Source organism: Planktothricoides sp. SR001 (assembly GCF_001276715.1).
GTDB lineage: Bacteria > Cyanobacteriota > Cyanobacteriia > Cyanobacteriales > Laspinemataceae > Planktothricoides > Planktothricoides raciborskii.
Genome location: NZ_LIUQ01000008.1, coordinates 1 through 57671, shown reverse-complemented (window position 1 = coordinate 57671; position 57671 = coordinate 1). Strand labels below are relative to the sequence as shown.

Below are 57671 nucleotides of genomic sequence, written 5' to 3'. Positions count from 1 at the left end.
TATATTGCTGACCATAAAAAGTTAGCTGGTGCGCTCGTTATCTGTCTAGTTTTTGATGCGGCATTTGATACCCTAATGAGGGGAAGTTTAAAGTTTATTATCGATGCTGCCATCATTCCCCAAAATTATCGCCTTCTCGTTTTAATTCTCTGTCTGCTGGGTCTAGGAGGAATTCTATATGCCTGCGTTGGTTTGCTGGGAAACTTTTTAGGGGCGCGTTTAGGCGTTTTAATTATCAACAAAATTCGCTATTCTCTGTTCGAGCATCTCCAAACCCTATCAATGGATTTCTTTGGCAGACGTTCGGCGGGGGATATAGTCAATTGTGTGTTGGCAGATGTAGCCAAGGTAGAAAATGGTGTAGTCACAATGGGGCTATCCGTGCTGATTATAGACCTGAGCAACATTCTGTTTTCTGCTATTTTCCTCTTTTCCCTAAACTGGCAGTTAGCGGTACTCAGTTTCATTGGTTTCTCCTTCTGCGCGATTGCCCCCACAAAAATTGCTGCTATCGCTACAGAAAAAGGCTATGACTTGCGGCAAAAAGAAGGACATATTGCTACTGTCGTCGAAGAAAATATTCTGTCTCAATCTGTTGTCAAAATCTTTGGATTAGAAAAGCATATGATCCAGGATTTTACCGCCGATTTAAAGAATTTTAAACAAGTTTATATCCGAGCAACTTTTCTGTCCTACTTAGTACAGAAAATTCCAGTTATTGTCTTTGTATTTGTCCAAATTATTATTTTAAGTATCGGTGCAGCGATGGTGTACCGGAATTTTATTTCGGTCGGAACACTCGTCTCGTATCAGGTTTTATTGATCGGCTTAAATAACAGTATTTTTAGCTTGACTTTTATGGTGCCATATATCATAGAAGCAGTGGCAGCGATGCGACGTATCAATGATATTTTAACTGAAGTTCCGCAAGTAAAAGACCAGGAAGGATCGGCGGTCTTACCCCACTTTTCCCGCGCTGTTCACTTTAAAGACGTTAATTTTAGCTACACTTCTGAGAGAGAAGGGATTAAAAATCTATCCCTCACTATCTGCCCAAAGGAATTTATAGTATTTGTGGGGCCAAGTGGTGCGGGGAAAAGCACGATTGTCAATTTGCTGGCACGATTTTACGACCCAGATAAGGGGTGTATTTTGTTTGACGGGGTAGATTTGCGCCAAGCTCAAGTTCGCTCTCTTCGCTCACAAATCGGACTGGTTTCGCAAGAGGTGATTCTGTTTAATACGACTGTGCGGGAAAATATTCGTATGGGTTATCTGGATGCCAGTAACGAGCAAGTAGAAGCCGCTGCCAAAGCCGCAGAAATTCACGATTTTATTCTGACTTTGCCTCAAGGATACGATACCCAGATCGGCGACAGAGGCGGACAGTTATCGGGAGGACAGCGGCAAAGAATCGCCCTCGCGAGAGCGCTGGTGAGAGATCCGGCGATTCTGATTCTTGATGAAGCTACCTCAGCCCTAGATCCGGCAACAGAAGCAGGTATTCTCGCCACTATCGAGCATATAGCCAAAGAACGCACAGTAATTATGATTACTCATCGCATCGCTCAAGCTTTGCGTGCGAATCGGATTTTTGTGCTGGAAAATGGACAAATCGTTGCATCAGGTCGCCATGCAGACTTGTTGGAACAAAAAGGACTCTATGCCACCCTTTGGCAACAAAGTCATCCAGCAAATACCAACTTAACTGTACAAGCCAATTCCTAATAACGTATTTCAACTGCTGACTCTTGGATTTTAATTTTATGACGAGCACAAATGATTCCAAATGGGTAATTCCCTCCTCCCATCGCGTTGCCTCAAAATCCCTTGAAGAAGAGAAAGCGATATGGGATGAAAACCACAAAGATTATGATGGCACTACTTTCAGCCTCACACAAGACCCTAATCTTTGCAAAGCCCTGATCCATCCTTATAGTCAATCTTCCGGCTTTGATATTCCCAACTCTCCAGACATCCAAGTTCTGATTCCTAACTGTGGCTCAGAAATCCATCTTCAGAAGGCATTACTAGAGTTTTGTCCGCAAATTGGCAAAGTTTACTGTACTGATTTTTCCAAAACGGGAATTGAAAAAGCACGGGAAAATTGGCAAAAATCAGAGGGAGATTCCCGGTTTAACAGCCAACAATTGGTGTTTGAAGTAGTAGATTCCACAAAAATAACCGAAGAAAGACCGGATTGGAAAGAAAAATTTGATTATGTCTTAGCGGTTGCTGCTGTTGTCTCCAGTGAGGATGAAGTCAATCGTCAGATCATACAGGAATTTTCTAAGGTTCTCAAGCCAGGTGGCAAGCTTTACGGCTTTTTCCCGACTATCTTTTCTCCCTTAGAAATTGCTCATTTAAGTAAACAACACGCTTATTGGGTTACAGAAGGATTAGTGAATATAGGGCATAATACCCTTCACGGGCGGGACTGGCATTATAAACAAATACACTATACGCCCCTGCGCTTAAATCGCATCTTTAAAGAAGCAGGTTTGAAACGGCTCAACTTTGAGATTTATTTTTTGGATTCCGAAGTTTTATTTAATGTTCTGAAAGAGGATATCGAGCATGACGATCCCGATATTTGTCTCTGGGATCTTCTCGTCAGGTATGAGAAAGAAAAAGTCTAGGGTGTGTCGATAAGCATTTCCCTTCTCACGGAAAACAATCTCTCCTTAGTTTAATCCCCTAAATTTATAGGGGTACGCGATTTTTGCTCCAAGTAGATAATTAAATCCTCCCCGCCTACGATGTTTGAGGTGGGGAGGATTTAATTATGACATTATCCAAATGGGGAATACCTATTAATAATAATGAGTAGCCAAGAGAAACTGTGAGGTGCGGTATTTTATCCGATGATCCTACTTTTCCGACTTCATCTATCCGACTTTTCCGACTGACAGGGATAGGGTTTATAGGAAAAAAAACGAAGTGAAATAATCTCTAAAACGAGACTTTTCCCCTTTGTAGAATAACAACCAAGAGAGCGATCGCGCCTCATCTAAAATCAAAACCATTTTAACCGGAAAGCGATCGCCTTACTTGTCCCAGAGAGCGATCGCCTTTCCTTTGGCGCAAGAGTCCTACTCCTCTACTCCCAAAGTCAAGGATGCGATCGCCTTACTTATCCCAGAGGGCGATCGCATTTTTGTGGAGAGACAGGCAAGGATCGCTTTGGGGAATTTGGTAGGGAGATCGCTTAAAAAGACCAAGGATTAATAATTACAACACCCGTCCCGGCAAAATCTTTTTCATTGCGAGTGACAAGTGATAGAGAGTTATGAATTGAGATCGCGGCTAAAGTCCAATTCTTCGCTGACTTCAGCTAGTGGGGATTGACGGAAAAATTCTGAGAGTTTACTTGATTGATCTGGGTGGCTGTTGCGATCGGGTGCAGTCAGGCTTTGGGCAAGCAGTTGGATAATATACAGTTTATCATTGAGCGAAAGCTGTAACAGTTGTTGTTCTAGTTCTGGAATAGCCATGATGGAGTTTCACTGGAGGATAATTTTATTTTATTTTATTTTATTTTATTTTATTTAACTTTCTCCATTGTACCAGAAATCTCTACGATGCCGTAAGCCAGAAAGCGATCGCCTTACTTGTTCCAGAGAGCGATCGCCTATTTAATTCTTCTGCTTGGAACCAATAACCGATCTACGGTCATGCTTCGCCCGAAAGGTTAAATCCTTCTAATCAAGAGATAGATTCAAACTAAATCCGGGTAATACATTTTCCCCGGATAATTCGGTGGGAAGATTTCGCAATTCTACATCTTTTCCTGGGCGATAAATTTCTACTTGTTGCTGTTGGGGGTTAATCAACCATGCCAATTGCACCCCGGCATCCATATATTCTTGCATTTTGGCACGCAACATTTCTAAATTATCGGTTGCTGACCTTAATTCAATCACAAAATCCGGGGCAATAGGAGGAAATTTGCGTCTTTGTTCCGGGGTTAATGCTGAGTATCTTTCCCGGCGAATCCAAGCGGCATCCGGGGAGCGATCGCCCCCATTTGGTAACTTAAATACCGTGGAAGAACTGAAAGTATAACCCAGGTTTGTTTGCCGATTCCAAATTCCCAAATCGATAATTAAATCTGCTTCTCGATTTCCGCTATCGCCTCCTACTGGTGGCATAATAATTAGTTCTCCTCTGGCAGTACGTTCAAAGTTCAAATCGCGGTTATTTTGACATAACTGATAGAACTGTTCGTCACTCAGGTGAACGGTATCTAAATTTAATGTTAAGCTACTCATAACCTTACCCCTAGCCTGAATAATTATGGATATTATATTACAGCGGTTGTCAGGGGCGAAGCATTCCGGCAGTCTATTTAATATTTTCAGCAGTAGGGGCGAATGGCCATTCGCCCCTACACTGCCGGAATGCTTCGCCCTAAGAATATTTTAAGCAGTAAGAGCAAATTATGACTGTAGTAAGGGCGAAGGAAGCATGACCGTAGTAAGGGCGAAGCATTCCGGTAATTAATTTAATATTTTAAGCATCGTAGGGGCGAATGGCCATTCGCCCTTGTACGGGCGAATGGCCATTCGCCCCTACGGAATGCTTCGCCCCTACAATGTATGCTAGATCATATCATGTTACAAGGGGAAAAATGGAAAATTATCAATTATAATATTAATGATAAAATTTTAATGCCAAGTGGTGACAGGGGCTTGGGTTTCAACGAGTAATTTGCCTTGAGAAATAACATAAAGTACCGTAGATCGATCGCGCATTGCCTGAAACCGATTTTGGGCATTTAATACAATTAAATTAGCGGGTTTACCCACGGCAATGCCATACTGATTTTCTACTTGCAAAGTTTTCGCCCCATGAGCCGTAATCATGTCATAACAAGCATCAATTTCTGCCAGTCCGGTCATCAGGCAAACATGAATCGCCATATTCGCTACATCTAGCATATTTCCGGTGCCTAAAATATACCAAGGATCTTGAATACAATCATGTCCCAAGGAGACATTTAATCCCGCTTGCCACAGTTCTTTTACCCGTGTGACACCCCGCCGTTTGGGATAGGTATCGGTGCGACCTTGTAGGGTAATATTAATTAAAGGATTAGATACAAAATTGAGGCGCGATCGCTCCAACATTCCCAATAGCTTATAGGCATACGCATTATTATAAGAACCAAACGCCGTTGTATGACTGGCGGTGACTTTTTCCCCGAAACCCGTTTTAATCGCCCAAGCATTTACCACTTCCAAAAAACGCGACTGATCATCATCAATTTCATCACAGTGAATATCGATGAGTTTCTGATATTTTTCCGCTAAGGCAAAAATCTGCTGAATCGAATTTACCCCATCTTCTCTGGTTAATTCATAATGAGGAATTCCCCCCACTACATCAGCCCCCATTGCCAGGGCTTTTTCTAATAAAATGGCGTTTTCTGGCTGACTATAAATCCCATCTTGGGGAAATGCCACTACTTGCAAAGTAATCCAATCTTTGACTGTTTCTCTAACTTCTAATAAAGCTTGCAATGCGGTTAAACTGGGTTCGGAAACATCCGCATGACTGCGGACAAATAAGACTCCTTGGGCTGCTTGTTGCTTTAAAGCAGCGATCGCCCGTTTTTTGACATCGGCTAAAGTTAAATTTTGCTTGCGTTCTCCCCAAATTTGAATGCCTTCAAACAAAGTGCCGCTTTGATTAAATCGCGGTTCTCCCGCATTTAAAGCAGAGTCTAAGTGAATATGAGACTCGACAAATGGCGGACTGATTAAATTGCCGTTTAATTGAATTTCTTGCTTGACCTGCTGGGGCAATTGGTTTTTAATGGCAGTAATGCGGCTATTTTCAATTAAAATATCCACCAGTTGACCATTGATTAATCGGCCTTGACGAAGGATTAAAGCATCTGATATCATATCTTAAGTTATTTTGGGTTGCGATAATAATGGGATAATACCAAATTTTTCAAAATTTCCCAAAAGATTAGCGATCGCCTCCAATCCACCTTGAAAGAGTGCTTTAGGATTTGTTGCCGGATTACAGGATTACAGTAGACAATTCTGGCTTTCACTATAAAAAGCCTCCCCTTTTTTAAGGGGGGTTGGGGGGAGCGATATCGGTATGAAAGCATTCTTGTCTAGGGTTTTTTAAGTCATAAATATAATAACCGCGTAGGGGCGAAGCATTCCGATATAAAATTTTGGCTTTTAATTAATAAAATTATCTGCGGTCATGGGAACGCCCCTACAAGCGATGAATTACAAATTGCCAATTCTACTAACTGGCCAATATCTTTTTGTTGCTTTACCAATAATATCCTCTTCTGGGACAAAACCCCAATAGTGACTATCGTAGGAATTATTCCGGTTATCGCCTAGGACAAAATAAGAATTTTCCGGTACGACTGCCAGCCCATAGTCGTAATTAGGGGATTCCTCAATGTAGTCTTCCTGTAAAATTTGATCGTTGATATAAACTTTTTCATCTTTGACTTCAACCTTGTCTCTGGGTAAGCCAATTACTCGGCTAATGAAAGGATCCTTAAAGTTTTCCTGCCTTAATGCTGCGGTAGGATTAAACACAATAATATCTCCCCGTTGGGGCTTTTTAAATCGATAGCTCCCTTTATTTATCAAAATGCGATCGTTGATTTCCAAGGTGGGCAGCATTGAGCCAGACGGTATATCACGAGCCTCAAAACCGGAGTTGAAAGATGACCCAGGCAATTGCAGCAATAAGACCACCAAAGTAATCCGTAAAATTAATTGGGGGGATTTGGGTCTGGTCGTCTTGGCAGACATATAAGCGTGGTAAACGCATGAACTCGGTAATACTATAGAACCGAGTAAATATCCAATTAAACCATATTTAATTGATAGGATACTCACGATGATTAGCAGGATAAAAAATAAACTTGCCCATTCCCATTCTCCCAGATAAGCATGACCTAATCCGGGAATAACTCTAGATAAAAATACCGCTAACCAGGGGTCTTTTTCACTTTTGCGGATTCTTTCAAAATCCGGGTGATTCGCTTTTATGGCGCAGCGATGAGCATCAAACAGATTGAAAATAACCAGGAGGAAAAACATGATGCCAAATTGAACTCCCGGCGGCTCTGCTAATCGGCCAGCTAATCCGAATAATATTATAAAAAATAATAAACATAAGGAGGAAATAATCAGGATTACGCCTCTGATTTTATGACCTGCATAGATTTGACCAATTCCAGGGAATAGGCTGGATAAGATGACTGCCAGCCAAGGTTCTTTGCCGGTGATAGATGATTGTTTTGTCATGGTTTTTTCTCAATAAATTCTCAGCCAATATTAACTACAGTTCATCAGCCGGTGATGGGCTTTCTATCTTCTCGTCTGATGCCCATAAATCTGCTGTCAAATCGTCGAAATTTGCTCCCGGATTACAAGGATCGCCTAAGAGGTCTAATAACCGTTGACGATGGTTGACCGCTTCAATTAAACTGGGCTGAATTTCAATGGCCACCCCATAGGATCTAATGGCGTCTTGATAGCGGTGTAATTTTTCAAAGACTTTGCCCCGTTCTACCCAAGCAGCGGTGTAATTGGGCTTAAGAGAAATGACTTTATCAAAGGCATTAATTGCCTGAGAATAAGCTCGCATTTTATCTAAGGTTTTGCCCCGTCTAAACCAGGGTTCATAATGGTTTTGCCAGATATTAATCGCTTGGTCATAAGCGGCTAAAGCATCAATATGACGCTGCATTTTGTTTAAAAATTCTCCGCGTTTTAACCACGCATCTAAGTTATCGGGCTTAATTTTAATCACCGTTTCATTGGCAATAATGGCATCATCATAAAGTTGCAACCGTTCTAACATATCCCGCCGTTTTAACCAGGCTTGATAGACTAATGGGTTGGATTCTGGGAGTAAGTTAATTACTTTATCAAAGGCGGCGATCGCATCTTTATATTGATGCAAAGATTCCAGGGCTAACCCCCGTTGATACCAAGCTTGGACTAATTTAGCATCAATTTGTAGGGCATTACTGTAAGCAATAATCGCTTCTTTATATTTGGTTAAACCATGTAATGCCATGCCCCGTCCTAACCAAGGCATTGCCCAAGTAGGATTAAATTTTGTGGCTTGATCGAAACAAGTTAAAGCATCAACATATTGACCCCCATCAGTTAATGCTAACCCGCGATTCATCCAAGCTTCGGGCCATTGGGGTTGCAATTCTAAAGCGCGATCAAAACAAGAAACTGCCGCTTTTGACCATTGATGTTTTAAAGCCATGCCTTTATAAAACCAAGCATCTGGATTGGTGGGCACGAGGTTGAGCACTCGGTCATAAGAAACCACCGCATCGGTATAACGTCCCAACTCGGCTAAACATACACCTCGGTTAAACCAAGCGGGGGCATTTTCTGGTTCTAATTCAATTACTTGGTCATAAGAAGCAATCGCGTTAGTGTGGTCTTGATATTTTTGCTGGGCAATCCCTAAATTAAACCAAGCGACGGCATTTTTCGGTTCTAATTTTAAGTGTTCTTGAAATGCCGCGATCGCCTCTCCATTTACCTCTAATTTCAGCAAAACCATCCCCAGATAATACCAAGCTGGGGCAAGTTGGGGATTATATTTCAGAGTTTGGCGATAGGCTTTTACTGCCCCTGGATATTGTTGCAATTCATCTAAACACCGGGCGCGATAATACCAGGCTTCGTGTTGCCGAGAATTGATTTCAATCCCTTGATCTAAAGACGCCAATGCTTCTTCATAACGGTGTAAGTTATACAGACAGCAACCCCGCCATGTCCAAGCCCAATTGTCTTCAGATTTAATGGCAATTACTTCATCAAAACAGGCCATTGCTTCTCGATAAGATTGCAGGGCAATTAAGGTTAGACCCCGCTTGATCCAAGCCGACCGAAATTTGGGCTTTCTTTCGATCGCCCGGTCATAGAATGCGATCGCACTTTGATATTTTTTTTGGGCATACATCTCATTACCGCGATCATAATCTGAGAAACCACCCAATAAATTGCTAATCCAATCCCAAAGAATTGTCGTGAGTTTTGGTTTTGTTGCCCGTCGCTTCGGTTTCGTCCGGGGAACCGCAGCGGTTACGGGTATCTGTGGATCCGCATCCGGCAATGGCATCGATGCAAATTCTGCCCCTGACGGCGGTTGGTCAGAAGTCGAATAAGGACTTGGGTTGGGACTTGGATACGGACTTGGATACGGACTTGGATACGGACTTGGATACGGACTTGGGTTGGGCGATCGCAAATTATCAGATTCAGTCATCTTAGATTCACTCATAGTATTAGTGAGTATTAGTGAAGCCAGCAATAAACCAGCAATAAAAACTATTGTCATCCTACTATAACTGCGAAAATCTGCGATCGCACAGAAACCGGGTTTCTCTCCTAAATCTTTGCAGTGGAGGCAAAAATTATCGCCGAAACCCGGTTTCTTGAGTCAATTTAAACAAATGCCCATAAGTATGAAGGGGAATTAATTGATAATTGGGATTTTGGTCTAAGACTTGATAAAGTTCGGCGGAAGGGCGAAAAACAAATAAATTCTGGGAATTAATCTCTTCGGTGAAAGAAGGTGAATCAAGCAGGGAAATATCTTGGTTTTGGATTAACAGAATTTTGGCCTCTGGTTTGAGTTTATAACTCAGAGAAGTTATGCGGCTGACTCGTTCTTGGGGACTTATGACTAATGGGTTTTCAATTTGATTAATAATTTGAGCCACTTCTGGGTTATAATAGCTACTATATTTATGCCACCATGTTTCCGCTTCAGCGCTAATGGTTGCGGAAATAATGCCTAACGTTATTAATGCGATAAAAATGCCTTGCCAGAGTTTTTGTTTTATATGACTAATAGAGATAAGCGGGTTATTTTTTTCCAGATTCAGGTGATAAGCTATGGCATAAGCAACGGCTAACTCAATGCCCACATAAGAGGGAATTAAATAACGGGCAATTCCCGATCGCTGTCCTCCAGAAATAATATCTGGCAACATCAATGGTAAAGCGGTGGAACCAATCAAGGTTAAAATAAATAACCAAACGGGTTTATCCGTATATCTAAAAACAAAATAAAGGGCATATCCCACTAAGATTAAAATCAGCGGCATTACATAAACCCAGGGGTTGTCAAAACTCAACACCCAATCTTGTCCCGCTTCTACGTCAAAAAGTCGCTGTTTGACGCTAATTTGTACATCAAAAAATACGGCGGTCAGGTTAATTAACCAGCGTTGCAGTAAAGTGGGCAGAGAAATATCTCGACCGACCCAGCCGCCAATTTTATTAGAATTTAAAAGATAAATTACTATCCAAGGAATCAGGGTGAGTATTCCTGCTATTAAGGCCAACAAATAGTGAATCGATTGAAAAAAATCTCGTCTGCGGTGGCAGAAAAACACATAGATGCCATGTCCGATTAAAACTAAAATTGAAATTAAATGCGAATAGAGATTTAGCGAGACTGTAACGGCATAAATTGCCCAATAAAAACCGGGTTTTTGCGATAAAAAAAAACCAGGTTTCTGCGGAAAATTATGATGAAATGCAGATATTTTGGTAAGAAACCCGGTTTCTGATATTTTGGCAAGAAACCCGGTTTCTGATACTTTTTTATTCTTCCCTGTTCCCTGTTCCCTGTTGCCTGTTGCCTGTTCCCTCTTTTCTCTTTCCTCTTTCCTCTCTCCTCTTCCCTGTTCCCTGGATATTGCTTTCAGCAAAGCAATACTAGAAAGTAAAATAGTCACGGTAAATAAACTATATTGTCTGGCTTCTTGGGCATAAATAATATGTAGGGGAGAAACGGCAACTAAACAAAGGGCGATCGCGCCTACTATTCTGGATTGAAATAACTCTAAACAAAGCCAGTACATACTAGGAAATACCAGTAAACTAATCGCAGCGGCTACCCCTCTGGTGACAGCCACAGAACTGCCAAACCACTGCATCGCTAATCGGGTAATTAAATAATAAATTGGTGTATGTTCCGCATTATGGGCTAAAGCATTAATAGTATCGCCCCAACCTCTTTCGGGATTCAGTCTTTGAAATTTATGTAATTCGTCAATGGTGATAATTTTTCCCGCTGGGGCAGTTTCGGCAAATTCTACTTTTTCATAGCCTGCCACTCTTAAGCTGGTGTGAACTTCATCAATCCAGTAAATTTTTTTGTCTATATTATAGAAGCGAAAAAATATCGCGATCGCCAAGATAACCGCCACTAAGAAATAGAACCATCTATAATAAGGATGACGTTGATTAATCACCGGAAACTCCTGATATAGTTTTCAGTAATTATACCATTAACCTTCTACTCCTCGTAGGGTGGGCAAGATTTGCCCACCCTACCTGGTGATATTACTTATCTAGGATATTAGGGGTTGTAGGGGCGAAGCATTCATGGCAGTTAATTCTCCGTTTTGACAGTTAACTTTTTACCATGAATGCTTCGCCCTTATACCTAAAAGGGCAAAGCATTCGCGCCTTTATATTAGGGTTCAAGCATCAAGATATCTGCGCGAATGCTTCGCCCCTACACCTACATGGGAATATTCTTCAAACATTCTCCACTGAGAACAACTAAACCATTAGCCTCAAAGACAGAACAACGGTCTAAATATTGCTCGATAGCCGGGTAAATTCCGGCAGATAATTGCGCGATCGCCTTTGTAGTTTCTTCATATTGATTCAGCCAAGAATTTGGGGCAAGATAACCGGGAGTAAAAGCACCCCGTTCTACTAACCAAAAATCAATATTATATTTTTCAATTAACCCTTGAACATCCGCTAAATTAGAACTATACTGAGATTGAATTAAATCTAACGTCCGTTGGCGAAATTGCTGATAATAGCCCCAATGATAGGGGACGGCATATTCTCGTCCGGTTAAAATAGACCGTTGGGCAAAAGAGGGCAAATTATTCGCTTCTTCGGATAAGGAAGCAATTAGACTATCTTTCGGTTGTTGTTGGAAAAACTGATAAATTTCCGGGTTTTCTCCCACCTGATAATAAGTCCAGGGGAAATTACTCATGGTTAACTGGGGATAAAAAATTAACCCAGTAAATAAAATCATCATTACTGGTAATAAAAATAGTCTTTTCCCGGGTTGGCTAATTGCCCAAGACCATAAGCTATCGAGAATTAAGGTGAGGGCGATCGCGGCTGATATTGCCAGAACTATTCTGAGGGTATGTTGGGTATAACGGCTGGGTAAATGTAACTTAAATAATAACAGATGCGCCGCAAAAAATAAAGTAAATGAGGCTAAAATTAATTGAGGCAATATTATTACCTTATGTTTAATTTTTTGACTCAAGGTAAAGTAGGCGTAAAATCGGATTAAGACGGGCAAAAGAAAACCAAATGCCATAAAAACTGGAGTCAAAATAGTGGCTAGTCCCATGCCACTCCGTCCATGAAACCAAAAATTCCAACTATCCTCAATAAAAAATTGACTTCTGCCTTTAAGCAAGAACTCTGGTAATATTTGCGCTTGAGAACGGGCAATGGTAGGGCCAAAATCAGAAGCAGATAGGCTATAATAAAGTAAGATAAAAAATGCTAACCCTAAGCAGATAACATGAAAGCGATCGACAAGAAACCGGGTTTCTTTTATGCTTTTAACAAATAACTCCTGATATCCACGAAAAAAACCCGGTTTCTGAGGATTTCCGAATTCGCGATCGGCAGAAAACTTAAGAAACCGGGTTTCTTTTATGCCTTTCACAAATAACTGCTGATACCCACGAAAGAAACCCGGTTTCTGGGTTGGTTTCTGAATTTGCCCGCACCTGAAAATAAAAATCACCGCCGCAATTAATACCCCTTGGGGATAAAACAAACCCAATAATAACAGCGAGATACCAGTTCCCAGTAAATGGTGACGAACCAAATAATATAACAGCGGTAAAAACAAGGGATAAATAAAAGCTTTAGGAGTGGCAGAAATCAACCCATCTTGCATCCATAAACTTTGGTTGAGTAATAAAGTAGAAAAAAAACCAGCCAAGGGAACTGGGAAAATTTCTAAACAAAGATAAAACCCATAAGCTGTGGAGATAAAACCCAAAAACATGGGCAATATTTTATGTAAAAATATCGGATAAATGCCCACCATTGCCATCAGTTGATAAAGAAAGGTGTAGCCTGCGGGGGCAACAGATTGGAAATAATCGGCAATCAAATCATGGGGGAATAATTCTGGATCCAAAAATCGCTGCATCCAAAATATATGCTGTCGGGCATCATCTTGGATAACATACTCGGAACTAAAGGCTTTTTCCCAGGCTAAAAACCCATAAACTGCCGAAATCGTTAGACTCAGAGTAAACCAAAAAATTAGCGGTGATTTTGAGGTTTGACTAATCGGGGCAGTGAAAAACTTTTTATTTTTGCTAGTTAATGTCATAAATGTTTTAATAAGACCTATGCAACTATAACGGTTAACGGCTGACTGTCAACGGTCATTGATAAAACAACCAAGATAAAACAACCAACAACCAACCAACAGGGAACAGGGAACAGGCAACAGAGGAGCTTCAGGAGCTTCAGGAGCTTCAGGAGAGAGTGAATAGTGAATAGTGAATAGTGAATAGTGAATAGTGATATTTAGTTTCACTTTTCACTTTTCACTTTTCACTTTTCACTTTCCCCGTTCCACGCCACTTGCTAGACTTGGGGAGACCCCAAGATCGCAGTGGCTCCTGATAACTGTTCCCCTTTCCCCAACCAACAAAGAATCCCTACCCAACAACCAACTAACAACAAATAACTATGACCAACTCAATTCACCAAGAACCAGCCCTTCAACCATTAGATCGGTACAATCAAGCCCTGATGTCCCAAGTCCATCCTGCTGATTGGGTTAACCCCCAACCTGCTAACTGTTACGATTTAGTCGTGATTGGGGCGGGGACTGCCGGACTGGTGGTAGCTGCGGGGGCTGCGGGGTTGGGATTGGGCTTAAAAGTTGCCCTGATTGAAAAAAGCCTCATGGGGGGAGATTGCCTGAATGTGGGCTGTGTTCCTTCTAAATCTGTGATTCGGTCGGCGCGAGTGGCGGCGGATATGCGAGATACCGCCGCTTTTGGCATTCAACCCCCCGATTCAATTAACATCGATTTTGCAGTGGTGATGCAGCGGATGCGGGAAATTCGCGCCGGAATTAGCCATCACGATTCAGCGGAACGGTTTAAAAATTTGGGGGTTGATGTATTTTTGGGCAATGCCGCGTTTGTGAATAAAGAGGCGATCGCTGTCTCAAAAACTATCTCAGACTTATCGCCACAACCGGATTCTTTTCTCCGCTTTAAAAAAGCCGTCATTGCCACAGGTGCCAGGGCCTCTCGTCCTCAAATTCCAGGATTAGCAGAAGCGGGATATTTAACCAATGAAACTGTCTTTTCCCTGACAGAATGCCCCAAACGTTTAGCCGTGATTGGGGGAGGGCCAATTGGTTGCGAATTAGCCCAAGCATTTCATCGCCTTGGTAGCCAAGTTATTTTATTTCATAAACATGGACATTTGCTCGATCGCGAAGATGAGGATGCAGCGGAAATCATCCAACAACAATTATTCCGAGAAAATCTAAATTTAATCTTAAATTGCAACTTGGAAAAAGTGGAACTCAGCGATACTGGTAAAGTGATTTATTACCGACAAAATTCTCAGGAAAATAGGGATATAATTCAAACTGTAATTGTGGATGAAATTTTAGTGGGGGCAGGAAGAACTCCGAATATTGATGGCTTAAATTTAGACGCGGTTGGGGTAGAATACGATAACCATCGCGGTGTAGTAGTCAATGACTATTTACAAACCACTAATCCTCGGATTTATGCCGCTGGAGATATTTGTATGAACTGGAAATTTACTCATGCGGCAGATGCGGCAGCGCGAATCGTAATTAAAAATACTTTATTTTCTCCTTTTGGTCTGGGACAGAGTAAACTGAGTAATCTGGTCATGCCTTGGGTGACATATACCGACCCAGAAATTGCCCATGCGGGACTTTATGAACGAGAAGCCCAAGCCAAAGGATTAGAAACAAATACCATTAAAATTCCTTTTTCAACGGTTGATCGCGCCTTAACGGACGGTGAAACTGAAGGTTTTGTTAAAATTCTCCAGAAAAAAGGTTCTGACCAGATTTTAGGTGCTACAATTGTCGCTCGTCATGCTGGAGAAATGATTAGTGAAATTACCCTCGCGATCACCACCAAACAGGGATTAAATGCTCTTTCTGGAGTGATTCATCCCTATCCCACCCAAGCAGACGCGATTAAAAAAGCCGCTGATGCTTATCGCCGAACCTTACTCACTCCCCGGACAAAATCCTTGCTTAAACTATTAAGTAAGTTTAGTTAGAAGTTTAGTTATAATTTTAGCTAGAAAATAACAACAAGTCACCAACTATGTCCTATTTAGAAACCACTGCCCAATTCTACGCCGAAGCTGCGGAAACCCCTCAAGTTGGACTCTGCTGTGTCAGCACTCCCCCCCTGCAATTACCCGGATTAAACATCCCGGAAATCATGCAACAGATGAACTATGGCTGTGGGTCAACAGTGCATCCCACCGAATTATTTGGTCAGCCAACAGTTCTTTATATCGGCGTTGGTGGGGGGATCGAAGCCCTTCAGTTTGCTTATTTTTGTCGTCAACCGGGCAGCGTCATTGCCGTAGACCCGGTGGCAGAAATGCGCCAAGCAGCCAGCCGAAATTTACAGCTTGCTGCCCAGAAAAATGATTGGTTTAATCCCGATTTTGTGAATATTCTGGCTGGAGATGCATTTGCCCTCCCTGTACCGGATGCTTCTGTGGATATAGTCGCCCAAAATTGTCTATTTAATATCTTTGAAGCCGCCGATTTACAACAAGCTTTATCGGAGGCTTACCGCGTATTAAAGCCCGGTGGAAAATTGATTATGAGTGACCCGATCGCCTCCCGCCCCATTCCCGTACATCTACAAAAAGATGAACGATTAAGAGCACTTTGTCTATCCGGAGCACTAACTTATAAAGAATATATTCAGCACTTAATCGACGTAGGTTTTGGTCAGATTGAAATTCGCGCCCGTCGTCCTTATCGGCTGCTAGATACTCACAATTACGAACTCGATAAACCGTTATTATTAGAAAGTCTTGATTCCGTCTCTTTCAAAGTACCCATTCCCGAAGATGGGGCTTGTGTATTTACGGGCAAAACTGCCATTTATGCCGGCAGTGAATCACTTTTAGATGATCGCGCCGGACATTTGTTGCAGCGAGGAATTCCCTTGGCGGTATGTGATAAAACAGCGGCAAAATTTTCCCTGCAATTTCCTCAAGATGTGATGATTACCGACTCAACCTGGCATTATCAGGGCGGTGGATGCTGTTAAAAAAACCGAGGGTAAATCCACAAATATTCCACAAAGATAATGTTAAAAAATCTAAGTTTCCAGGGTATCTCCCCAACCTCCCTTAAAAAGGGGGGCTTGCCCTCGGTTGGAGGAATATCTTTACTGATATTCCTAACCATCAGTGCGATCGCCTGGTTTTTATTCACCTCTGCGGCATTGGCTGAAAATGCGGAAAATGCTAAAAATGCAGTTATTTTATCAGAATTTAACCCCAAACAATGGCTGCTGAATGCCTTACAATGGGTGGAAAGTTTAGGACTCGTTGGCGGTCTGGCTTTTATGGCTATTTATATAATAGCGACAGTGGCATTTTTGCCCGGTTCAATCCTCACTTTAGGGGCGGGAGTAGTCTTTGGCATTCTGTTGGGTTCTGTTTATGTATTTATTGGGGCAAACCTAGGGGCGATCGCGGCTTTTCTGGTTGGCCGATATTTGGCTAGAAATTGGGTTAGTCAAAAAATTGCCGGAAATGAAAAATTTGCCGCGATCGACCAAGCGATAGCCCAAGAAGGGTTTAAAATTGTTTTGTTAACCCGTCTTTCCCCAGTTTTTCCCTTTAATTTACTCAACTATGCCTTTGGGATTACAGGCGTTTCTTTGCCAGACTACATACTTGGTTCTATTGGCATGATTCCGGGGACAATTATGTATGTGTATCTTGGTGAAATAGCCGGGGATATTGCCAAAATTGGCAGCGAAAATCAGCCCACCAATAGCACAATTCAATGGGCGATTAGAATCATTGGTTTAATCGCCACTGTTGCCGTCACCGTTTACATTACTCGCATGGCCCGTCAAGCACTAGCAGAAAAAGTCAGCCAGTAAAAATAGCCAGTAAAAATTAGGGGCGATTCGCCCCTAAACAATTGTCTCTTACAGCAATTTTCTCCGCGAGTAAACCAGAAATATCTGTAGGGGCGAAACATTCCGGCAGACAAATTATTGCGGAAAATATTGCAACGGCGAAGCATTCCGGCAGATAAATTATTGCTTAGAATATTAAATGGACTGCCGGAATGCGCGGGCTACTAAGGAATGCGAAAGCCCCTACCGGAATGCGAAAGCCCCTACCGGAATGCGAAAGCCCTACCGTGGTTCAGTAGGGGCGAAACCGTTGTAAGATTTGGGAAATTGATATCTTTAACGAGACGGAATCATGGGTTCTTGGGCAATTTTTTCTAAGCCAATATTTTCTAACAATTGATTCCATTGGTTTTCCAAGTTCCGATCATTAGGATTATTTTGCCGCAAATCCGCCAAAGTGGTTAAAGCGTCTTGCCAAATTCCCGCTGCGGCATAGATATCAACTTTTTCACTGTCTGAAGCCGTGGCTAAATTATTTGAGATATCTTCAGTTAAAGAAACTCGTTGCACCCAGCCATCGACAAAAGGATCTAGAGAAGGATTTTTCGGATCGCAGAACAAAGAAAATTGCCAGTAGTAATTTTTCCCCGGTTCTAATTTTGGTGAAGTAACTTTATCAGGAATACTCAGTTCCAGTAACCCGGACATTTCCTTAATGCTAAAGATACTTTTGTAAATCTCTCTTTCATTTTCATCATATAAAACAAAGAGAGCTTCCTGAGCTTTGGTCGCTGGCAAATAGAAAAAGAAGGTGGGATACAACGAAGTAGTTAATGTCACTTGATTTTCGGGAACCAATACCGTCAGGGATTGATTCGGCGGTAAACAAGCGCCGCGAACTCCCGCAGATTCTCGGCGACCTGGATTTTCTCCTACAGGTGGAATCACCGCTTGAAGTTCTCGACCCGAAGTCATTTCTTGGGCTTGGACTAAGGGCAAAGACAAGGCAGGATGCAAGCACAGCAAGGAGAGGAAAAAAGTTTTCAGCAAAGTGGTTTTATTCAGTTTCCAGTTCATAGTAAATCAGTAAAAAGTTTGTGAAGGTTTGTGAAGGTTTGTGAAAGTTTGTAAAAGTTTAACGAGAATTGCTCCCCGGTATAAGCGATGCGGAAATTTCAAGGAATTTAAAGGGTAATTTATAATCAGGGAGTCGGTATTACTCAGGGTAGTTTTTTAATGGGACGAGAGTCTGGGTGTAACCACCTCAAGCATCTCGTCAAATTCAGGGCGATCGAGGGAAGAGCAGATTTTATACAAAAATATATAAAAAATATAAAAAATATAAAAACTGTTTTGGCCATCTCCCCTATTTAGATTGTAACAAATTGCAATCAGATTGAGGATTTTCGGCCAATAACTTTATAAACATCAACGGTCTTGGTCTTGCCTTTGAGGGCAATTAGCCCCCAGGACTCAACTTCAAACTCTCCATAGATATAGGAGAGGGTTTGACGGGCAATCATAACCCGGCAAGGAGTGTGAGGATCTTGACGATGTTTTTCGCAGCTTTCTAAGCGAGAAGCAATGTTAACCGTATCCCCAATAATGGCATACTCTAAGCGTTCTTTGCCTCCTAAACTGCCGACGGTGACAGGACCTGTAAAAATACCGGCACGAATTTGAATTTGCGGTAAACCCCGATCGCGCCAACTTTGATTAAGTTCTTTTAAACGATCGCCCATTGCCAAGGCACAATTGACGGCATTGCGGGCATCGGCGGCAATTTCCTCTTGGGTGTTACGGGGAATGGGGACACCAAAAACCGCCATAATAGCATCGCCAATAAACTTATTAATAATGCCATGATGATTAATCACCTCCTGAGTCATCGCACTCATATACTCATTCAGCCAACTCATTAGCAATTCCGAAGAATTTTGCTCAGAAATTGTGGTGAAATCTCTAATATCCGTAAATAACACTGTCACCGTTAGGGTTTGTCCCGGTAAAAAACCGGATTGCAGTAGGCGATCGCGGGAATTCCAAAGTTCTTGAGCAATTTCTGGGGAAGTTTGCTGACCGAGAAGTTTCATCACCATATTTTGTTGCTGGCGAACATATTGGAAGCGATAAGTAATCGTGGAACCGATCGCGAGAAAAAATCCCAAAGCTGGGGCAATGAATGGTGTCCATCCGCCAATCAAAAATAGGCCAAAGCTACTACTACATAAAATGGCAAAAGCTCCCCCTAATCTTAAGGCTAAAATTAATGGCTGATTCGTCATCCCAGCGATCGCGCCACCGATAAAAATCCAAACCACCAGCCAGAAAATTTCCGCCCATTCTGGCCAATACCAAAAGGTCGAGCGATCGTCCAAAGCTGCCCCTAAAAATTGACTAATCATTTGGGCATGGAGCATCACCCCAAACATTTTGGCTTTTTCCACTTCCCCGGCACTATAGGGAGTAAAAAAGTTATCTTTGAGACTTTCAGCCGTAGGCCCAATTAACACAATTTTATTTTTGACCAAATTGGGATCAATTTGTCCCTCAACCAGTTGCTGCAAAGTCACCGTTTCTGCTATTTTGCGATCGCGATAATTGAGTAAAATTTGATAACCTCCGGCATCGAGATTTTGATATCCCCCAGAGTCGCTCTTTAATTGTTTAAGTATTTTCTGGTTTAACTGATAATCATTGGCATCAGTTAATTCGGGAAAAATCTGTTTTTGTTCTGCTAAATATTTCAGGGCGAGTTGTAAAGAAAATGAAGGTAAAATTGTCTCCCCTTGACGGGCAAACATCAAATTTCGCCGCACAGTGCCATCAGGGTCTATTAGTACATCACTAAAACCCACCTGTTCTGGGGGCAAACTCGGTGGAGGGGGGATAGTGTCATCTTCGGTACTGCCAATAAAAGTAATGCCGATTAAGTTGGGTTGTTGCAACTGTTCGGCTAATTGCTCATAATCAGCCTTTTGTTTTTCTGGGCGATCGGCAACGGGAATATCCCGAACTATATCTAAACCGATCGCCGCTGGTTCAAATGTTTGTAATTTGGCTAAAACTTCCGCCAAGATGCGATCGCTTAGAGGCCAGGAAAACTGACGAATATCTGCCTCGGTAATTCCCACAATTAATAATCGTGGGTCTGGGTCATAATTTGGACGCCAACGCACCATATGGTCGTAAACCACCAGTTCTAAGGGTTGCAATGCCCCCAATCCTCGCACCCAGAGTAACAAACCGGCCAGAATCATTCCGGCGATCACGTATCCTCCGGCGAGAGTCCCCCCGATCAAAGTGAGTTGAGAGAAAAATTTAACATTCAAAGGGAAAATCTTCATTAGGAAATGAATTGTTTTCAGAATATCTCTGAATTTAGGGAAAAACCGGGACAGGAAGCTTTAACCCCAGGGCTGGGTTTTAGGATGCAATAAAATTATCAGGTCAAACTATTCACCGCGCAGGACTCCAATTGTTTGAGGAATGGTTCTGGGAGAACTAATATAACTGGTATTATTACAAATCAGTTGAGTCGATCCGCCCCCATCGAGCATAATCACCTCACTAGCGCCAAAATATCGCAGCACTTCTGCTGCCCGATATTGTGTCGCCGTTGGAGAAGTAAAAATTAGCAAAGTTTCCGATAATCCATCATTATTATTGTCTTTAACCCCGACAAAAGTTCGACCAGTTTCGGTATTCACTCCTTTATCCGCATCCGGCTTTAAACCCCCAATAATATTTGCCGCATCGGATGAATACAATTCTCTAATATCTAAAGCGGTAATCGAGGCGCGATCGCCATAGATTAACAACATCAATTGTTCATCAGGATATTCACTTTCTCCGGCATATCCTTCCGTTAAAATAGCTCCATTCGCTTTGACGGGAAAAGCTAAACCCGTGGAAGCTTGGTCATCATTTCTAAAAAACTGACCATTCGTAATACAGATAGCGTTTTGATTCGTGCTATAAAAAGCATCCCAAGCTTGTTGCAGGGTTTCCCGTGCTAACAGGGGTTCGTTCCCACCATAAGCTCCTTTTCCCATCCCCGCATCTGTAATATATCCATAAAGCAGTTGTACCGCAGCCCCTTGACTCAGGTCAATTTCTTGGACATAATCTTTTTCATACTGATGAAGTTTGATCCCAGGCTCAGAAAATACTACGGTAAAATCATTACTGGTATCTAGGGCTTCGGTTAACTTAGCCACTTCTGCTTCATTGGTTTGGGTGGAAGCAGAGAGCATATTTTCAGATTTTCCCCAGCATCCCGGTAGCATCACTAACAGGAAGAAAAGTAAAAAAATCTGTCGTTTTTTCATGGCTGATTATCCTTGTTGAATGTTTGGGTGAATCATAAGCATATAGGTTGGTTTCAGTCACGCTGAGGTTCCTGATTGATTCAGCCACCTTTCCTTAGAAAATTTGGATCAAATCAATTTTCTATTCTATCAAAGATCGGGCGATCGCTAACGAGGGTTTTTTCATCATCGCGTCAGGGTTAAGCACTGAACCATCAAGCATCAACATTTTAATAATATTTTAGTCACCAATATTTTAGTCACCCTGGGGGGTGATTGATGTCAATATTAAAGATTCCGCAGATATTCTATGATTAATAAACGCAGATAGTTCAGTCTTTCTACATAACGTTTAATTTCGAAATAATCCGACGGACTTAAAAAATACCAATCAAAAAAATAGGGAATATCAAAAATATTTAACTTTTCTAATTGAGCGACTATTTCTGGCGGATTGGATAAGCGATCGCAGACAATCACTTGAGCGGCATATCCTTGAATATCCGTAGTAAACACCTCTATCACCCCCAATATCGTAAACTCTTGGGACTCTTCCCATAAAGCTAGTTGATGCCTTTCTGCTTGAGTTTTTGGATAATCCAAAATTATTTTTTTTTTGATGTTTATGAGATATTTTTTTATTTTATTTTCAATGTTTTTTGGATTAGTTTTAGTTAAATTGTGCCTAGGATGCATGGTAATTATTAGTTCTCTCCGTAACTGACAATTTTGCCATTTCTTTCTATAATAAACTCAATCCCCTTATGCCATCTACAGGATCCATCAGGCAGAACTTTCTTGGTTGCCCCTTTTTCCTAAATTGACTGGCTTTTCTCAAATATCTCAAATAATCACCTGTAAACCCATGTCTATCGGCATGATCCACAATGCTATTGGCTAAAGTGGGATAGGTTGCTTTATCCCATTGTTACATGAGATTTTTGATTTCAGCTATCTCGATATCTGTGTATCCTTGAAACAATATTTGTTCATAAGGATCTGTTGTTTGACCTTGGTTGATATCCTACTCCTTTGCTTCATTATCGGCGGATATTTGCATACTATTATAGAACAGCCAGGGGCTTAAACTCGTGGCTAAAAAAATCAATTCCCCAAAGGGACTACTCAATTAAGGTTCAACTCACTATCCTATCCGCTATTTTTACCGCTATTTTTACCGCTATTTTTACCGCTATTTTTACCGCTATTTCATCCTTTGCCAATCCGTTGGTGGTGCGTTACGTTCCACTTCGTTCCACTAACGCACCCTACCATTCTGCTAATCCGCTATTTTTACCGCTATTTTTACCGCTATTTTTACCGCTATTTCATCCTTTGCCAATCCGTTGGTGGTGCGTTACGTTCCACTTCGTTCCACTAACGCACCCTACCATTCGGCCAATCCGCTATTTTTACCGCTATTTTTACCGCTATTTTTACCGCTATTTTTACCGCTATTTTTACCGCTGGTGGTGCGTTACGTTCCACTTCGTTCCACTAACGCACCCTACCATTCTGCCAATCCGCTATTTTTACCGCTATTTTTACCACTGCCAATATAAGGGCGAAGCATTCGCGGATAAATATTGACTATTCAGCCACAAATGAGCGCAGCAAATGCTTATAAACTACAATTGATAGCCGTATTTATCTAAACTTAATTCAGCTAAATTACGCCTTTTTTTCCTCCTCTAAAGGCAAAAAGAATATCGTAATCATCCCCGGAATCGTCAGCAAACACACAATCACAAAAAACATGGGATAACTCACCAAAGATTGAAGCTTACCGCTGACCATTCCCGGCACCATCATGCCTAATGCCATAATTCCCGTAGAAATCGCATAATGGGAAGTTTTATATTCTCCTTTCGAGACATACATTAAATAAATCATAAAGGAAGTAAAGCCTAAACCATAGCCGAATTGTTCCAAAGATACCAGAGGATAAACAAACTGAATCGGCGGCTGATAATAAGCCATATACACATAAAATAAATCGGGTAAATTCAAGGCTAATGCCAACGGAAAAATAGTCTTTTTTAAGCCATATTTAGCTACAATTGCTCCGCCAACAATTCCGCCAATAATTAACGAAATTGTCCCTACGGTGCCATAAACCAAGCCCACGTCAGCGGTACTGAGTCCTAATCCTCCTTCGGTTGTGGTATCTAATAAAAATGGACTGGCCAACTTCAACAGCATGGCTTCGCCAAAGCGATAGAATAAGATAAACGCGACAATGACTAAAATTTTCGGTTGTTGAAAGTATGAATTAATAATATCCACAAAAGGAATTTGCTCTGTTTTTTCTAGTTTTCTGTCTTGGCTATCACTATCTGGAAAGGGTAAAATGAAGCGATGGTAAACAAACAAAAGGGCAAAAATTACCGCACTAATGGCTAGAGCGATCGACCAACTTAAGGGAATATTGCCGATATTTTCTTCCATCAATCCGGCAAATACTACCAGCACTCCGGTGCCAAAAATAACCGCCATGCGATAAAAAACTGAACGAATTCCCGCATATAGGGCTTGTTGTTCTGGACTTAATGCCAGCATATAAAATCCATCGGTGGCAATATCATGGGTGGCGGAGATAAATGCCCCAATGGTAAAGATGCCTAAAGAAATGAAAAAGAAATTAGAAAGTTGTAGGGAAAAAGCGGCGCTTCCCAAACAAACCATCATGGCAACTTGAGTGTAAATCACCCAATTTCTTTTGGTTGAGTAGATATCCACAAAAGGCCCCCAGAGCATTTTGATCACCCAAGGGAGATATAGTAAACTCGTCCAAAGGGCGATTTGAGTATTGTCAATCCCCATTTTTTTATACATAATTACCGAAACACTATTAATGATGACATAAGGTAGTCCTTCGGCAAAGTAGAGGGTGGGGATATACCACCAAGGATTGTTAGATGGTATTTTTTCTGAGGTTATGTTGTCTGAGTTCATGTGATTTGTTTGAGGTTGATTAACAGTGATAAATTACGGCTTGAAAAAAAAGACGACATCATGGCTAGATGTGGTAAATTTAGCCGAATTTTCACATGATATCCTAAGTCTAGGCTATCTTGGCAAAGATTCCGCAAAATTGCCAGTAGTCAGGCCATTAGCGGTCAGCCATCAGCGATCGCCCCTGAACCCTGACTTTTGATCGGCGATCCTACTCATAAAGATCCATTGGTCTATAATTAAGCTTTTTGAATCAATGGGCAATTGAAAAAACGACCCTCAGACCTGTAAAATTAACTACTTAGTTTATTTTTGAGTAAAACCGTGAATCAAGCATTGAATAAATCACCAAAAATTATGGTTTTTTGTGATTTTGATGGCACCATCACCGAAGAAGAAACCGCTGTGGCCATGATGACTCAATTTGCCCCAGAAATCTCCGCCAAAATTTTGCCCAAAATTTTTGATCGCACCTTGCCCCTGAAAGTAGGAATTCCCCAAGTCTGGGAATCGATTCCAGCCTCCTGCTATCCAGAAATGTTAGAAGTTTCTCGGAGTAAAAAAATTCGCTCAGGCTTCGTGGAATTATTAGATCTTTTGGCCAATCTGAATATTCCCCTGGTGGTGGTTTCTGGGGGTCTCCGTTTTATGGTAGAAACTGTGTTAGGTGATTTAGTCGATCGCGTTGAGGCGATTTATGCTTTAGACGTTGACCCCAGTGGGGAATATTTACACCTAAGTTCTGGCTTTATCGGTGAAATTGAATTACTGGATAAAGTCAAAGTAATTGCCCAATATCATCCTGACATAGCGATCGCGATCGGCGATTCGGTCACGGATTTAAACATGGCCATGCAAGCGGATTTAGTCTTTGCCCAAAGTCGTCTAATTCAGTATTTAGAAGACCAGCAAAAGTCTTACATTCCCTGGGAGAATTTTTTTGATGTCCGGGATTATTTAGCCAATTATTTACCGACCGCAATTTCATCCGGTCATGCTTCTCCCCTTCGCCCTGCTGTAAAATAATCCTATTCAGGATTATCATTATCATATTATCACCAAATATACAGAGGAATAACCATGAAAAGTTTGTGGAACGATCTAGAAGCGGCTGAATATCAAGGAGACTTAGCCCAACGGGTTTATACGTCCCGTTTATTAGGGCGTGATCGCACCTTAGTATTGCATGGTGGAGGCAACACCTCAGTCAAAATTCGGGAAAAAAATATCCTCGGAGAAGAGGAAGATATCCTCTATGTCAAAGGCAGTGGCTGGGATTTAGCCACCATTGAATCAGCGGGTTTTTCCCCAGTAAAAATGCGGCATTTATTAGCACTGGCAAAACTAGAATATTTGTCAGATCCGCAAATGGTCAACGAACTAAAAACTCAGATGACTCGCGCTTCTGCCCCATCCCCCTCTGTAGAAACTATTCTCCATGCTATTCTGCCTTATAAATATGTAGATCATACCCATGCAGACGCGGTAATTGCTGTCACCAACACACCCAACGGATTAGATCGAGTGCAAGAAATTTATGGGGATAAAATAGTCATCATTCCTTACGTGATGCCCGGATTTGATTTAGCCCGGTTTTGCGCCGAAAACTTTCCTGCTGAAGCCGGAAAAAATACCATCGGAATGCTATTAATGAATCATGGAATGTTTTCCTTTGGGGAAACCGCCCAAGAATCCTACGAACGGATGATTCAATTAGTCTCAATGGCGGAAGATTATTTAAAAGCTTATAGCGCTTGGGAAAATCCTTTGCCCCCAGTGGTCAAAAGCGATCTACCTGTCAGCAAAACTTTAGCCAAATTGCGCCGTGAAGTCTCAGAAGTGGCCGGATTTCCCATGATTATCACCCAAGATCGAAGCGATCGCGCCTTGGCTTTTGTGCAGCGAAAAGACTTAGGGCAAATTTCCCAACAAGGCCCAGCAACTCCCGATCATGTAATTAGAACAAAACAGTTGCCAATGGTTGGGACTGATATCAACGCCTATGTAGCCGCATACAAAACTTATTTTGCCCAATATAGCGCCACCGCCAAACAACCCAAAACCATGCTTGACCCCGCCCCTCGCGTCATTCTTGACCCAGAATTAGGAATGCTCACCTTGGGCAAAACCGCCAAAGATGCCGCGATCGCCGCCGACATTTACCATCACACAATGGATGTTATCGCCGCAGCCACCAAACTCGGCGGCTACCAAGCCCTCCCCAGCCAAGATATTTTTGATGTGGAATATTGGGATTTAGAACAAGCCAAACTCCGCAGCGGCGGCAAAGCGCCCATGTTTACCGGAGAAATTGCCCTGGTTACAGGCGCCGCGTCGGGAATTGGTAAAGCTTGTGTCGCCTCTTTACTGCAACGGGGGGCAGCGGTAGTTGGCTTAGATATTAACCCAGCAATTCAAGAACTTCATAAACGCCCGGACTTTTGCGGCATTCCCTGTGATGTCACCGACGAAAAAGCGATTACCGAGGCGATCGAAAAAGCAGTTCGGGCATTTGGCGGCATCGATATTTTAATCCTCAATGCGGGAATTTTTCCTGGGGGTTGCCGGATTGACTCCCTGGCAACGGAACAGTGGCGAAAAGTAATGACCATCAACCTCGATGCCAACCTGACCTTAATGCGCGAATGCCACCCATTTCTAAAATTAGCACCCAACGGCGGGCGAGTCGTGGTGATTGGTTCTAAAAATGTCAGTGCTCCTGGGCCGGGGGCGGCGGCTTATTCTGCATCTAAAGCCGCCTTAAACCAATTAGCGCGAGTGGCGGCCTTAGAATGGGGTGCGGATAATATTCGGATTAATTCCATTCACCCCAATGCCGTATTTGATACCGGACTTTGGACGGAAGAGGTGTTAAAATCTCGTGCTGAATATTATGGTTTAACGGTACAAGAATATAAGACTAATAATGTCTTAAAAGTAGAAGTAACCAGCCATGATGTTGCCGAATTAGCGGCTGAAATGTGTGGGTCATTGTTTGCCAAAACTACAGCGGCTCATATCCCGGTTGATGGGGGCAATGAGCGGGTGATTTAGGCGCAAGAAACCAAAAAAAACCAGTTTCTGGCAAGGCGATCGCCCCCAAAACCTCACCAACAAGAAATCGGGTTTCTGGGATAAAAAGAAACCCGGTTTCTGGCTTCTCACCTGTTTCATATCATGTCCGCATAATCACTTAAAATAGAGAAACCCAGTAATATCAAGTCCGTGTATTCGCTGATTATTCACGTAGGGGCGTTCTCGCATTCGCCCCTACTGTCCCGAACCGCTTCCTTCCTTCGGATCATGCGCCCTTGGAGCGCTATATGCGGGAATCCATCTTAATGAGAGAGGATTGTTTTTATAACCGATCAACCGGACTTGATATCATATACCAATTTCCCATCAGTCGTAAGCAAAGGGCAATGCCTTGTCCCTAATCGAATCGCCTACTCACCCCGTCCCACCATTTCCCCATTCTGACCCCAAAATTATCATCGGATTCAAACTATTATGAATTGGCGGCCAAGGACTATTTTAAAAATAAAATACATAAAAGTTTTCCCATTAATAAAATTCATCATTTTAGGCAAATCGACACCGTAGCCGTTGCCTTGCTCACCAACATACAGTAAAATATTGCTTGTAGTTTGTTGCCTCTTGCTTAATTAATTAACCTCTGTCTTTCAGCAAACTGAAAGAAACTAGAAATTATGACTCAAACCCATCGCCGCTATCACATTACAACCTTCGGCTGTCAAATGAACAAAGCTGACTCCGAGCGCATGGCTGGTATCTTAGAAGATATGGGCCTAGAGTTCGTTGAAGACCCCAACCAAGCGGACTTAATTCTCTACAATACCTGTACGATTCGGGATAACGCCGAACAGAAAGTTTATTCTTATTTAGGCCGACAAGCCAAGCGCAAGCAAGAACAACCGGATTTAACCTTAATTGTGGCCGGTTGTGTCGCCCAACAGGAAGGGGAAGCGCTGATGCGTCGGGTGCCAGAATTAGACTTGGTAATGGGGCCGCAACACGCGAACCGGCTGCAAGATTTGCTGGAAGATGTGTTTGCGGGCAATCAGGTGGTGGCCACGGAACCAATTCACATTATGGAAGATATCACTAAACCTCGCCGGGATAGTCGGGTGACGGCTTGGGTAAATGTGATTTATGGCTGCAATGAACGCTGCACTTATTGTGTGGTGCCGTCAGTGCGTGGGGTGGAACAGTCCCGCACCCCAGAAGCGATTCGCGCTGAAATGGAGGAATTAGGCCGCCAAGGTTATAAAGAAGTGACATTATTGGGGCAAAATATTGATGCTTACGGCAGAGATTTGCCGGGAACAAAACCCAATGGTTCTCATTTACATACCTTTACAGATTTGCTCTATTTTGTCCATGATGTGCCGGGAATTGAGCGGATTAGATTTGCTACCAGTCACCCGCGTTATTTTACCGAACGGTTAATTCGGGCTTGTGCAGAGTTGCCGAAAGTTTGTGAACATTTTCACATTCCTTTTCAGTCGGGAGATAATGATGTTCTTAAGGCAATGGCGCGGGGTTATACTCACGAGAAATATCGCCAAATTATTGATAAGATTCGCTATTATATCCCCGATGCGGCGATTAGTGCGGATGCGATCGTCGGTTTTCCTGGGGAGACTGAGGAACAGTTTGAAAATACTCTGAAATTAGTCGAAGATATTGGCTTTGACCAGTTAAATACTGCTGCCTATTCTCCCCGTCCAGGAACTCCCGCAGCCCTGTGGGAAAATCAATTAAGTGAAGAGGTGAAAAGCGATCGCCTCCAACGGTTGAATCACTTAGTGGGAACAAAAGCCGCAGAGCGATCGCAGCGATATATGGGACGCATTGAAGAAGTGCTCGTAGAAGACATAAATCCCAAACAACCCACTCAAGTCATGGGACGGACTCGTAGCAACCGGCTGACATTTTTTGACGGCGATATCAATCAACTCAAAGGTCATTTAATTAAAGTAAAAATTACGGAAGTGCGTCCCTTTAGTTTAACGGGTCAGCCAATTTAATTTTGTTAGTTGTTAGTTGTTAGTCGTTAGTCGTTAGTTGTTAGTTGTTAGTTGTTTGTTACTGGTTTTGCTATATAACTACCAACGAGCAACCAACAACTAACAACTAACAACTAATAACTATTCACTACAATATTCTGCGGTATTTTGCACCGATTTAATCGTCACTTCAGCCCCTTGTTTGACAATAAATTCACTAGCACCCACCTCGCTATCAACGCGACCCCAATCATAAGTATAGCCTAATCTTGTCCAAGGAAAACCATTTTCCTTATAAGAGGATGACATCAGATTTTCTATCCATTGTTTATGTTCTGGATCTACGGTTTCCGTAAACCCCAAATTACATTGGGTATCATCAATTTCTGGGTCGGGACAAGGGCGAAACATATCCGCAGGTTTTACCCACATTTCTACAAACTTAGTTTTACCATTATTTGCCGGTAAGCCTAAATATTGTTCTAATCTCAGGGTTAAATCACTGGGTGACATATTTAACTCTTGACAAAATTGCTGGACTTGGGGAACTGCCGTGACCCAAATTTCCCGGCTTAAAGTCATCGATGAATCGACTTTATTATCATAGCCATCCCATGATGTCCATGTAAGCACCAGAATTTTTTCTTCTTCTTCCTTAGCTTTCTTAACTAGCTTCGTATTTTCCGCTGATATCGGCCATAAATCTGTCAAAACTTCTGTTTTTTCCGCATTTTTGGCATCTTGAATTGCTTTTGAATAAGAACGTTTTAAAATAGTGTCAAATAACTCAGAATTTTTTTCCGCAGCGGCTTGTCTTTCCTGATTTTTATCATGTAAAACTTGCTCCTTGGGAGTAATCGGTTTGTTGCTTCCCAGCAAATATCCGAGCCAAAAGCTGAATAATATCCCCATAATTATTAAAAGCTGAATCGGTAACTTTTTATTCATATATTTGTCCAGGTGAATTAAGTAGTAAATTTTCTTTGTTTGGTGTTGATGTGTAAGGGTTAAGATTAGGGGTGATGCTATAAGCGATCGCTACAATTGTTGTACGAGTTGCTTTTGATACTCTTCTTCCGTCATCAAATCCCGCGTAGTTTCTACTCGGTCTATAAATAGCATTCCCTCAAGATGATCGAACTCATGTTGAAAAATTCTGGCCACAAATCCGGTTAATTCTTGTTTTTGTGGTTGGCCGTATTGGTCAATGTATGCGATTTCAGTGGTTTGATATCTGGGGACTAAGCCGCGAATTCCCGGAATACTCAAACAGCCTTCCCAACCTTTGACAATTTCAGCAGAATGGTCAATGATTTGAGGATTAATCATGGGCGTGGGTTCCATCAGCGGGGCGCTGGGATAACGCAGGGTAGGCCGCGATGCTACAATGATAATGCGGTGGGATTCAGACACTTGTGGTGCGGCGATTCCGACACCATTGGCGGGGGTCATCGTGGCAATTAAATCATCAATTAAATTTTGAATTTTGGCATCGTTAATTTGATTAATCGGTTGGGCAATTTGCCGCAAAATGGGATTACCTAATTGGGCGATAGTCAGCACTTGAGTCATAAGCTTGGTTGTTGGTTGGTTGTTGTTGGTTGTTGGTTGGTTGGGGAACGGGGAACAGTTAAAAGTGAAAAGTCGTAGGGGCTTTCTGGCCATTCGCCCGTACAAGTGAAAAGTCGTAGGGGCTTTCTGGCCATTCGCCCGTACAAAAGAAGTATCACTATTCACTATTCACTATTCACTATTCACTATTCCCTATTCCCTATTCCCTATTCCCTGTTCCCTGTTCCCTGTTCCCTGTTCCCTGTTCACTATTCACTCTCTCCTGAAACTCCTCTGCCCCTCATCCCCTCATCTCCTCTGCTCCTCTGCCCCTCCGCTCCCCCGCACAAGAGATCCCCTACACCCTACACCCCACAGGGGCTTAATTGCTTTCCGAAGGAAGATTTCCGGGGGCAACATCTAGAGTGATGGTTTTGCCGTTGCGGTTGATTTCAATGGTTAATAAATCTCCTACTTCCGTTTGTTGAACAATTTCTTGGACGGTTTCTGATTTGGTGATTTCGCGATCGCCGATTTTTTGAATCACATCGCCGAGACGCATTCCGGCAGCGGCAGCGGGGGAATTGGGTACTACGCGCATGATTAAGACTCCTTGATCCACGGCGATCGCCATGTCACTGCTAGAATCTTGGTTGATATCTTCCTTGAGTTCCTTATTTAGGGTCATCATTTCAATTCCCAAAAACGGATGCTGGGCTTGACCCGTAGTAATAATTTGTTGGGCAATTTTCCGCGCTGCATTAATGGGAATAGCAAAACCCAGCCCTTGGGCTCCACTAATAATGGCCGTATTCATGCCAATCACTTGCCCTTGGGCATCAAGTAATGGGCCGCCAGAGTTGCCCGGATTAATCGCCGCATCGGTTTGAATAAAGCCGACGCGCTTATCTGGGACTCCCACTTCCCGACTCGATCGCCCGATCGCACTAATAATTCCGGCGGTTACAGTGTTATCCAGACCCAGAGGATTGCCGATCGCGATCGCCCATTCTCCGGGGTGCAAATGTTCCGAATCCCCCAAAGTCACCTTTGGCAAGTTAGTCTCTTCAATTTTCACCACCGCCACATCCGTCACCGCATCTTGCCCCAGGACTTTTCCATCAAAAATGCGGCCATCTTTGAGAATCACCTGCACCGTATCGGTGCCATTCACCACATGGGCATTAGTGAGAATTTGGCCATCATCACTAATAATAAAACCAGAGCCAGTACCCCGCTCAACTCGCTCTTGAGGTTCCGTAGGTATCCCAAAAAACCGACCAAAAAACGGATCGTTAAATGGTGCCGGGACTTGACTGCTGACCGTTCGCGCTGCATTAATTCGCACCACCGCCGCACCCACCCGATCCACTGCTTGCACAATAAAATTGGGTTCTATCGGATTAGCCAATAAATTTCCCTGTTCTGAGGATTCAGTTCTAGTGGATAAAGAAAACGGACGATTTGTTTCGGGAATCGTGGTTTCCTTGGATTCCCAGAAAAACCGGGAACTGGATAACGTTTGGTGAACCCCAAAACCCCCTCCTAACCCCATCAACAGCAGCAGGAGATATAGTGCTGATTGTTTCCACGAAAATTTGCCCCACAAGTTACGTTTTCCCGAACTATCCATGAAAATCCTAGCCAAATTTAAACAAAGGTGGTTTACTATTCGCCCCCAGACAATTTGATCTGCATCAGCGATCGCCATTCTCAATTAAGTTTACCGAACAAGCCGCCCTCCGCCTCTTCTCTGAGCCTAATTGTCTGAGCCTAATTGTTTTAGGCCGATTCAGAGCAAATTTGTAAAACTAGATTTCAATTATATAGTAGAAAAAATTTATACTTAAGTATGAGGGGGCAGATACCTAAGAGTGTTGCTAAGTCAGGATTACCTGATGAAACCGCTGAAAAATCAATGATGGCAAGTCCCCGGATAGATTAGAGCCATCTAATTGCCTTTGTGGGCTTTTGGTTATAGCCACTGCGATCGCCCCTGCCTTGATACTGATTTGTCACCCAGGGCATCCAGTCAGAATCCAGATCCGCTTGGGGTGCCAGCCCATTCGCTCATATTCATCTATCAGCGAGATTTTGTGTGGGGGATAAAATAATCCTTGAAGACTTGGATACTTGTCTTCTGTAATCTTAATTTTACGATATCGATTATTTCCAGACTTCTGTCAAGTCTAAAATAAAACCAGGTAAAACTTCCGCTCCTGACACACTATTCGGACAATCCAATACTTTCACCGCTTGATTGGGTTGATAAACTTCCACTTTTTTATGTTTGCGGTCAATCAAAAACCCTAAACGAGTTCCATTATCCAAATATTCTTGCATTTTCTCTTGCGGTGGCTTTAAATTATCAGCCGCAGAACGTAATTCCACCACAAAATCGGGACATAAAGGGGCAAAACCTTCTTGTTGTTCTGCGGTTAGACTGTCCCATCTTTCCTGACTAACCCACGCAGCATCAGGAGAGCGATTTGCCCCATTTGGGAGATGAAATCCTGTGGAATAATTAAACGCTTGACCTAATTTAGTTTGGCGATTCCACAGCCAAAGCTGTCCTTCAATATCTAAATTAAGATTGCCTGTAATACTTCCTGTTGGGGGCATAATCATCAGTTCTCCAGTCGCGGTTCTTTCTAACCGTAAATCTCGGTTAACTCTGGCTAATTGCTCAAATTGTTCTTGGGTTAATTGGAATTGATGGGGAATTCTTAAAGTAGCCATATTAGGAAGGATAAGAGAGAAAAGAGGGAATAGGGAATATAAAATAATAGGGAATATAAAATAGGGAATATAAAATAAAAAATTAAGTGATGATTATTTAACTGTTATAGGTAATTTGGCATTAGTAAATCAACCTTATTAATGCAAAATTACCTACAGATAGATCGAGGTTAATCTATCTTTTTCTCATGTTTGACGGAAATTACCGTATGGACATTACCACGGGGATTAAAATCGCCTTTGATGGTAATTTCTAACGGGTCACAAGCATCGACAAAATCATCGAGAATTTGATTGACGGATTCTTCGTGAGAAATATAGCGATCGCGGTATTGATTGATATACAACTTAATTGCCTTCAGTTCTACCACCTTTTGATCGGGAATGTAAGTAATATAAATAGTGGCAAAATCTGGATATCCTGAAAAAGGACATTTACAAGTAAACTCTGGTAAAGTTACTTGAATTTCATATCTTCGACCCACGCGAGGATTGGGGAAAGTAATCAATTGTCCTTCAAGAATCTCTCGTTCCCCGTACTTCATCTGGGGGTTGAAAAAATTTGCTTGACTCTCACCATTTTGAGATTGTGCTACTAACTCAGTTTCCATTTGCGAATGACTAATGCTCATCAATAACTCACCAATAAATGCTACATAATAGACAAAAGTGCCAACTTTCTTCGTTTATACCTGAGTATATACCTGAGTATATACCTGAGTAAAATTGGGGCAGGCATCGCCCTGAGAAATTGGCCTAACCATCCCGGTGCGTCACAGGTGCCACAACAAAACCGCATCAAAACGGCATTTTGTGGCAATTGCTTGACGAATCAGCCCTAGGATTGCTCTAATCGGAGACAAGAACGGACTCAGGGGGTATCGGTGACATCCTTAACACCAGTAATCTATCGTAATACTTCCATCTGCCATCTGGAGAAATAACCAGGTTACAATGGGGTACAGGAGGTCAGCAACTATAAAATTGACCCCTCAAATTTGGCTTTAATTCTGTCCTTAAACATACTCAGTCCTATGAAAAATGCTACTATTCCGGCTAACTCTACGCCACCAACCACTCAAACCTACTCTCCTTCTGTACCCATTTCTCTATATCGAGAAGTGATGGCAGAGTTGCAAACCACCCAAGCCCATTTAAACGCCCTGAAGCAAGAAAATCGCGAGTTAAACCAGGAAAATCAGCAACTCCGCCAAGAAATTGAAAATATTATTAATTCGGTGATGCATTTGCAGCAGGTGACAGGCATTTCTCCTCAAAGCATCAGTGCCAGTTTTGCGACTGCCACTTCAATGCCCCCAAGCATTTCTCCTGCTACCCCCCCAGAAGGCGATCGCCTCCCGTCGGCGGCTACCAACCCCATGAAAGCCAATATGAGCGCCAATAGTGCAGCGGCTGCCGTTGCTTCCTCGGCAATTCCCTTTGTCTCTCCATTTGCCACAGGTCAACCGGGCGGACTCAGCGATCGCCCAGAAGCCTTATTTACCGAACAGCCAGAACCCCGTCCGCGCCGAGTTGCCCGTTCCCCCAAGTCTTCAGAAGTCGGTGGACTGTGGCTATTTGTCTGCATCTTCTTGATTGTGGTTTCTGCGTTTGGGGTTGGCTTCTTCCTGATCCGCCCACTCATGCAACCGAATCAAGAGTGATTTGTGATTGGTCAAAAGGCTATTTGTTTGCCTCCGTCTGTACGGGGGCTGACCGTTGTTGGTTATTAGTTATTAATTATTAATTATTAATTATTAATTATTAGTTATTAGTTCTTAGTTATTAGTTCTTACTGTTCGCCAACAACCAACAAAGAATCCCTACCCAACAACCAACAACCAACAAAGAATCCCTACCCAACAACCAACAACCAACAAAGAATCCCTACCCAAAGAATCCCTACCCAAAGAATCCCTACCCAAAGAATCCCTACCCAACAATCAACAACAATCAACAACAATCAACAACAATCATTTCATAATTGGACTACCATGATGATGGATCAAATACCATTTGCCCCCCATATATTCAAAAATATTAGTGGCCATAGATTGGGCTGCTAATTTCCGGCCTCGCACCACCTGAAATAAATTTTCAATCAGGACGATATAACCGAAATTTCCATTGAGTTCTACACTAATAATCTCGGTTTCAATTTCCAGATAATTGGTATTTTTAAATATTTGTGCCCAAGAGTTGCGAATATTCTCCCAACCTCGCAGGGCATTCCTCCCTGGGTGAATGCAAATCGTAGTTGCCCCGTGGGAGCAAATTTCCGCAAGAGTTTCCAGATTCTTTTTCTCAAAACACCGATAAAATGCCTCGTTTGCCGCCAAAAGTTCTTGCTGGTTACTCATAGTTAACTCTCCATAAGGACTGACGCTGATACATGAGAAGGAGCCATCAATGCCCGATAAATTGATTCATTGCTCAATTGCCCTTCAATTGCCGTTCACTTATCTAGGCTCGCGAAATTTGGTTTATAATCATCAGATATAATCATCAGATATAATCATCAGATATAATCATCAGATATAATCACCAGATATAATCACCAGATATAATCATCATATCTTGGCTGTGTAATTGTCGCCAAATCAAGCCCTAGCTGTTCACGTCTTTCCGTTTATGCAGAATTTTCATCCGATCGCGTCTAAATACGAAACCCTCAAAGCCCGTTTGTTAGAAATTAATGATATTACCTCAGCCGCAGGGCTGTTGTACTGGGATCAGGCGACTTATATGCCCCCTGGAGGGGCCACGGCTAGAGGTCGGCAAATAGCGACTTTGCGACAAATTGCTCATCAAAAGTTCACGGATCCTGCTTTGGGAGAACTCCTGGAAGATTTAAAATCTTATGAGGAGAGTCTGGAGTATGATTCAGACGCTGCGAGTTTAATTCGTGTCACCCGTCGCAAGTACCAGAAGGCAATACAAGTCCCGGAAGAATTTATGGCGCGAATGTCAAAACACCATTCCGCTACTTACGCAGTTTGGGCAAAAGCGCGGGCTGAAAATGATTTTCGGGCAGTTCAACCTTATTTAGAAAAAAATTTAGAGTTAAGCCAAGAAATGGCTAGTTTTTTCCCCGGTTATGAACATATTGCTGACCCGTTGATTGATTTTTATGATTATGGGATGACGGTGGCTCAATTACGTCCCCTGTTTACGGATTTAAAGTCAAAGTTAATCCATTTGGTGGAGGCGATCGCCTCTCAACCTCCCATAGACAATTCTTTTTTGCATCAGCATTTTCCTGAACATCAGCAACTTAATTTTACTCGGAAAGTTGTAACCAGTTTGGGTTATGATTTTAACCGAGGTCGTCAAGACAAAACTCTACATCCGTTTATGACCAAATTTTCCCTTGGGGATGTGCGGATCACTACTAGGGTGTATGAAAATGACTTTAGTCAAGCCCTATTTAGTAGTATCCATGAAACGGGTCATGCGCTTTATGAACAAGGAATTTGCCCCAGTTATGAAGGCAGTCCTCTCGCGAATGGCACCTCTGCGGGAATTCACGAAAGTCAGTCTCGGTTGTGGGAAAATACGATCGGTCGCAGTCGCGGTTTTTGGGGTTATTTCTATCCCCAATTACAAGGAGTTTTTCTCAACCAATTGAAGCATATCAGTGTCGATCAATTTTATCGCGGGATTAATAAAGTTGAGCGATCGCTGATTAGAACTGATGCCGATGAAGTGACTTATAATCTTCATGTGGCGATCCGCTTTGAATTGGAATTAGACTTATTAGCAGGTAAATTAACCATACAAGATTTACCCGAAGCTTGGAATCAACGCTATGAGTCTGATTTAGGGATTCGCCCCCAAGGCGATCGCGACGGAGTAATGCAAGATGTTCATTGGTATAGCGGTTTAATTGGTGGGCAATTTCAAGGGTACACTTTGGGCAATGCGATCGCCGCCCAAATTTATCAAACAGCCATCCGCCGCAACCCGGCAATCACAGTAGATATTGAACAAGGAAAATTCGATACTTTACATCAGTGGCTCAAAGAGAATATCTATCAACATGGTAGTAAATATACCCCCAATGAATTGCTGGAAAGAGTCACAGGTCAACCGCTGACCATTGAACCTTTTATTACATATATTTACCAAAAATATCATGGTCTATATGATTTAAACTCCTTTAACCTTGGTAAAGATATAGGGCAGGAAATTAATCATTAAGTAATGTGGTTCATGCTTTGGAAAAATCCAAGTATCTGTTTAGTAACCTATACGGGCAAGAATTATGACTTAATTGCCATGAATTCTGCCAAGTGATTAGCCGCACCTATCAAGAAATTGTTGGCACCTCCGATAGGGTCGGTCAATATGAATCTTACCAACGATTCACCATACCGGATTTGTATCATGTAATCGACGGCATCGATTTATTTTCTCCTAAATTTAATGTGGTGCCCCAGGGGTGAATGAAACCGTTTACTTTCCCTACACCCGCAGTGAAGATCGGGTAAAGTAATTTTTGTCCAACCCGCTTTGTTTGAAGCCTTCTGTTTAACTATTCTCGAAGCGATGATTTCTGGTTTCTGGAATTATACCTCTAAAGAAAACTGGGAAGATTTATTGCGGTATCTTGAGGTACTGTTTTATTTGATTTATAAGCAACGAGCCAAAAATCTTTTGCAAGAGCATTTGCAACGGTAAATCACTGACACAAATTGACAATTAGTAATTATCAATTCGTGATAGTCAATTATTTTACCCTAAACCCTACACCCTACAACACTCGTAAAAATATCTGGCTGAGGAAAAAAAATTCAAAAACTATCCGGATCTAATGCAACCCTGCCAGTAATCTACCATTACTCTTGAAGTTTTTTCAAGCTCCTTGAGTCAATCAACTACCTAGATATTTATTTCCACGAGTCTGGATTAACCAGGCTCGTTTTTTTGATCGTTTTAACCATAAAATAGTCAGGGAGGATTTATTCTCCCTGACTATTTTATGGAGCGAAATAATTTAGAGCAAAATTCAGATATAGCGGTTATTATTGTTCGGGAAGTACAGAGGTTGTCTGGATTCCCGCGCGGGAATGACAGGGTTTTTTTGTACTTCATAAATCTGACAAGTGCTGTATTATATGCGATCGGGATCTAAACCGAGTTCGCGCAATTTAGCCGCGAATTTTTCCGCCCGTTGGCGTTCTTGTTCCGCCCGTTGGCGTTCTTGTTCCGCCCGTTGGCGTTCTTGTTCCGCTTGTTCACTACTCCATAATAAGAGATTTCCGTCTCGATCCCACCATCTCAACCAGTTGATAGTTTGTCCCAGTCTTTCTCCGTGCCAAATTCCCAAAAATAACTCTAATTCGGGAATCCAATAGCGCCCATTTTCCAGCGCCGATATTAGATGATATTTTTCATTCTGCAAACAGCGGACTTCTAAACTGGTTTCATAAGGATCGTAGGTGATATAAGTGGGGACTTTAAGGATTTGCTCGTAAAAATAGAGCTTGCCATAGGGTGGAGTCGATCGCACCGAAAGTTCTCCACATTCATTATCTGAAAGAAATTCCATCACCACAGCCACCGGATCCCCTTCTAAATTAGGGGTATAACTGCGACGAATCACTCCAGCTTCTACGGGTTTAACTTGGGGAACATAGAGCCAGTCGGGGGCTTTAACAATGATTTTTTTGTTAATCGTGGCAACTAATCCAAAGTTAGAACCAATTAGCATTTGAGGTTGGATTAATCCTGCGGATCCCAAAGCATCAGTTAATGCTGCCGCGAGGATTGGTTGTTGAATATTCTCCACAGGATCGTCTGGTAAAATAAAGTCTGCCGGAAGTGCATTCCAAGTAACAGTTGGTTCTGTTTTTTGTTTGACAGGTTGAATTTGTAGAACCATTTTTGCTTATCCATCTTACGGCTTATATTATACTACAGTGGTTTTCAGGTTGGTAAACCACAAATATCCGTAAGGGCGAAGCATTCTGGTACAAAATTTTTTATTTTGTTCCAGAGATTATATGCGGTCATGCTTTGCCCCTACAAATATATGTGGTTTTCTCAGTAGAAAAACGCTGTAATATAGGATTTACGCATTCCCTTTATATATGGAAATTTGCGTAAGTCATATTGTAATTATAAATCATTTTTTTATCATATATATTTTTTCACATAAAAATATACATAATTTTCCTTGGATATTACGTTAATAACCCCCAAAAAAACATTAAAAATGCCACTTGGCTTGTGAGCCTGGGAAAGCCTTGTCGATTATTAATTTAGATTATTGTATGATTATTGACAAATCTTTGTGAATAAACGCGAAAGCGGTAATTGATTTTTAATTGATTTTTAATTGATTTTAGAGGGTATGTTTCTGGACAACAGACTTTGATATCCGATATCTAGATGGTTTATTTTATTGAATATAAAAAATGATAATTTTTTATGGAGACAAAAAAACATGGATCAATGCTGGTTGATTATTGAGTATTTTACTGTTTTTTAAATTAAAAAAACAAATTTTTAAGATGACTTTCAATTTTAATTACTATTTTTTGAGCCAATGATTAGATTAATCGTTGCGGCTAAAACCTCAGATTTTTTGGAGCCAATTAAAATTTTTGAACCATTGATAAGTTCGATTTGCACCCCGCGATTGCCACTAACATTATATGCCGTTCCTTTTGCTCCCAAGCGCACTCCCCAACCGCCATATTCTTGCAAAGGTTTATATTTAATCGCGGTACAATTTTGCATATTTTTAAAGTAAATTTTAATTGGAAAAAATAATAAAGGATAAAAGCTGATTACCAAGCCATCGCTTCTAATTTCAGTGACTAATTTTGTGACATAAAATACCCACGGTAAGCCGATGCCAAAAATTAGCCCAAATAGGATTAAAATAATATGGAGAACCCAATGGTCTTGCCAGTCAGAATCTAAGAAAAAAGGACTCAGTGCAGCCCAAAGCGCCGTTACGGATGTGCCAGTGAGTACGATCCAAATCCAAGGCTGACGGAATTGTTGCACTTCGCGAAATAATAAGGTGGCGCAATCCTTCTCTGTGATGCTCATTTCTTCGGCCATTGATGGCCATTCGAGTTTGTCCACGACTTTCTCCTCTACTCCCTGATCGAGTTGTTTTCAAGTTTTTAAGATGATGGTGGATACTCAGTTGGTTTGAGTCTTTCTAAAATCCGCTCAAAATCTCAGCAAAATCTCAGCAAAATCTGAAACCGGAAATTAGGTGACTGGGTATCTATGGTATTTATACCCTCAAGTCTATAGTATGCCCAATAGTATGCCCAAGATGTGCTCGACCGATCGCCCCTGAAAAGACCAGCGATCGCCCCTCCAGAGGATCAATTCTGCCCCCAGATAAGGGCGATCACCCCTCAAAATGTGGCGATCGGCAGATAATCAGGGGCATTTTTTGTTAAAATTTTATAGATTAGTCAACAAAAATTAACATTTTGGTCGAGAATGGGGGTCTGGTTGATAAAATCAACCCCATTAGGTAGTCTCAGCACCAGCCCCCCTTAATTTAAAACTTCAAAGATTAGATATGGCAAAACAGCGCGTGCTCTCCGGAGTTCAACCGACCGGAAATTTACATCTGGGTAACTATTTAGGAGCAATTCGCAATTGGGTTGAACAACAAAGCCAGTATGACAATTTCTTCTGTGTGGTGGATTTACACGCCATCACCGTACCCCATAATCCAGCAACTCTGGCAGAAGATACTTACACCATTGCTGCCCTGTATTTGGCTTGTGGCATTGATTTGGAGTATTCCACCATTTTTGTCCAGTCCCATGTATCTGCCCATAGCGAACTGGCATGGCTACTGAACTGTATCACCCCACTCAACTGGCTGCAAGACATGATCCAGTTTAAAGAGAAAGCATTGCGTCAAGGGGAAAATGTCAGTGCTGGTTTATTGAATTACCCGGTACTTATGGCCGCAGATATTTTATTGTATCAAGCGGATCGGGTGCCGGTGGGAGAAGACCAAAAGCAACATTTAGAACTCACTCGTGATATTGCGGTGCGGGTGAATCACCAATTTGGCAAGAAAAAAGAGCCTGTGCTGAAACTACCAACCCCCCTGATCCAAAAAGAAGGGGCAAGGGTGATGAGTTTGACTGATGGCAGGAGTAAAATGTCTAAGTCCGATCCGTCGGAAATGAGTCGGATTAATGTGCTGGATTCTCCAGAGGCGATCGCGAAAAAAATCAAGCGCTGTAAAACGGACATGGTAAAAGGGTTGTGGTTTGACGATCCCGAACGTCCCGAATGCAATAACCTGCTGACGATTTATTCTCTGTTGAGCGGCAAAACTAAGGAAGAAGTGGCCGCCGAATGTCAGGATATGGGCTGGGGTCAATTTAAACCGTTGCTCACAGAAACGACCATTGCTGCCCTACAACCGATTCAAGAAAAATATCACGCGGTGATGGATGACCGGGGTTATCTAGAATCGGTGTTACGAGAAGGCAGAGAAAAGGCAAGCGCGATCGCCAATCAAACTCTCCACCAAGTAAAAACTGCTCTGGGTTATTCCCATCCCCTGTAACTCCATTTTCAGTGGGAAACTGAGAAGAAAAGATATTAAACTAAAATAGAAGCCGGTGAAGTTTCAAGGTGAAGTTTCAACTGGCTTCTATTTTAGTTTTTCCTGGAAAAATTGTAACCCTTAAAACCCTTAAATCTTAATTATTATGACTGCACAAACCCCTGCCAATCTGTCCCAATCAGAACCAGCCGTCTCTCGGTTTGCGGCGGCAATTAAAGCCGGTGAATTTTTAATCACCGCAGAAGTAATGCCCCCGAAAGGAGGCGATCCGAAAGATATGTTAGAAATGGCTCAAGGTCTAAAAAATCGGGTTCATGCGGTGAATATCACTGACGGCAGTCGGGCAGTGGTGCGGATGTCTCCGGTGGTCGCATCGGCAATTTTATGGCAAAATGGCATTGAACCGATTTGTCAAATTGCCTGTCGCGATCGCAACCGAATTGGCTTACAAGCAGACCTGATGGGCGCCCATGCCCTCGGAATTCGCAACATTCTAGCACTCACTGGCGACCCCGTAAACGCAGGGGATCATCCAGACGCCAAAAGTGTGTTTGATTTAGAATCCGTGCGCCTATTAAAGCTGATTAATTCCCTCAATCAAGGCTTTGACTGGAACTATAATCCTTTAACCAACGGTCCGACCAATTTATTTGCCGGTGCCGCCGTCGATCCCCAGAGTAAAAGTTGGTCTGGTTTACAAAGTCGCTTTGAGAAAAAAGTTGAAGCCGGGGCGCAATTTTTCCAAAGTCAATTAATTTGTGATTTTGACCGACTGGACAAATTTATGCTTGAAATTGCTGCCGGAAGCAATAAACCAATTTTAGCCGGAATCTTCCTGTTAAAATCCGCCAAAAATGCGGCATTTATTAATCGTTGTGTCCCCGGAGTGAACATTCCTGATTCTATGATTAGTCGGTTGGCGAATGCCAAAAATCAACTGCGCGAAGGGATGTTAATTGCCGCCGAACAAGTGAAAATGGCCAGCCAAATTTGTCACGGAGTGCATCTGATGGCGGTAAAACGGGAGGATTTAATTCCAGAAATTCTCGATTTGGCGGGAATTTCACCGCTGTAGTGATAATAAGGCAGTCTTTCTAGGTAAGATAAATCTTATTTGCCATTGCACTAATCCGCCGTGGCTGAAGACCTGATCTGTTATGTAACCTTTTAACCACAAGGAACAGAAAATGACTATTGCCACAGAGAATGCTGCAACCATTGCCATTGTTATGCTGGCTTTCGGCATATTGGCTTGGGGATATAATCGAGCGAAACCGTTTGGCAAACTGGGCATCTTAGCTTGGCTGCAATCCGTTGTGCTGATGGCTCCCTGGTTGCTATTCTTTGGTTTATTTGCGATCGGGATTTATCTAAACCTGGCGGGAATTTTATTTTTAATTGTTGCATCGGCAGGTTTATATATTTACCTGGGAAAACAATTACGGGCCGCAGGTCAAGATGAAATCTTGCAACAACGAGCCGCCAAATTGCTTGCGGAAAAGCAACAAGAAGAAGAGCAAATGCGAGAACAAAAAGCGGATAAGTTCTCTTCTTTGCCAGATTCAGCTTTGGCCGATTCAGCAAATGCCCGCACTCCAGAAATGATGCGAATGCCTCTGGAAGATTTAAAACAAATCCAGGGCATTTTTGGCATTGATACCTTTTTTGCCACGGAAACCATTCCTTATCAAGAAGGAGTGATTTTTAAAGGCAATTTACGGGGAGAACTGGAGGCATCATACCAACATTTATCGGCATCATTGCAGGAACGGATGGGCGATCGCTACCGACTATTTTTTATTGCTAACCCAGAAGAAAAGCCGGTAGTGATTATCTTACCCAAGTCCAGCGAACCACAACCGGCGACCATTGCCCAAAAAGTTCTCTCGGTTGTTCTATTCATAGCCACCATTGCCACCACCTTAGAAACTGGCGGTTTATTTTTCGGGTTCGACTTTTTTAATAACCCCAGTCGATTCACCGAAATATTGCCGATCGCATTAGGAATTTGGCTAATTTTACTCACCCATGAAATCGCCCACCAAGTGTTAGCCAAACGCCACAATGTGCGGTTATCTTGGCCGTTTTTCATTCCTACTTGGCAAATTGGCTCATTTGGTGCCTTCAACCGATTTGAGTCACTTTTACCCAACCGTCAGGTACTTTTTGATGTGGCATTTGCTGGCCCTGCGGCTGGTGGGCTGGTTTCTCTGGCGATGTTACTCATCGGTTTAATTCTCTCCCATGAAGGCAGTTTCTTTGAAATTCCTTCTGACTTTTTCCAAGGTTCAATATTAGTCGGCACCTTATCAAAAGTTGTCCTAGGAAATGCTTTACAACAGCCCGTTGTAGATGTTCATCCCCTGATGATTATGGGCTGGTTAGGCTTAGTGATTAACGCGATTAATTTAATGCCTGCGGGTCAGTTAGATGGGGGGCGAATTATGCAGGCAATTTATGGGCGAAAAATTGCGGGTCGGGCTACTTTGGCCACGATTTTGGTCTTGGGGCTTGCCTCATTTGTGAATCCTTTGGCGCTTTATTGGGCCGTGGTGATTCTAATTTTACAACGCAGTTTAGAACGTCCTTGTCTGAATGATTTGAAGGAAACCGATGATGCTCGCGCTGCATTAGGTTTGCTGGCGTTATTTCTGATGTTGGCCACCTTATTGCCTTTAACTCCCGGTTTAGCCGGTCGTCTGGGAATTGGTAGTTAAAAATTAGATGACTACCGAGAAACCGGGTTTCTTTCATGCTAAACCCGGTTTCTTTGGTTTATTTACTCGCCGTTCTTAAGTTAAACTGGTAATGTAAGAAATAAAGCGATCGTGAGGCGGCAATGGCTACACTTCAGATTGAAAATTTACCTGATGAACTATACTATCAAATTCAAGGTCTGGCCTCTGAAAAAAATTTTACTGTTAATGAGGCAGTCATTCATTTATTGCAGCAATCATTTCAGTCCGACAAGTTAATGGGCGATCGAGGAAAAGAGAGCCAACATATCTCAGAAATTTTACAAAATATTCGGAGTCGTCCCCGAGTTAACCCCAGGGATTTTGGACTCATGGATAGCACAGTTTTAATTCGCGAGGATCGCCAACGATGAGCAGTGTTATCAGATGCGTCATCGATGCAAATATTTGCATTAAACAATTCATTGCCGATCCATTGACGGCCAAAGTTAATCAACTTTTTGATCATCTTGAAAATCCATCGGTTGAGTTTTTTGTCCCCGATCTATTTTATATTGAGTGTGCCAATGTTCTTTGGAAATATGCCAGAGCTAAACTCTATACGGCTGAACAATTGCAGGCCGATTTAAGTGATTTGAAAGCTTTACCATTTAAAGTCATTTATACCAAGGATTTAATGACTAAAGCGGTTCAAATTGGTTTGGACTATGGGAGCACAGCTTATGATGGCTGCTATGTGGCACTTTCACAACAAGTTAAAGCACCGTTGCTAACATTGGATGAGCGGTTAGTAAATTCCTTAATCGGCAGTAGTTTTGATGTAAGACTATTTACCAATTTCACAGTGCCAAAGACTTAGAAACCGGGTTTCTTAATGCCATCTTTGTCACCCAACCAAGAAACCGGGTTTCTAACCCGGTTTCTTTGGTTTATTTCCTCGCCGTTCTTAAGTTAAACTGGTAATGTAAGAAATAAATTTATTCTGGGATTGCAATGGCTACACTTCAGATTGAAAATTTACCCAGCGACTTCAAAAGAAATCTATCTGAGTTATTATCTCGTGTAGAACTTGGAGAAGAAATTATTATTTTAAATCAAGGGGTGGCGATCGCCAAATTAGTTTCCGTTCGTCCCTCATCCAATCGGCGAGCCAGTTTAGGGCAAGATCGAGGGAAATTTATCGTCCCAGAGGACTTTAATGAACCTTTGCTACCAGAGATTTTGGCAGCATTTGAGGGAGACGAAGGATGAAAATTTTATTGGATACTCAGTGCTGGTTATGGTGGTTTGCCCAACCTGAAAGATTAAACGAGCAAGCAATCGCACTGATTGCCGATGACAGCAATGAATTGTGGTTTTCGGTTGCAAGTATCTGGGAAATAGCTATCAAAGTGGCCAATGGAAAATTGCCGCTACCAGAACCGATTAATACCTACATTAATAGCCGCATAGCGTTGTTAGATATGCGAATACTAGAAATTAAAGCAGGTCATGGGTTACGATCCGCAGCTTTACCATTACATCATAAAGATCCCTTCGATCGCATCTTAATTGCTCAATCTCACATGGAGGATATGACCCTTTTGAGTGCCGATATAATGTTCAGAAAATACAGTGATATTTCTCTTGTTTGGGCTGCCAGTTAGCCCAGTTACTCAGAAACCAAAGAAACCGGGTTTCTTTAGACCATCTCTGTCACCCAACCTTCATGCGGATAGCTTCAGAAACCGGGTTTCTTTAGACCATCTCTGTCACCCAACCTTTATGCTCGTAGAAACCCGGTTTCTTGATTGGTAGGGTGCGTGTTTGCGGCGACAAACTTGAGATTTTTACCGAGATTTATAAATCCGCCGTAACGCACCAATATTTATCAAAAAAGGTGCGTTACGTCGGGAATGGAGATAGTTAATTGGAGGCATAAATTTTGCCCCGACTAACGCACCCTACTACTTGCCTGCCAAAAAAAAGTTGCATTTCCGCAGTGGAAAATGCAACTCAAATAAATCGATCAATTGTTTATACTGCCTTGGGCTTATGCAGCCTGAAAAAATTAGGCTGATTTCGCCTAAACAGCAGAAACACTTTTTCTCTAGCATCCGCCAAGTCCACCAGGACCGGGGGGGAAGAGGGGGGGTACTTGTAGAATATTCTGACCCGCTGGTGGACGGAGTTGACTGGGGGAAAATGTACCACTAGAGGAAGGTAGCTGTTGAGCTAAATTTTGATTTTGATTGCACGCAGCCAGAGCAGTACCTATTGTTATGCATCCTCCCGCAACGGCCAGTCCGTCCTTAGCAGCGCCCAATTTTTTCTTCGTCTCTGGATTTTTTTCTTGATGATATGATGCATTAGCTGCCATGCTACCAGCTAGGCAGGAAATACCCAAAATGGTCAAACTAATAGGATCGAACATAAATTATTTAACCTTTTTTAAGTGTGAATCATTGATCTCAATATAAGCGATACTTGTTGAGAATGTCTACTGGGTATTTATCGGGACTTTTTCAGCCGATCGCCCACTCGAAAATCGGGAAATGTGGGGAAATGTTGGGAAATGTTGGGAAATGTTGGGTATAATACCACCAACCCTGACATCTACCGGAATCTATGAACCTTAAGGAAGTGGTAAAACTCGCAGACGATCTGGTGTTTGCTAGAACAGGTAAACATCTCAATGACTTACAAGAAACAATTCTGCGCGGAACATGGCAATATGAGGATTACAAGCAAATTGCCACAGAGGTTAACTTGTCGGAAGATCGGGTTAGAGAGGTAGGAATGGAATTATGGCAGACACTTTCAAAAGAATTAGGAGAAAAAGTCACTAAATCCAATTTTCGCTCGACAATGGAAAGGCTGCAAATCTCGATAGTTTCACATTTAGAACCGCATCACAATCAAATTAGTAACGTTAATATCTGTGGAGAAAGCAGACAACCACCAGATACACCCAACCAAAACTCACAAAATCAAGCAACATCTAACCCCCAACAAACCCCAACTTTCCATCACGATTTAAGTGAAATGCCCAAGTTAGGCAACTTCTACAATCGGACTGCTGAACTGGAACTACTCAAAAAGGAAATCCTCACAGAAAAAGCACAACTTTTAACCATTACTGGCATCATAGGGATAGGCAAAACCGCCCTGGGGATAAAACTTGTAGAAGAAATTAAACAGGAATTTGAATATGTGATTTGGCGTAGTCTGGAAACTTGCCCGACCGTCGCCCAATTGCAAAATAATTTAACCGAAATTTTTACAGAGGGGGATAATCAAACTTCACCGCTACCCCTGATGAACCTGATGAAATTTTTACAAAATCATCGCTGTTTAATTATTTTAGATGATATCCATTACCTGTTTATGCGGGGTGAATTGGCCGGTAACTATCAACCAAAATCTGAGGATTATCGCAGTTTCTTTAAACAAATTAAAGACCGATCGCATCAAAGTTGTTTTCTGCTAATTGGTTGGGAATACCCGCGAGAAATTGCTCAAATTAAACACCCAAATACCCCTAACCCCCGTCTTCACGGGGGCAGGCTTAATCTTGCAGGGTTAGACACTGCATCCGCTCACCAAATTATCGCCGAACAAGGATTAGAACCCGAAGCAAACGGCTCCCGATTCATCGATCATTATCAAGGCAACCCTTTATGGTTAAAAACTGTGGCGAATTTTATGGTTGAATTAGGCTTAACTGTGACTGATGTGTTACAAAATCAGCCTTTATTATTTCCCCAAGATTTGAAAGATATTTTACAGCAACCGTTGGCTTACCTATCGGAACCAGAAAAGCAACTTTTATCCCTATTAGCTAAAAAAGATGAGGCGATCGCCCTGGTCAAACTATTAGAAATTGCCCCGATGCTATCTTCCGATTTACTGGATATCCTACAATCTCTTTGCCGTCGTTATTGGGTGGAAAAAACCGATCATCTTTATCGGATGTCACCTGTATTGAGACAGTACCTAGGATGATCGCTTCTACCCAGAAACCGGATTTATTGCCTAAATCTCTGTCACCCAACCTAGAAACCGGGTTTCTTAAAGAAACCCGGTTTCTAGCCCGGTTTTTATATTTGACTATCTACTAATTAATTTGCCATAATTGCGCTCGTTTTTGCTCAAATACCCGATTGAGAGTTACATTTTTTTCGCTTTGCAAGTGATTTATTAAAGCATCAGAAGCCGCAAACACAAATACGGTCTGCTTCAGGGACTGCACCGCTAAATTTGACCAATCTCCCTCGGATACTAATTGCAGTGTTACCTCTGGATTCAACAGATAACTCAACGAAAGAATATTCGTTTCCGAAGTATCGCTAATCACCAGGGGATGACTCCCTTGATTAATCACCTCAGCTATTCTTGGATAATATTTAGTTTCTGCCAGATTTTTATTCCACCAAGACTCAGCCTGAGAACTCACACTATTAGAAATAACTCCAGCGGAAATCAGTAAAACTGCTACAAACTGCCAGACTCTTTGCTGCCAAACTTTGGTAAATTGAGTCAGTTTAACCGCAAACAGATAAGCCATTGATAATTCCAGGGCTAAAGCACACGGAATTAAATAGCGAGTTCTGACCGATCGCTGTCCTCCGGTGATTAAATCTGGCAGTCCCAAAGTTAACGCGGTGATGCCAAATAAGGTAAAAACAAACCACCAAACTCGTTTGGTTGTCTGGCGATAAATAAAATAGAAAGAATAAGCCCCTAATAAGACTAAGATAATATTAGCCGTTCCCAAGTCCGCATCGTGAAAAAACCGATTTACGCTGCGAAACCACTTGCCCATTAACTCTTCAACGGGGATTTCACGGCCTAATGCTGTGGTAATACTGTCGAAATAGTGGGAGTTATTTTTATATTGGATAAATACCCAAATCCAAGGGGCAACAACCAAAAGTGCCGCCGCAGAAGCTACCAAATAATCTCGGACTATTTTATTTAGTTTTATCCCTTCGATCCCTAGGAGATAAATCCCATGCCCCAGGGCAATTAAGGCAAAAAATAAATGAGTATAACAGCCCAAAACTAGGGTTATTCCATAAATTGCCCAACTGCCAATACTTTTTTGGCGCATTGCCCGCAATAAAGCAGCACTAGAGAGTAAAATTATCACAATCCAGAGACTATATTGCCTTGCTTCTTGAGCATAAAGCACGTGAATTGGGGATACGGCAATGAGTGCGATGGCGAAGCCTCCCGGTGAGGGAATCGCCCCCCAAGAAACTAACGGTGCTGCAAATAATTCTTGACATAGCCAATACATTGCTGGAAATCCCAATAAACTGATGAATGCAGGCAAACTCCGCATAGATGTTACGGAACCGCCAAACATTTGCGCCCAAAATCTGGCCATCAGATAATAGAGTGGTGGATGTTCCGCTTTATCCATTAAAACTTGTAGGGTATCCCCTAACGTTTTGCTCTGGTTGGGTGACTGATAACGTTCTCTTAACTGACCAACAGTGATGGGGTGACTATTGTAAACTTCTTGGACAAATTCTATTTTAGAATAGCCAGAAATTCTCAATGAGGTGGCGGCTTCATCTTGCCAATAGACTTTGCGATCTAGATTCACAAAGCGAAAAAATATCCCTAGGATTAAGACGATCGCCAAGAATAGCTTAAACCCCTGATGGGGCGATCGCTTTGGGAGTAACTCTGGTAGTAATTTATTTCCCATACCTGTTGACTTTTGCCCGTGTCCTTTGTGCTTGGATGAGTTTTAATTTAAATCAATCATCAATCAATACACCACAAAGACACAAAGAACACAAAGGAGACAAAAAACAGGTGGTTGTTAAATGCCCACGGGTTTTAACCGGGGGCGATCACTTTTTTGATTTTTTCACCCTTGTGTAAAGTTTTGTGAAATCACCTGGGGGGAATTTCTGGTAAAAATACTTATGAAATCCCGGAAAAATTCGCCCAGATTTTCGCCCAGATTGATTTCAAAATACTCCCCAGGGAGTGCGAAGAGAGTGCGATCGCTCTCTTGTTTTCCTCTATAACCGGCGATCCCCTCTAGGATAGAGAAGCCGCTGTAACCGTGAAACCGCAAGGATTTGAAAGCAGCATCTAGCAGCAATTTTAGTTGATTTTTTAGTCAATTTTTTAGCTATCGCCGGATAAATTGTAAACATTTGTATCATTTACTTGCACTGAGAAAAAGTTGTGATAGATTGATAACAGAAGCAAGAAAGCTTCCCTGGCAGATCAAACAGTTACGTTCACTTACTAAAAAAAGAGGTTCATTCTGTTTAATCAAACATCTGTCTCGTTTAACAACAATAGCACCCTGACCGAGGGCTGATACTTCCTAAAGTGATTAATCGGCAGCAAATTCATTCAAGATCCTTGATTGAAAATCTGCGAATAAATTATAGCAATTACAGGAAGTCACTCAGTTTTTATGGCCTGGGTGCTATTGTCTTTTAGGGTTATTTTCAGGTTTTTTTTAAAGAAAATCTTCAAGAGAATCAAGCAAACAAGTAAAATATAAAGTTTTGTATCATTTACTTGCATTAAGAAAAAGTTGTGATAGATTAATAACAGAAGCAAGAAAGCTTCCCTGGCAGATCAAACAGTTACGTTCACTTACTAAAAAAAGAGGTTCATTCTGTTTAATCAAACATCTGTCTCGTTTAACAACAATAGCACCCTGACCGAGGGCTGATACTTCCTAAAGTGATTAATCGGCAGCAAATTCATTCAAGTTTCTTGATTGAAAATCTGCGAATAAATTATAGCAATTACAGGAAGTCACTCAGTTGTTATGGCCTGGGTGCTCTTGTTTTGTGAGCAAAAATTAAACACCACAAATAATTACAGCGGTTTTCAGATTACTAAACCGCGAGCAGGCCTGTGCAATATTGTAGGGGCGAATGCGCTCGTCGCCCCTGCTGCCGGAATTCTTTGCCCCTACAACAATTTGTGGTTTACTCCACAGAAAAGCGCTGTAACGCGCAAATCCTTAAAGCACAAATAAAGCACAAATAAAGCACAAATAAAGCACAAATAAAGCACAAATAAAGCACAAATAATGAAAGCGCCGGCCAGTTTTTTAACACCTAACCCGCGCTCTTAACTTTTACGGTTGGTATGGGATAATTTAGGCTTGCAAGGCTGGGATTAGGTACTGAGTCAAGGTAAACGCATCAACACCGAGTTCAGTTCTTTCTTTAGCCGCTAAAATTCCCGCTTGTGCGTGCCACCAGACAGCAGTTTGAACTTGAGCGATTAGATTTTCCGGGTTGACTTGAGCGATCAGTCCGCCCATTAATCCGGTGAGGACATCACCACTGCCTCCTCTGGCAAGGGCTGGGGTACTGTCGGGGTTGATGTAGATGTTGCCATCCGGTTCCGCGATCGCCACTCTAGCGCCTTTCAACACCACGATCGCGCCACTCTGTTGGGCGGCGCTTTGGCCGGCGGCAATTCGATTGGATAAATCCATGATTAAATCAGGAAATAGACGCAGGAACTCGCCAGGATGAGGGGTCAAAATTGTCGGCGCCGATCGTTGGGGTAAGATTTGCCGAGGATCGATCTGGGCAAGAATATTTAACGCATCCGCATCGAGCAGCAAAGGCCGATCGCTGTCTAATATCTGTTTGACCAATAGCATGGGCTGCATGGTTAATCCCGGCCCACAGGCGATCGCCTGATAAGCACTGAAGTCTATCTCTGGGGGCAAATGGGCGATCGCGCCACTCTCGGTTTCGGGACAATCAATCACCAACGCTTCTGGCAGATGACGATTTAACAGCAGCTTGAGGGATTGGGGCACCACCATCGAAAGCATCCCCACCCCACTACCGCGAGCCCCCAGACCGGCCAAAATCGCTGCCCCCGTGTACTGCCGCGAACCACAAATTAACAACAAATGACCCAGCTTATACTTATGAACTGCTGGCGGACGGGGTAGGGGTAAACCGGATTTTGCTTGCTCGGTGACGATCCGGTGGACTTTTGAGAAATTGCCCAACACCGCTTCAATATCAGCCAAAGGCAAATCAAAATCAACTAACTCCACCTGACCGAGATACTCTAAGGCTTGGTCTTGGAGAAAAGCGAGTTTCCATAAACCTAGGCAAAAAGTGTGGGTAGCAGAAATGGCGGTGCCTAACACTGCCCCAGTATCCGTATGTAACCCGGAGGGAATATCAATACTGAGAATCGGTTTGCCCCAGGTATTCACAAGGGCGATCGCTGTGGCTACGGGGTCTTTAATTGCCCGTTCCAAACCAAACCCAAACAAGCCATCCACAAATAAAGCACAATTTTGGAGAAAGTCAATTTCTTGATAAATAGGTATGCCCAAACTCGCCGCATAATTTGCATGATGCTGGGTTAACTCCTTCAGCTTGGTAAACGGGCAATAAATGATGACTTCATAGCCCCGAAAATGTAACTCCCGTGCCACCACCAGGGCATCTCCGCCATTATGTCCCGGCCCGACTAATACCCCAACGGATAAAGTGTTGGCGGACTTAGGCAGGGGGTAAAGGGCTTGAATCCGACGAGCGACTAAGGTTGCCACTTTTTCCATTAATGCGGCCACGGGCATTCCCGCATCAAATACCCGGTTTTCAATCGCCCGCATCTGTTCGGCAGTGACGATAAATTGTTCAATTTCTGGTCGATTCATAATTTTTTGCTGATGGTTGATGGTTGATGGTTGATGGTTGTTAGTTATTGGTTGTTAGTTGTTGGTTGATGGTTGATGGTTGATGAACAAACAACAAACAACCAACAACCAACAACAAACCACCAATAACAAGTTAATTTTGAAAATGAATTCGGGCATCAAGGCCAAACTTTTGTAAATAACCACTTTCTTGTTCGGCGGTGGTGCGATCGCGAAAAGGCCCGATCGCAATATGAGGGCCAAACGGTTCTTCTCTGGTGAAAATTTCTGCACCAGAAATTCCCGCATCCACGGCGGTTTGGATCATCCTGGGTAAATCTTGGCGGTTGCCCGGAACGATCAGAAAGTACGCTCTGGCTAGTTGGCTGCCCCCACCGGGAGGGGGTGCCGGAAGGATGGAGAGTGAAGTCCCAATCGGGGGCATAGCCTGAGAATTATTCACCGGAGGAAGATTATAGCCAGAAGCTAGGGGAGGGTTACTCCAAGCTGGGGTGACATTGGTTGCCGGTTGCGGTTGCTCAATGGAGGCGATCGCGGCTCGAATGCCGCCTAATTCTAATTCTCTGGCCAATCGTTGAGCATTATTGCGATTAGCAAAAACCCCGATCTGAATCACCGTTCGTCCTTTGTACTGACTCAAAAATGCCTCTGGTTCATATAACCGGACTTGGGCAAGGGTCCGGGGATTTTGTCCGGGAATATAGACCAAATAGCGTTTACTGTCCAAATTCCGCGAATTATCCCGAAAATCTGGGTTAGTAAAATTCGGATTAACTTGAAAACTCCGGTCTTGTGGCAAAACCACCGATGGCAAAGCATAAGGATCGGGAGGCATTCCTTGATTGCCAAAAGGCAACGGGGGTAAAGGTTCCCCTTGAGCAATTTTTCCCCCTGCGGTTGAGAGTTGAAGGGCGATCGCCCCAATTAGCAGATAAATTTTTTTCATGTTCATATCCAGTATTTCTCTATTTTTAGTTCTTAGTGGTTATTTGTTGTTGGTTGTTTGTTATTTGTTATTCCTTATTAGGTAGGATATCTATTAGAGTTTCTTGCAAGTCTTAATATATATAGGTTATAGGCTGTTTTTAGCCCCTTTAACGCCACCTTCATAGCCACCTGGAGTATTATCAGAGTCAGATCCACTGTTCTCTAATAAATATATATGATTCCCAAAATCACCCCTAAGCCCAAAAAATCTGGGTCAATATTTATCCGATTTAGACTGACTCAAAACGGTAAGCAGAAAAATTATGAAATGACTTTGCCACTTAAATGGGATGATTGACGGGACCGCCGTAAGGCTGAAAAAATTGCAGATATCATTAAACAAGATATCAAACATGATTTTGTAGGATTACAACCACCGGCATTTGACCCAACACTGCAAAAGTATCGCCCTGGATTAAAAATTGCGGTGGCGCCAAAAATCCCATCATTGCTAGATGTTTGGATTAAGTTTGTTGATTTCAAAACTCAGCAAGGGAAAGTCGAAGAAACAACATTGACAAAAGCTTATCCCCTTGTCACAAAAATCCTTACAAAAGTTGACCCAGAGTTACTTAAGCCTAGTAACTATAAACAACTTTTGAGTTTTTTAACCAAACGTTACAAACCAAGCACCTTGGTTTCTTACTACACAAAGATATCTGCTTGCGCTAATTGGGCCTTAAAACAAGACATCTGGGAAAAAAATCCTTATAGCCGTGATTTAGCCATTTTAAAGAGTCAGTGTGAAAATCCTGATAAATCTGGTAAGGCTTATTCTGACTCTGAAGCTACTGTAATTCTCAACGCGATCGCCACTGACCGATTTACCCCACCCCGTGCCTGGACCAAACATTCTTACTATGCTCAGTTTTTACAATTCATGTTTCTGACCGGGGTCCGACCGCAATTAGCGATCGCTCTGGAGTGGGAACAAATTGTGTGGGAACGGGACCGGCCTATCAAGATTTACTTTGACCGTGCCTACACATCTGGGATTCTTAAACCGAGTAAGGGCGATCGCAATGGCAAAAACACCCCACGGGTTTTTCCGGTTAACTCTGAACTCGCAGATTTAATCATGGCAATTCCCAAAAAAGAGACGATTCACCGTGAACCAAGAATTTCCCGTCATTTAAAGACTATCGATCGCCCTCATTGCCCCGATCTGGTTTTTCCGTCACCCCGTCGTTGGTATATTGCCATTGACCACTTTACTAATCGGATATTTAAGCCGGTCGTTGAGTCACTGGTAAAACTGGGAGAAGTCAGCGAATACCTTCCGACATACCATTCCCGTCACACTACCCAGAATCGTTGGCTAGAGTCTGGGATGTCGGAAGAAGCGATCGCCGCGTTACTCGATACATCACCGACAAGGATCCGCAAGCATTACCGAGATGACCGTCTTGATTACGAAAATTTAGCCCAAAATATCACCTTGCCAGAATTAGGGGATTAAGTTTTTGCGGTGAGTTAAGTCTAGCGAGGTTGAGCAGGGGATTAATCCCCTGCCAGAGATACACGCAATTTGCGGGCAAAATTACAGAGTTGTAATGGCACTAGGTGGCTAGATATGTGCTATGCTGTATGTGCGGAAAACATTGTATTCATTTTCTTTTAGCTTTTAGTTTAACTCTCAAAAAAACTCTGGTAGTAGGTTGACCGGCCATACCAGAGTTTTTTAGTGAGAAAAGTTGTAATGGCACTAAGTGGACTTGACGTGGCTACTTAGTGCCATTTTGGGTTATTTTGGGTTATTTTGGGTCACGATTTTGAGGAAAAAACCCGTTTTTTAGGGTTGACTAGGGCTATTTTGGGCTATTTGTGGCTTAACGTGGCTACTTAGTGCCACTTAGTGCCACTAAGTGCCATGTCAAGCCATGTTCAGAGAAATTTTTATCATCAATGCACTATGCGGATTCATTCCGGGTTATTCCGGTTACCGTAACCAGTCACACCGCCACCGCCACACGGGGTGACAAGCCTTACATCACCCCGTGGCTATACAAAGCTTGAAACCAGTGCAGCGTCTAAGTTTTAAGCTTATTGAAAATATTGTTAAAAAGCTTGTGATGCTTGCCAGATAAGGTTTTTGGCTCCCAGCATGACACACGGGGTCACAGCAAAGTTACAAACACACTAGGGATGGGCAGAAGGATTAGTTAAAACACTAGAGATGGGCATAATGACATTTTTCCCACATCACACGAGGTAACGCGGCCCCGCTACACGGGCTGCCAGCGGCCTCGGTTCCCAACAAAAAACCTACCCGGTTAGGGGTAGGTAATTGGTCAGCGATCGAGCGTTGCGGTTATACCGCGTCATTGTCTGGGGTCCACTGAAGTAACTCACCGGGTTGACATTCGAGGGCCGTACATATTTTTTGCAAGGTTTTCATTCTGATATGACTAGGCAGGTTGTTTTTTAAGTTGCTGATGGTAGCACGGTGCAACCCAGTTATTGCAGCCAAATCGTTAACCCCCATGTCTTTTTCAGCCATGACAACCGCTAGTCGCCATTTCATCGGCATATTAAGCAAGGTTCTTGACATATTCAGTGTAGCATTTAAATTCATTATCTATACACTGTAGCAGTTTTAACGATTTTTTTTAATATTTGTATTGACTTATGTCGCCATTTCGACTACTCTATTAATAGGGTTATTTTAGTTTTGACCCTAAAAACGTTAAAACCCGCGTCAACGCTAGTTCTTGGCAGAATCGCTGACACGGGTTATTCAAACACCTTAAAACAAGGGTTCTTTTATGAGAATAGCACAAAACCACGGGGGGCACGCGGTATGAAAAGACTGTATGTGACCCTCACGATCCGTCAGTTAAAGGCTAAGGTGTCCCGTCTCAGTCGGACTGCCTTCAAAGTCACTCGCAACTTTTTCCAGTCCAGACTAGGTATCGTCAAGCGGGACTGGTCACGGTTGACTAAGGCTG

General features: G+C 42.5%; 51 protein-coding genes (1 of these 51 running past the window's edge). 25 read left to right on the top strand and 26 right to left on the bottom strand.

Translation table 11 applies throughout. The features are described 5' to 3' along the window. The 3 genes from AM228_RS07000 to AM228_RS32020 all read left to right on the top strand — a co-directional run. Positions 1–1728, top strand: partial view of an ABC transporter ATP-binding protein gene (locus AM228_RS07000; RefSeq protein WP_054465417.1) — the 3' portion only. Its footprint begins 36 nt before the window's first position; the window shows 1728 of its 1764 coding nt (coding positions 37–1764); its start codon lies beyond the left edge, outside the window; its stop codon occupies positions 1726–1728. Between the two features lie 38 nt (positions 1729–1766). After that, positions 1767–2639, top strand: a complete 873-nt coding sequence (locus AM228_RS06995) for a class I SAM-dependent methyltransferase (protein WP_054465497.1) — start codon at positions 1767–1769, stop codon at positions 2637–2639. A gap of 412 nt (positions 2640–3051) precedes the next feature. Continuing rightward, positions 3052–3228, top strand: coding sequence for a hypothetical protein (locus tag AM228_RS32020; protein WP_156331597.1), 177 nt, complete (start codon positions 3052–3054; stop codon positions 3226–3228). A 59-nt stretch (positions 3229–3287) separates the two neighbouring features. Here the strand turns inward: AM228_RS32020 and AM228_RS06990 are convergent, their stop codons facing one another. Then, positions 3288–3494 carry a hypothetical protein gene (locus AM228_RS06990; RefSeq protein ID WP_054465416.1) on the bottom strand — a complete coding sequence of 69 codons (207 nt, stop codon included), beginning with the start codon at positions 3492–3494 and terminating at the stop codon, positions 3288–3290. A 207-nt stretch (positions 3495–3701) separates the two neighbouring features. Then, the gene (locus AM228_RS06985; protein ID WP_054465415.1) at positions 3702–4271 is read right to left on the bottom strand and encodes a Uma2 family endonuclease; all 570 of its coding nucleotides are present in this window, start codon (positions 4269–4271) and stop codon (positions 3702–3704) included. A gap of 25 nt (positions 4272–4296) precedes the next feature. Between AM228_RS06985 and AM228_RS36050 the strand changes: the two genes are divergently transcribed. Next, positions 4297–4425, top strand: a complete 129-nt coding sequence (locus AM228_RS36050) for a hypothetical protein (protein ID WP_255353160.1) — start codon at positions 4297–4299, stop codon at positions 4423–4425. A gap of 242 nt (positions 4426–4667) precedes the next feature. Here the strand turns inward: AM228_RS36050 and codA are convergent, their stop codons facing one another. From codA to AM228_RS06970, 3 genes are all read right to left on the bottom strand, one after another. Then, a complete protein-coding gene (gene codA / locus AM228_RS06980; protein ID WP_054465414.1) occupies positions 4668–5909 on the bottom strand; it encodes a cytosine deaminase in 1242 nt (413 codons plus the stop codon). 342 nt (positions 5910–6251) lie between these two features. Next, positions 6252–7292, bottom strand: coding sequence for a signal peptidase I (gene lepB, locus AM228_RS06975; protein ID WP_054465413.1), 1041 nt, complete (start codon positions 7290–7292; stop codon positions 6252–6254). Between the two features lie 34 nt (positions 7293–7326). Next, entirely contained in the window at positions 7327–9138 is a 1812-nt protein-coding gene (locus tag AM228_RS06970) for a tetratricopeptide repeat protein (protein ID WP_054465412.1), read from the bottom strand. Between AM228_RS06970 and AM228_RS32015 the strand changes: the two genes are divergently transcribed. Then, positions 9132–9290: a hypothetical protein gene (locus AM228_RS32015; RefSeq protein WP_156331596.1), complete on the top strand. Its 159-nt coding sequence runs from the start codon at positions 9132–9134 to the stop codon at positions 9288–9290. The two genes, AM228_RS06970 and AM228_RS32015, sit on opposite strands and share 7 nt — an antisense overlap. 143 nt (positions 9291–9433) lie before the next feature. On the opposite strand, the gene AM228_RS06965 is transcribed toward AM228_RS32015, so the two are convergent. After that, positions 9434–11284, bottom strand: a complete 1851-nt coding sequence (locus AM228_RS06965; RefSeq protein WP_054465411.1) for a glycosyltransferase family 39 protein — start codon at positions 11282–11284, stop codon at positions 9434–9436. A 272-nt stretch (positions 11285–11556) separates the two neighbouring features. Then, on the bottom strand, positions 11557–13428 hold the full coding sequence (locus AM228_RS06960) for a hypothetical protein (protein WP_054465410.1): 1872 nt from the start codon (positions 13426–13428) through the stop codon (positions 11557–11559). Positions 13429–13793: 365 nt separating this feature from the next. Here AM228_RS06960 and AM228_RS06955 point away from each other — a divergent pair, with 365 nt between their 5' ends. The 3 genes from AM228_RS06955 (at position 13794) to AM228_RS06945 (ending at position 17248) form a co-directional block, all read left to right on the top strand. Continuing rightward, the gene (locus AM228_RS06955; protein ID WP_054465409.1) at positions 13794–15386 is read left to right on the top strand and encodes a mercuric reductase; all 1593 of its coding nucleotides are present in this window, start codon (positions 13794–13796) and stop codon (positions 15384–15386) included. Between the two features lie 47 nt (positions 15387–15433). Next, positions 15434–16402 carry an arsenosugar biosynthesis arsenite methyltransferase ArsM gene (gene arsM, locus AM228_RS06950; protein WP_054465408.1) on the top strand — a complete coding sequence of 323 codons (969 nt, stop codon included), beginning with the start codon at positions 15434–15436 and terminating at the stop codon, positions 16400–16402. A 213-nt stretch (positions 16403–16615) separates the two neighbouring features. Further along, a complete protein-coding gene (locus AM228_RS06945) occupies positions 16616–17248 on the top strand; it encodes a TVP38/TMEM64 family protein (RefSeq protein WP_369817687.1) in 633 nt (210 codons plus the stop codon). Positions 17249–17563: 315 nt separating this feature from the next. On the opposite strand, the gene AM228_RS06940 is transcribed toward AM228_RS06945, so the two are convergent. The 5 genes from AM228_RS06940 to AM228_RS06920 form a co-directional block, all read right to left on the bottom strand. Then, positions 17564–18304, bottom strand: a complete 741-nt coding sequence (locus AM228_RS06940; protein WP_054465406.1) for a DUF928 domain-containing protein — start codon at positions 18302–18304, stop codon at positions 17564–17566. Between the two features lie 314 nt (positions 18305–18618). Next, a complete protein-coding gene (locus AM228_RS06935; RefSeq protein ID WP_054465405.1) occupies positions 18619–20574 on the bottom strand; it encodes a CHASE2 domain-containing protein in 1956 nt (651 codons plus the stop codon). 108 nt (positions 20575–20682) lie between these two features. Further along, positions 20683–21558: a phosphodiester glycosidase family protein gene (locus tag AM228_RS06930; protein WP_054465404.1), complete on the bottom strand. Its 876-nt coding sequence runs from the start codon at positions 21556–21558 to the stop codon at positions 20683–20685. Positions 21559–21825: 267 nt separating this feature from the next. Then, positions 21826–22140 carry a hypothetical protein gene (locus AM228_RS06925; protein WP_197285238.1) on the bottom strand — a complete coding sequence of 105 codons (315 nt, stop codon included), beginning with the start codon at positions 22138–22140 and terminating at the stop codon, positions 21826–21828. A gap of 1068 nt (positions 22141–23208) precedes the next feature. Beyond that, positions 23209–24492 (bottom strand): MFS transporter, encoded by a 1284-nt coding sequence (locus AM228_RS06920; protein ID WP_072160696.1) that lies wholly within the window; start codon positions 24490–24492, stop codon positions 23209–23211. A 25-nt stretch (positions 24493–24517) separates the two neighbouring features. On the opposite strand from AM228_RS06920, the gene AM228_RS32010 reads away from it, so the two are divergent. The 4 genes from AM228_RS32010 (at position 24518) to miaB (ending at position 29543) form a co-directional block, all read left to right on the top strand. Continuing rightward, positions 24518–24694 carry a hypothetical protein gene (locus tag AM228_RS32010; RefSeq protein ID WP_156331595.1) on the top strand — a complete coding sequence of 59 codons (177 nt, stop codon included), beginning with the start codon at positions 24518–24520 and terminating at the stop codon, positions 24692–24694. A gap of 122 nt (positions 24695–24816) precedes the next feature. Further along, positions 24817–25518, top strand: a complete 702-nt coding sequence (locus AM228_RS06915) for an HAD-IB family phosphatase (RefSeq protein WP_354634952.1) — start codon at positions 24817–24819, stop codon at positions 25516–25518. Between the two features lie 54 nt (positions 25519–25572). After that, a complete protein-coding gene (locus tag AM228_RS06910) occupies positions 25573–27546 on the top strand; it encodes a bifunctional aldolase/short-chain dehydrogenase (protein ID WP_054465401.1) in 1974 nt (657 codons plus the stop codon). A gap of 656 nt (positions 27547–28202) precedes the next feature. After that, entirely contained in the window at positions 28203–29543 is a 1341-nt protein-coding gene (miaB, locus tag AM228_RS06905; RefSeq protein WP_054465400.1) for a tRNA (N6-isopentenyl adenosine(37)-C2)-methylthiotransferase MiaB, read from the top strand. A gap of 120 nt (positions 29544–29663) precedes the next feature. Here miaB and AM228_RS06900 read toward each other — a convergent pair whose 3' ends face one another. The 6 genes from AM228_RS06900 to queF form a co-directional block, all read right to left on the bottom strand. Beyond that, a complete protein-coding gene (locus AM228_RS06900) occupies positions 29664–30470 on the bottom strand; it encodes a hypothetical protein (protein WP_054465399.1) in 807 nt (268 codons plus the stop codon). Positions 30471–30560: 90 nt separating this feature from the next. Then, entirely contained in the window at positions 30561–31094 is a 534-nt protein-coding gene (gene def / locus AM228_RS06895; RefSeq protein ID WP_054465398.1) for a peptide deformylase, read from the bottom strand. Further along, a complete protein-coding gene (locus tag AM228_RS34985) occupies positions 31091–31228 on the bottom strand; it encodes a hypothetical protein (RefSeq protein WP_156331594.1) in 138 nt (45 codons plus the stop codon). Before AM228_RS34985 ends, def begins: the two co-directional genes overlap by 4 nt. 227 nt (positions 31229–31455) lie before the next feature. Then, positions 31456–32706, bottom strand: coding sequence for an HhoA/HhoB/HtrA family serine endopeptidase (locus AM228_RS06890; RefSeq protein WP_054465495.1), 1251 nt, complete (start codon positions 32704–32706; stop codon positions 31456–31458). Between the two features lie 533 nt (positions 32707–33239). Then, positions 33240–33812, bottom strand: a complete 573-nt coding sequence (locus AM228_RS06885) for a Uma2 family endonuclease (RefSeq protein ID WP_054465397.1) — start codon at positions 33810–33812, stop codon at positions 33240–33242. Between the two features lie 170 nt (positions 33813–33982). Further along, positions 33983–34357, bottom strand: coding sequence for a preQ(1) synthase (gene queF, locus AM228_RS06880; protein ID WP_197285241.1), 375 nt, complete (start codon positions 34355–34357; stop codon positions 33983–33985). Positions 34358–34846: 489 nt separating this feature from the next. On the opposite strand from queF, the gene AM228_RS06875 reads away from it, so the two are divergent. Then, positions 34847–35476, top strand: a complete 630-nt coding sequence (locus tag AM228_RS06875) for a cell division protein ZapB (protein ID WP_054465396.1) — start codon at positions 34847–34849, stop codon at positions 35474–35476. Between the two features lie 309 nt (positions 35477–35785). Here AM228_RS06875 and AM228_RS06870 read toward each other — a convergent pair whose 3' ends face one another. After that, the gene (locus tag AM228_RS06870) at positions 35786–36172 is read right to left on the bottom strand and encodes a nuclear transport factor 2 family protein (RefSeq protein ID WP_054465395.1); all 387 of its coding nucleotides are present in this window, start codon (positions 36170–36172) and stop codon (positions 35786–35788) included. Between the two features lie 271 nt (positions 36173–36443). Here AM228_RS06870 and AM228_RS06865 point away from each other — a divergent pair, with 271 nt between their 5' ends. From AM228_RS06865 to AM228_RS36675, 3 genes are all read left to right on the top strand, one after another. After that, complete coding sequence (locus AM228_RS06865) at positions 36444–38012, top strand: carboxypeptidase M32 (RefSeq protein WP_054465394.1); 1569 nt, start codon at positions 36444–36446, stop codon at positions 38010–38012. 92 nt (positions 38013–38104) lie between these two features. Beyond that, positions 38105–38257, top strand: coding sequence for a hypothetical protein (locus AM228_RS36680; RefSeq protein ID WP_354634956.1), 153 nt, complete (start codon positions 38105–38107; stop codon positions 38255–38257). 67 nt (positions 38258–38324) lie between these two features. Next, positions 38325–38492: a hypothetical protein gene (locus tag AM228_RS36675; protein ID WP_354634957.1), complete on the top strand. Its 168-nt coding sequence runs from the start codon at positions 38325–38327 to the stop codon at positions 38490–38492. 433 nt (positions 38493–38925) lie between these two features. Here the strand turns inward: AM228_RS36675 and AM228_RS06860 are convergent, their stop codons facing one another. Both AM228_RS06860 and AM228_RS06855 read right to left on the bottom strand, forming a co-directional pair. Then, complete coding sequence (locus tag AM228_RS06860) at positions 38926–39696, bottom strand: Uma2 family endonuclease (protein WP_054465393.1); 771 nt, start codon at positions 39694–39696, stop codon at positions 38926–38928. A 644-nt stretch (positions 39697–40340) separates the two neighbouring features. Then, positions 40341–40910 (bottom strand): DUF6141 family protein, encoded by a 570-nt coding sequence (locus AM228_RS06855; protein ID WP_156331593.1) that lies wholly within the window; start codon positions 40908–40910, stop codon positions 40341–40343. Between the two features lie 454 nt (positions 40911–41364). Here AM228_RS06855 and trpS point away from each other — a divergent pair, with 454 nt between their 5' ends. The 7 genes from trpS to AM228_RS06820 all read left to right on the top strand — a co-directional run bounded on the left by trpS (position 41365) and on the right by AM228_RS06820 (position 46717). Beyond that, positions 41365–42375, top strand: a complete 1011-nt coding sequence (gene trpS, locus AM228_RS06850; RefSeq protein WP_054465391.1) for a tryptophan--tRNA ligase — start codon at positions 41365–41367, stop codon at positions 42373–42375. A 145-nt stretch (positions 42376–42520) separates the two neighbouring features. Then, positions 42521–43450 carry a methylenetetrahydrofolate reductase gene (locus AM228_RS06845; RefSeq protein ID WP_054465390.1) on the top strand — a complete coding sequence of 310 codons (930 nt, stop codon included), beginning with the start codon at positions 42521–42523 and terminating at the stop codon, positions 43448–43450. A 112-nt stretch (positions 43451–43562) separates the two neighbouring features. Beyond that, positions 43563–45092: a site-2 protease family protein gene (locus tag AM228_RS06840; RefSeq protein WP_054465389.1), complete on the top strand. Its 1530-nt coding sequence runs from the start codon at positions 43563–43565 to the stop codon at positions 45090–45092. A 122-nt stretch (positions 45093–45214) separates the two neighbouring features. Further along, positions 45215–45484 (top strand): hypothetical protein, encoded by a 270-nt coding sequence (locus AM228_RS06835; RefSeq protein ID WP_054465388.1) that lies wholly within the window; start codon positions 45215–45217, stop codon positions 45482–45484. Further along, entirely contained in the window at positions 45481–45930 is a 450-nt protein-coding gene (locus AM228_RS06830) for a type II toxin-antitoxin system VapC family toxin (RefSeq protein WP_054465387.1), read from the top strand. The genes AM228_RS06835 and AM228_RS06830 overlap by 4 nt, the downstream gene beginning before the upstream one ends. Before the next feature lie 134 nt (positions 45931–46064). Then, positions 46065–46322: a type II toxin-antitoxin system Phd/YefM family antitoxin gene (locus tag AM228_RS06825; protein ID WP_054465386.1), complete on the top strand. Its 258-nt coding sequence runs from the start codon at positions 46065–46067 to the stop codon at positions 46320–46322. Next, the gene (locus tag AM228_RS06820; RefSeq protein ID WP_054465384.1) at positions 46319–46717 is read left to right on the top strand and encodes a type II toxin-antitoxin system VapC family toxin; all 399 of its coding nucleotides are present in this window, start codon (positions 46319–46321) and stop codon (positions 46715–46717) included. Before AM228_RS06825 ends, AM228_RS06820 begins: the two co-directional genes overlap by 4 nt. 443 nt (positions 46718–47160) lie before the next feature. On the opposite strand, the gene AM228_RS06815 is transcribed toward AM228_RS06820, so the two are convergent. Beyond that, a complete protein-coding gene (locus tag AM228_RS06815; RefSeq protein WP_054465382.1) occupies positions 47161–47484 on the bottom strand; it encodes a hypothetical protein in 324 nt (107 codons plus the stop codon). 194 nt (positions 47485–47678) lie between these two features. Here AM228_RS06815 and AM228_RS06810 point away from each other — a divergent pair, with 194 nt between their 5' ends. Continuing rightward, positions 47679–49055 (top strand): NB-ARC domain-containing protein, encoded by a 1377-nt coding sequence (locus AM228_RS06810; RefSeq protein ID WP_054465380.1) that lies wholly within the window; start codon positions 47679–47681, stop codon positions 49053–49055. Positions 49056–49167: 112 nt separating this feature from the next. Here AM228_RS06810 and AM228_RS06805 read toward each other — a convergent pair whose 3' ends face one another. The 3 genes from AM228_RS06805 to AM228_RS06785 form a co-directional block, all read right to left on the bottom strand. Further along, a complete protein-coding gene (locus AM228_RS06805; protein WP_054465378.1) occupies positions 49168–50769 on the bottom strand; it encodes a glycosyltransferase family 39 protein in 1602 nt (533 codons plus the stop codon). Between the two features lie 1428 nt (positions 50770–52197). Continuing rightward, the gene (locus AM228_RS06790; protein WP_054465372.1) at positions 52198–53736 is read right to left on the bottom strand and encodes a bifunctional ADP-dependent NAD(P)H-hydrate dehydratase/NAD(P)H-hydrate epimerase; all 1539 of its coding nucleotides are present in this window, start codon (positions 53734–53736) and stop codon (positions 52198–52200) included. Positions 53737–53869: 133 nt separating this feature from the next. Beyond that, positions 53870–54688, bottom strand: coding sequence for an SPOR domain-containing protein (locus AM228_RS06785; protein ID WP_156331592.1), 819 nt, complete (start codon positions 54686–54688; stop codon positions 53870–53872). Between the two features lie 462 nt (positions 54689–55150). Between AM228_RS06785 and AM228_RS06780 the strand changes: the two genes are divergently transcribed. Next, complete coding sequence (locus AM228_RS06780) at positions 55151–56182, top strand: site-specific integrase (protein WP_156331591.1); 1032 nt, start codon at positions 55151–55153, stop codon at positions 56180–56182. 852 nt (positions 56183–57034) lie between these two features. On the opposite strand, the gene AM228_RS06775 is transcribed toward AM228_RS06780, so the two are convergent. Continuing rightward, the gene (locus AM228_RS06775) at positions 57035–57274 is read right to left on the bottom strand and encodes a helix-turn-helix transcriptional regulator (RefSeq protein ID WP_054465493.1); all 240 of its coding nucleotides are present in this window, start codon (positions 57272–57274) and stop codon (positions 57035–57037) included. Positions 57275–57671: the final 397 nt, after the last annotated feature.

Coding starts and splice junctions, on each gene's coding strand:
- AM228_RS06995 (WP_054465497.1), top strand. CDS start 1,767: ATGACGAGCACAAATGATTCCAAATGGGTAATTCCCTCCTCCCATCGC.
- AM228_RS06990 (WP_054465416.1), bottom strand. CDS start 3,494: ATGGCTATTCCAGAACTAGAACAACAACTGTTACAGCTTTCGCTCAAT.
- AM228_RS06985 (WP_054465415.1), bottom strand. CDS start 4,271: ATGAGTAGCTTAACATTAAATTTAGATACCGTTCACCTGAGTGACGAA.
- AM228_RS36050 (WP_255353160.1), top strand. CDS start 4,297: ATGGATATTATATTACAGCGGTTGTCAGGGGCGAAGCATTCCGGCAGT.
- codA (WP_054465414.1), bottom strand. CDS start 5,909: ATGATATCAGATGCTTTAATCCTTCGTCAAGGCCGATTAATCAATGGT.
- lepB (WP_054465413.1), bottom strand. CDS start 7,292: ATGACAAAACAATCATCTATCACCGGCAAAGAACCTTGGCTGGCAGTC.
- AM228_RS32015 (WP_156331596.1), top strand. CDS start 9,132: ATGGCATCGATGCAAATTCTGCCCCTGACGGCGGTTGGTCAGAAGTCG.
- AM228_RS06970 (WP_054465412.1), bottom strand. CDS start 9,138: ATGCCATTGCCGGATGCGGATCCACAGATACCCGTAACCGCTGCGGTT.
- AM228_RS06960 (WP_054465410.1), bottom strand. CDS start 13,428: ATGACATTAACTAGCAAAAATAAAAAGTTTTTCACTGCCCCGATTAGT.
- AM228_RS06955 (WP_054465409.1), top strand. CDS start 13,794: ATGACCAACTCAATTCACCAAGAACCAGCCCTTCAACCATTAGATCGG.
- arsM (WP_054465408.1), top strand. CDS start 15,434: ATGTCCTATTTAGAAACCACTGCCCAATTCTACGCCGAAGCTGCGGAA.
- AM228_RS06940 (WP_054465406.1), bottom strand. CDS start 18,304: ATGAACTGGAAACTGAATAAAACCACTTTGCTGAAAACTTTTTTCCTC.
- AM228_RS06935 (WP_054465405.1), bottom strand. CDS start 20,574: ATGAAGATTTTCCCTTTGAATGTTAAATTTTTCTCTCAACTCACTTTG.
- AM228_RS06930 (WP_054465404.1), bottom strand. CDS start 21,558: ATGAAAAAACGACAGATTTTTTTACTTTTCTTCCTGTTAGTGATGCTA.
- AM228_RS06920 (WP_072160696.1), bottom strand. CDS start 24,492: ATGAACTCAGACAACATAACCTCAGAAAAAATACCATCTAACAATCCT.
- AM228_RS06910 (WP_054465401.1), top strand. CDS start 25,573: ATGAAAAGTTTGTGGAACGATCTAGAAGCGGCTGAATATCAAGGAGAC.
- miaB (WP_054465400.1), top strand. CDS start 28,203: ATGACTCAAACCCATCGCCGCTATCACATTACAACCTTCGGCTGTCAA.
- AM228_RS06900 (WP_054465399.1), bottom strand. CDS start 30,470: ATGAATAAAAAGTTACCGATTCAGCTTTTAATAATTATGGGGATATTA.
- def (WP_054465398.1), bottom strand. CDS start 31,094: ATGACTCAAGTGCTGACTATCGCCCAATTAGGTAATCCCATTTTGCGG.
- AM228_RS34985 (WP_156331594.1), bottom strand. CDS start 31,228: ATGGCCAGAAAGCCCCTACGACTTTTCACTTGTACGGGCGAATGGCCA.
- AM228_RS06890 (WP_054465495.1), bottom strand. CDS start 32,706: ATGGATAGTTCGGGAAAACGTAACTTGTGGGGCAAATTTTCGTGGAAA.
- AM228_RS06885 (WP_054465397.1), bottom strand. CDS start 33,812: ATGGCTACTTTAAGAATTCCCCATCAATTCCAATTAACCCAAGAACAA.
- queF (WP_197285241.1), bottom strand. CDS start 34,357: ATGAAGTACGGGGAACGAGAGATTCTTGAAGGACAATTGATTACTTTC.
- AM228_RS06875 (WP_054465396.1), top strand. CDS start 34,847: ATGAAAAATGCTACTATTCCGGCTAACTCTACGCCACCAACCACTCAA.
- AM228_RS06870 (WP_054465395.1), bottom strand. CDS start 36,172: ATGAGTAACCAGCAAGAACTTTTGGCGGCAAACGAGGCATTTTATCGG.
- AM228_RS06865 (WP_054465394.1), top strand. CDS start 36,444: ATGCAGAATTTTCATCCGATCGCGTCTAAATACGAAACCCTCAAAGCC.
- AM228_RS06860 (WP_054465393.1), bottom strand. CDS start 39,696: ATGGTTCTACAAATTCAACCTGTCAAACAAAAAACAGAACCAACTGTT.
- trpS (WP_054465391.1), top strand. CDS start 41,365: ATGGCAAAACAGCGCGTGCTCTCCGGAGTTCAACCGACCGGAAATTTA.
- AM228_RS06845 (WP_054465390.1), top strand. CDS start 42,521: ATGACTGCACAAACCCCTGCCAATCTGTCCCAATCAGAACCAGCCGTC.
- AM228_RS06840 (WP_054465389.1), top strand. CDS start 43,563: ATGACTATTGCCACAGAGAATGCTGCAACCATTGCCATTGTTATGCTG.
- AM228_RS06835 (WP_054465388.1), top strand. CDS start 45,215: ATGGCTACACTTCAGATTGAAAATTTACCTGATGAACTATACTATCAA.
- AM228_RS06830 (WP_054465387.1), top strand. CDS start 45,481: ATGAGCAGTGTTATCAGATGCGTCATCGATGCAAATATTTGCATTAAA.
- AM228_RS06825 (WP_054465386.1), top strand. CDS start 46,065: ATGGCTACACTTCAGATTGAAAATTTACCCAGCGACTTCAAAAGAAAT.
- AM228_RS06820 (WP_054465384.1), top strand. CDS start 46,319: ATGAAAATTTTATTGGATACTCAGTGCTGGTTATGGTGGTTTGCCCAA.
- AM228_RS06815 (WP_054465382.1), bottom strand. CDS start 47,484: ATGTTCGATCCTATTAGTTTGACCATTTTGGGTATTTCCTGCCTAGCT.
- AM228_RS06810 (WP_054465380.1), top strand. CDS start 47,679: ATGAACCTTAAGGAAGTGGTAAAACTCGCAGACGATCTGGTGTTTGCT.
- AM228_RS06805 (WP_054465378.1), bottom strand. CDS start 50,769: ATGGGAAATAAATTACTACCAGAGTTACTCCCAAAGCGATCGCCCCAT.
- AM228_RS06790 (WP_054465372.1), bottom strand. CDS start 53,736: ATGAATCGACCAGAAATTGAACAATTTATCGTCACTGCCGAACAGATG.
- AM228_RS06785 (WP_156331592.1), bottom strand. CDS start 54,688: ATGAACATGAAAAAAATTTATCTGCTAATTGGGGCGATCGCCCTTCAA.
- AM228_RS06775 (WP_054465493.1), bottom strand. CDS start 57,274: ATGTCAAGAACCTTGCTTAATATGCCGATGAAATGGCGACTAGCGGTT.